Genomic DNA, 56,457 nt, shown 5'->3' with positions numbered 1-56,457 from the left:
GGATTTTTAAACCCCTTATATATGGGGATGATTTTCTCGATTGGTGGAGCGCTACTAATCGAAAAGTTACGAACTGTATATAAGCACTATCAAGAATTAGCAATTCCAATTATCCTTTCGGCAGGGATGGGGGTTGGAGTTATTTTCATTTCACTTGCAAATGGATTTAACACAGACTTATTTAGTTATTTATTTGGTAGTGTCAGTGCTGTAACAAGTACAGATTTAATTATTATTGGGATTGTAGCAATTGTTGTTGTTGCGACAATTATTTTATTATATAAAGAGCTGTTTCTATTATCATTTGATGAGGAATACGCAGTATCAACTGGTTTAAGAGCGAAATGGATTCACTTTATTTTCATTATATTAGTTGCTCTTGTCATTGCAGTATCAATGCGTGTAGTGGGGGTTCTTCTCGTATCATCATTAATGACATTACCAGTTGCAGCAAGTATTCGTATTGCTAAAGGATTTAAACAAACAATTTTCTTTTCCATTTTATTTGGTGAAATTGCAGTAATTGGTGGAATGTTTGCTTCGTATCAACTTGATCTAGCGCCAGGTGGTACAATTGTTATGATAGCAGTTCTTATTTTAATCGGTGCGATTTTATGGAAGAAGAAAAAAACTGCATAAAGTAGGGATAGGTATGAATCTAACAGAAGCTTTACGCCTAATGAAAGAAAAAGGATATAAACATACTGGAAAAAGAGAAGAGATGCTCAGATTATTTGCAGCACATAATCGTTATTTAACTGCGAAAGACGTTTTAGAACATATGAAAGACGATTATCCAGGGCTTAGTTTTGATACGATTTATCGTAACTTAACAGTTTTTGCTGAGATTGGTGTTTTAGAACAAACGGAATTAAATGGCGAAAAACATTTTCGTTTTACTTGTTCTATTATGGAACATCATCATCATTTTATTTGTTTGGATTGTGGGGGGACGAAAGAGATTACTTCCTGCCCAATGGATTTTATGAATAAAGATTTTACTGGTTATGAAGTAACGGGTCATAAGTTTGAAATATATGGTCGTTGTCCAAAATGTGCAAAGTAAAAGCTCGTCGGTTATGTAACTGACGAGCTTTTTTACGTAGAAAAGAAGGTTGCTCACAAATATTGTGGCAACCTTCTTTTTATTGTTCTTGTGTCTCTTTTTCTTTTTCTCGTTCAGCAGCCATTTCAGCAGCAATTACGTCGATTTCTTTTTTCAGTTCTTCTACCATTGTTTCTTCTGGTACTTTACGAACGACTTGCCCTTTACGGAATAATAATCCCTCTCCACGTGCACCGGCAATACCGATATCAGCTTCACGAGCTTCACCAGGGCCATTTACAGCGCAACCAAGTACTGCAACTTTAATTGGTACTTGAAGTGTAGAGATGTATTCTTCCACTTCGTTAGCAATGCTAATCAAATCGATTTCAATACGACCACAAGTTGGACAAGAGATAAGTGTTGCTGCATTAGACGCAAGACCGAATGATTTTAATAATTCGCGAGCAACTTTTACTTCTTCAACTGGATCAGCACTTAATGAAATACGTAGTGTATTTCCGATGCCTTTATTTAAGATTGCTCCAAGACCAGCAGCACTTTTTACAGTTCCGGCAAACAATGTTCCAGATTCTGTAATACCTAAATGTAATGGATAATCAAAAGCACGAGCAGCTTTCTCGTATGCTTCGATTGCTAAGTTAACATCAGAGGCTTTCATAGATACGATAATATCGTGGAAATCTAAGTCCTCTAAAATTTTAATATGATGTAGCGCGCTCTCAACCATACCATCTGCAGTTGGGTACCCGTACTTTTCTAAAATGTGTCGCTCTAATGAACCAGCGTTTACACCGATACGGATTGGAATACCGCGCTCTTTTGCTGCATTTACAACAGCTTCTACTTTATGGCGACGACCAATATTACCTGGATTGATACGTACTTTATCGATGCCACCTTCAATTGCTTTTAAAGCAAGGCGATAATCAAAATGAATATCAGCAACAAGTGGAATGTTGATTTGTTTTTTTATATCAGCAATAGCATCTGCTGCGCGTTCATCTGGAACGGCAACGCGGACGACTTGACAGCCGGCTTCTTCTAAACGCTTGATTTCAGCAACTGTTGCTTCAACATCATGTGTTTTTGTTGTTGTCATACTTTGTATAATTAATTCATTATTACCGCCGATTGTTAAATTACCGACTTTAACTGGACGTGTTTTTGTACGATGAGTCATTTCATTCACGAATAGATCGCTCTCCTTATAAAAGAAGTTTCTTATTTAGTCCCTCATATCAATGATAGTATACGTGATATAGGGCTATAGAAACCGAAGTACTCGGTTTCACTTTTACTATTGTATCAGCGCCTTTATGTAATTGACAAGGATTAAGTGATAGCTTATTGATATAACGGGAATTTATAAGACTTTCCAATTTGTATTTTTGTAGCAGATGTACTTTTGTTTAATTGTTTAAAGTCGTCAATGACTTTTTCTATGGAAGGAATTTTTTTCTTGTTAATTTGTTCTGTAATAGAAAGAACTGTCTCACCAGTTTTTACTTCAATTGTTTTATAAGATACATCCGTTTCTTTTTCTGTTTTGTTCGCTTTATTTTGTTGACTGTCTGTGTTTTCTTTTTTAATTGTTTGAGCAGCAGTTGTTTTTTTATATGAACTTAACATCGGTAAAGTACCGATTTTTATATCGTAATAAAATATATAACCGAGAACAAGCACGAATAGGAATATACCTAATCTCTTCATATTCTTCACTCCTTTGCTAGGAATATATGCTTGTCCAAAAAAAAAATGCCTATTTAGGCATTTTTTATTTTTCTTTCGGTTTGGGTACCTCTTTAATCGTTAAGTATAGAACGATTAAAACAACAGCGATATAAATGAACGTTGCTCCAGGTACGACGATTTTGAATAAATCCATAATCATGAAGAAAATGGTTGGGATCGTGTAGCTGTATGCAGTTAGTGTCCAAACTTGTTTATAGGATAGTTTACGTTGACCGCTCATAGCAGAACCGATGAACGCAAGTAAAGTCACGCCTACAAAAGTGATGAATAATTGGAATAGGTACACTAAGAATCCAATAACAAATAATAAAATTGGATAAATATTATCGAATAAAGAAATAAATTCTTGTAGATCTTTTTTCTCAAGAGATGCACCTAACAAATCGTTATAAGAATACGTTTGTGTTTGACCATTTCCCATAGAGACTACTTTATCTTTTAAAACAAATAAACCTGTTTTATTTTGATATTTTTCTAGGTCTGTTGAATTTGGATCAAATACGAAAAGTGTATTTCCTTCTTCTTTTTCAATAGGTTGATCAATATCGGCTTTTAGTTCGCCATTTTCGATTTTAAAATCAGGTAAATCTTTATCGATGACTTGATTTACCATGCCAACACCATCCTGGATAAAACTACCGTACAAAAAAGTTCTTGGAATAGTAGTAATTAAGCAAAGTAGCATAATATACAAAATGGTTTTACCGATTTTTTGAAAACGGAATAGCGCCATATCTTTAGGCGAGTATATGCTTTTTACGAATTGGGTAAATATGGACATAGATTCACTTCCTTTATGTATGTATAAAATCATTGTAACGTAGGAATCTAGAGAATCTCAAGATATATTATATTTACATATAGTGGAGATAACTAAATTTCTTTTATTAACTTTCTTCTTTTAAATAAGAAAAATACAATTGACACTTTTCTTTTCTATATGGTAAATTTATCTTACATTTCTTAAAGAGCATATCCGATAGGAATTCCTCTATTTGATATGTTGTTACATACATAATTGTGGACCCTTAGCTCAGCTGGTTAGAGCAGACGGCTCATAACCGTCCGGTCGTAGGTTCGAGTCCTACAGGGTCCATATCCATTTCGCATGTTTATTATGTTAGCAGGAAGCTTCCTTGTAGAAGGAAGCTTTTTTTACGGAATATATGAGCATTTTAATTGAAAAGAAGTGGGAATTTTGCTACTTTAATGATAGCAAGACAATGTGATTTATTTGTTTGCACCCTATGGCAATTAGGGTAGAATGAAGTTGTATGTCACTTAAGTGGCAATACATAAACTGGGAGGAATATAACAATGGCAAAACACGAATTACCAAATTTACCTTATGCGTATGATGCTTTAGAGCCTCACTTTGACAAAGAAACAATGAACATCCATCATACAAAACATCACAACACGTACATTACAAACTTAAACGCTGCTTTAGAAGGTCATGCAGAATTAGCTGACAAAAGCGTAGAAGAATTAGTTGCAAACTTAAACGAAGTACCAGAAGCAATCCGTACAGCAGTACGTAACAATGGTGGCGGACATGCTAACCATACATTCTTCTGGACAATCCTATCTCCAAACGGCGGAGGACAACCTGTAGGTGAACTTGCAACTGCAATTGAAGCGAAATTCGGTAGCTTCGATGCATTCAAAGAAGAATTCGCAAAAGCTGGCGCAACTCGCTTCGGTTCTGGTTGGGCTTGGTTAGTAGTAAACAATGGTGAGTTAGAAGTAACAAGCACTCCAAACCAAGATTCTCCTTTAACTGAAGGTAAAACTCCAGTTATCGGTTTAGATGTTTGGGAGCATGCTTACTACTTAAACTACCAAAACCGTCGTCCAGACTACATCGGCGCATTCTGGAACGTTGTAGATTGGAACGCTGCTGAAAAACGTTACCAAGAAGCAAAATAATCGTAATAAATATAGAAAAAGCTAGGGGAGAGCTCCTAGCTTTTTTCTATGCTTTCCTTTTACATAATTGGGCTTGTCTTTGGAAGACTAGAACATGAAGTAAAGGAGAGTTGTGTATGAAATGGAAACATATAATTGGTGACGTTGAAGTGAATCGGGATTTAGTGTTATTGCTCCTTATAGGAGGTTTATACACGCTCGCAATTTCTTTATCGAATACGTTTGTAAATATTTATTTATGGAAACAAACACAAAATTATGTGAATCTTGGCTTGTATAATTTAGCCAGCGTGGTATTACAGCCTCTCACATTTCTTGTAGGGGGAAAATTAGCGAAACGTATCGATCGCTCGATTTTATTACGAATAGGAGTAGGGACGCTCGCAATTTTTTTTATTGTTGTCTTAGTAGCAGGGAAAAGTGCTTCTCAGTATATTTTATTAATGGGGGCTCTTTTAGGAGTAGGATACGGTTTTTACTGGTTGGCTTTTAACTTATTGACATTTGAAATTACAGAACCAGAAACAAGAGATTTCTTTAATGGGTTTCTTGGACTTCTTACATCCTTCTCTGGAATGATTGGACCAATAGCAGCAGGATACACAATTTCACGTATGGAGAAATGGAGTGGCTATACTGTTATATTCTTTCTTTCATTAGTTCTATTTGCAATTGCTGTCGTCTTAAGCTTCTTTTTATCTAAAAGAGAATGTGAAGGGCGTTATGAAATCGTGCAAGTATTGAAAGAACGACGGATTGATAAAAATTGGGGAAAGATTACACGAGCTCATTTTTTCCAAGGATTGAGAGAAGGAACGTTTATTTTTGTCATTTCAGTATATGTTTATTTAGCAACTAATAGTGAGTTTGCATTAGGGAAATACAGTTTAGTGAACTCTGCTGTATCCTTTGTATGTTATTACTTAGTTGCTCGTATGTTAAAGAAGGAGTGGCGAAAAAAAGCAATTTTACTTGGAGGCATTATTTTATATGCTGTCGTCTTTTTAGTTATTTTCAATGTTACATACACGAAATTACTTATTTATGCGGCATGTATTGCAATTGCATATCCTATTTTACTTGTTCCGTACGGATCAATGACATATGACGTAATTGGTAGAGCGAAAAATGCGAGAGAATGGCGTGTGGAATATGTCGTTGTTCGGGAGCTATGGTTAAACGCCGGAAGAATCTGTTCCATTTTAAGTTTTTTATGTGCTGTACTATTCTTTCCACCTGAAAAAAGTTTACCTTACTTATTATGTATTTTAGGTGCTGGACATTTTCTTATTTATTTTGCAGTTAAAAATGTCAAATATGATGAGGGAAATGCGAGTAAAGCAAGTGTTGTAACGCAAGGGAACGCGCAAAATCAAACTGAACCAGAAGGTTAACTTCTCGTTTGTTTTATGCTAGAATAGAAAAAGATGTAAGACAGCAGTGAGGACACCTGTATGAAGGTGTCCCTTTCACATTACATAGCTGTTGGTAGAGGGGGTTTGTATGAGCAAGAAGCAGAAGCAAAATAAGAAAAAGACCCACGTTCCTTTTCGGTTAAACGTGCTGTTTTTCTGCGTGTTTTTAATGTTCTCCGCGGTTATTGTAAGGCTCGGATATGTACAAATTGTTCGCGGTGAAGAATATAAGAATGAAGTGGAGAAGAAAGAAAACTCAACGATAAGTAATCCTGTACCGCGTGGGAAAATATTTGACCGTTATGGGCGACCTGTAGTAGATAATGCAGCCGTTCGTACCATTACATTTACAAAAATGAAAGGATCAACTGCAGAAGATCGCTTAGAAACAGCGAAAAAGCTAGCAGATTTGATTGAAGTACCGACAGATAAATTAACAGATCGCGATAAAAAAGATTATTGGCTTGCTATGCATAAAGAGGAAGCTAAAGAAAAAATTACGAATAAAGATCGTCAAGAGTTTAAAGATAAAAAAATTGATGATAAAGAATTAGACGAGCGTCAGCGAAGTCGTGTAACAGAAGAAGAGATTAATCAATTATCCGCAAAAGATCTAGAAATACTAGCGATTAAAAGTAAGATGGACGGCGGATATGCAATGACACCTCAAGTTATTAAAAAGGATGCTACAGAAAAGGAATATTCGATTATTAGTGAAAACCTAGCAGCATTACCAGGTGTAGATACGAATGTTGATTGGGAGCGAAAATATACGTACGATGATTTATTCCGAAGTGTACTAGGTGGGGTGTCGACATCTGATGAAGGCTTACCGAGAGAAAGACTAGATTACTATCTTGTTCGTGATTATAATCGAAATGACCGAGTAGGAAAAAGTTATCTTGAACAACAGTATGAAGATAGTCTGCACGGTACGAAAGCAGAAGTTAGAAATGTTACAGATAAAAACGGTAATATTTTAGAAACGATTAATGTATCAAAAGGACAAAGTGGTAATGATCTGAATTTAACAATTGATATGGAATTACAAAAGCGTGTGGAAGATATTCTTGCGAAGAATTTAATGAGATTTAAAGGAAGCGAACCTCTTTTAGATCGCGCATTCGTTGTAATGATGAACCCAAAAAATGGTGAAGTTTTATCTATGGCGGGGAAACAATTAGTTAACGAAGATGGTCAAACGAAAGTAAATGACTTTGCATTAGGTACCATGACAAGTTCTTATCCGATGGGATCAACTGTAAAAGGTGCAACAGTACTTACTGGATATCAAACTGGTGCGATTCAACCAGGATCGGTGCAATTGGATGAACCAATTAAATTAAAAGGTACACCTACGAAGTCATCTTGGAAAACGATGGGATACATTAATGACCTTACAGCTTTAAAAATGTCTTCTAACGTTTATATGTTTAAAACAGCGATGAATATCGCCGGTGTTAAATATGTGAGAGGTGGTACGTTAGATATACCTCAAAAAGCATTTGATACGATGCGTTATTATTTTGGACAGTTTGGACTTGGTGTAAAAACAGGAATTGATTTACCGAATGAATCTGCTGGTCAGATGGGTAGAAGTAGTCAACCAGGTTTCTTACTAGATTTATCAATTGGACAGTATGATACGTATACACCGCTTCAATTAGCGCAATATATTTCGACGATTGCCAATGGCGGATATCGCATGCAACCACAAGTTGTAAAAGAAATTCGTCAACCGGCAGTGAAACCAGATGAAGTTGGGAAAGTTGTTCAATCTATGGAACCGAAAGTATTAAATCGTATTGATATGCCGGAATCGCAAATTAAACATGTTCAAGAAGGATTTAGACAAGTGTATAATGATTCAGGTGGTACAGCTACAAAATACTTTACAGGTGCAAAATATAAAGCGGCAGGGAAGACGGGTACGGCGCAAACTGTGTATGGTGGAGATAAAGAGATTGGTAGAAATGCAAAAGGTGAACGTGTGGAAACATATAACTTAACATTAGTAGGTTATGCGCCACTTGAAGATCCAGAAGTAGCATTCTCTGTTGTCGTTCCATGGGTACATGATGATAAGACTGGTATTAATGGATATATTGGTCGTGAAATTATGGACGCTTACTTTGATTTGAAAAACAAGGAAGTAAATGGTGAAGCTCCAAAAGATGATAAAGACAATAAAAATAAAGAGCAAGATGATGAATAAAAAAGTTGTAAAAAAGCACACTATCTGAAAAGATAGTGTGCTTTTTTTTATGGTTTATGCATATCGTGTAATAAATGTGGACAAGTATACAACATTGAAAAAACGCGGCCGTATAAATGATACTTGTATATGATGGGATAGGGGATAACTGTTTTATAGGGAAATCATCAGAGGAAATGAATAGCTACTACTGAATTAAAATTGTACCGTATGTTGATTTTTGTGGAACTTTACAAAACTTTTACAAACAATTAAAACCGAATTAATAGTTTAGCAGTATTCTTATATCTGTAATCCTGTTATTTCCGGTTACTTCTAGGAGGAAGAACACGTGAAATGGATGCGTACACCGATTAAAGTTTTCGTATTATCAATATGGTTCCTCTGTTTTGAAATGTCTACTGCATTTGCTTTAAATGATACGGGAGAAGTGAGAGTTGATGGATCCTCAACGGTTTTTCCTATTATAGAAGCAGTAGCGGAGGAATATACAAAGGTGCATCCAGACGTGAAAATTTCCATCAGTATTTCTGGAACTGGGGGAGGATTTAATCGTTTCAGTAAAGGAGAAGTAGATATAAATAATGCTTCGAGAGTAATGAAACAAGTCGAGAAAAATGAAATGAAGAAAAACTCTATTCAGTTCACACCTTTTGAGGTTGCTAACGACGGTCTTACGATTGTTGTGAATCGCCATAATACATGGGTAGACGATATGTCAGTAGACGAGTTACGACTACTTTGGAGTGAAGATGGAAGAGAGAAGCGATGGTCACAAATTCATTCAACATGGCCACGTGAACAAGTGAAGTTTTATGCACCAGGCGTAGACTCTGGTACGTATGATTATTTTCAAAATGTCATCTTACAAAATCATCGCATTGTAAAAAAAGTCTCTTTGTCTGAAGATGATCAAGTTATTATGCAAGGGGTAATGAATGATAAACATGCCATTGCTTTTGTAGGATATGCTTATTATATGGCTAATCGAGATAAGGTGAAAGCAATAAAAGTAAATGGTGTATTTCCGACGAAAGAGACCATTCAATCAGGTAAGTATAAGCCGTTATCTAGGCCGCTACTTACTTATGTGAATAATGCATCTATCCGAAATAAAATGAATGTAGCAAACTATGTTGAGTTTATGATTCAGCATGTCGGTAACCTCGCTGAAGAGGTCGGATATGTAAAATTAAGAAAAGAAAAATACAATGAACAGCTGCGTATGTTAACAGAAATAAAAGGGTAATGTCAGGGTGGAAAGGGGTTTTCATCTTTGGCTCATAATGACAAAAGTCAAATTACATTTTCTGTACAACATTTGATTGAAAGAAATACAAAACAAAGAAAAAAAACGCAGCGAATCAATCGAATAGTGCCTTTATTACTAAAAATAATTGCTAGTGTTTCTATTGTGACGACACTTGGAATTGTTTTTACGCTCTCTAATGAAACAATCATGTTTTTTCAAAAAATATCATTATACTCCTTTTTAACGGAGAAAGAATGGTTACCATTTTTTGAAGATCCTAAATTCGGTATATTACCACTTATATGTGGAACGTTCCTTGTAACAGCAATTGCTATGTTTGTAGCAATTCCTATCGGTTTAGCGTGTGCCGTATTTTTAAGCGAATATGCTTCAAATAGTGCACGGAAAATATTAAAGCCGATGTTAGAGCTATTAGCAGGTATCCCGACAATTGTATATGGTTTTTTTGCATTAACAGTTGTTACACCGCTTTTACAAAGGATTATACCAGATTTACAGTTTTTTAATGCGATTAGTCCAGGAATCGTTATCGGATTTATGATGATGCCTACAATTGCATCTCTATCTGAAGACGCGATGAGAGCTGTGGCGAAAGGGACGAAAGAAGCTTCATTAGCACTCGGAGCGACGCGGTTTGAAATGGTAAAACAAGTGGTGTTTCCGTCCGCTTTTACAGGGATTATGGCAGCAATTATATTAGCAGCTTCTCGTGCAATTGGTGAAACGATGATCGTTGTAATTGCAGCAGGATCCACACCAAATGTATCGCTTGATCCGACACATTCTATTCAAACGTTAACAGCCTATATTGTGCAAGTAAGTTTAGGTGATGCTCCGCATGGAACGATTACGTATTACAGCATGTATGCTGTAGGCGCAACGTTATTTTTGTTTACCTTTATTATGAACATCATTTCGCAGTCAATTATGCGCCGTTTTAGGAGGATGACATAATATGCGAATGTTGAATCATAAAAAAATACAAAAAAATATGGCATCACGCTTTTTAAAAGATCGAATTTACAAATTGTTATTTTATATAGCAATTTTATTTTCAATCGTAATTTTGTTTTTGTTACTGTTTCAAATTGTTGAAAAAGGTATAAGTTATCTTTCAATAGATTTCTTTACAAATTTCGCTTCACGTAATCCGAAAGAAGCTGGTATTGCTGCAGCTTTGTCAGGGACAATATTATTTATGAGTATTGTTATACCTGTTTCTTTTATATTTGGAGTTGGAACAGCACTTTATTTAGAGCAATATGCGAAGGAATCTCTATTTAAAAAAATAATAGAGATTAATAATCAAACGTTGGCAGGAGTACCGTCCGTTGTATTTGGATTGCTTGGTTTAACTATTTTTGTATATGCTCTTCATTTAGGAGAGAGTATAGTTGCAGCAGCATTGACGATGAGTCTACTCGTTTTACCAACAGTTGTTGTGGCGAGTCAAGAAGCAATTCGATCAGTACCAAGTGTTTTATTAGAGGGTTCTTACGGATTAGGTGCTACGAAGTGGCAAACGATGTATCAAATTGTATTGCCATATGCTTTCCCAGGGATTATAACGGGCTGTACGTTAGCGATATCAAGAGCAATTGGAGAGGCTGCACCACTATTAGTTATTGGGGCACTTGCGTTTGCAAATTATGTTCCATTTAGTATGTTTGATAGATTTACAGTTCTACCAATTCAAATTTTTAATTGGATGAGTAGGCCACAAGAAGAATTTCAGTATGTAGCAGCAGCTGGGATGATTGTTTTGTTAGGTTTGTTGCTATTTATCAATATATTTGTTTTATGGTTACGAAATCGAAAATAAGTTGGAAGTGGATGAAAGGGGAATTCAAATGGTAGCAACAGTAGTAAATGTACAGGTGAAAAACGAAGAGAAAATCGAGACTGCGCCAAAGAAGGTAGTATTTGATACGAAAAACTTAAATTTATGGTACGGGGAAGACCATGCTTTAAAAGATATTAATTTAAGTATTCATGAGAATGAAGTTACAGCCATTATCGGTCCAAGTGGCTGTGGTAAATCAACGTACTTAAAAACATTAAATCGCATGGTAGAGTTAGTACCGATCGTTCGAACTACAGGTGTAATTGAGTATAGAGAACGCAATATATTTGATAAATCATATCCAGTTGAAGAATTAAGAACGCATGTAGGAATGGTGTTCCAAAAGCCAAATCCATTTCCAAAATCTATTTATGAGAATGTAACATACGGTCCAAAAATCCATGGTATTCGTGACAAAAAGACATTAGATGAAATTGTTGAAAAAAGTTTACGTGGAGCAGCGATTTGGGATGAGTTAAAAGATCGTTTGCACGATAATGCATACGGTTTATCTGGTGGACAGCAACAGCGTCTATGCATCGCACGCTGCTTAGCTATTGAGCCAGACGTTATTTTAATGGATGAGCCAACATCGGCATTAGACCCAATTTCAACATTAAAAGTAGAAGAATTAATTCAAGAGCTAAAGAAAGATTTTAGTATTGTTATCGTAACGCATAATATGCAACAAGCAGCGCGTATTTCAGACAAAACAGCTTTCTTCTTAAGCGGGGAAGTTGTGGAGTATACAGATACAAACAAATTATTTACGACTCCTTCAGATAAGCGTACAGAAGATTATATTACAGGTCGCTTTGGTTGATATCGTTTCAAAGCTAAGAGCAAATGCCCTCTTAACAGAGGGCATTTCTTATTTTATCTTACTGTTAATAAAGAAGTAATACTTCTCCTTATCTTAAGTTTTATTACAAGCGTAAGAGGCTATGTAGGAGATTTACCCCGCTATTTGCGGGCAGTAAGACCCCCACCTTAAAATTTAGCGAAAGCAAAGAAGTTAGGGAGGGGATCTTGCTGCCTATCAAATCCCGATTGATGAGGGTTGATTAAAGTTTCACTTTTATATAATGGCACATAATATTGAGGGGGAAGAAAAATGGTAAGAGAACAGTTCCAAGGTGATTTAAAAGCGTTACAGCAAAAGGTGATTGAGCTTGGAGAATTAGCAAATGCGGCTTTATTGATTGCTATGGAAGGTCTGCATACAAGAGATGTAGAGAAAGCGTTAGAGGTCATTGATGGTGATTACCGCATGGATAATTTAGAAGAGGAAATAAACGATCTTGCGCTTATGCTCATTACGAAGCAGCAACCTGTAGCAAGTGACTTAAGAAGGATTTTTATTTCAATTAAAACAGCGACAGATTTAGAGCGCATTGCAGATCATGCTGTTAATATTGCAAAGGCTACAATTCGTCTTGGGGAAAAAGAAGTGGCTGTTAGTTTGCACAACCTAGATGAAATGTTTGCGGTTGCAAATGAGATGTTGCATTTAGCGTTAGAAGCATATGAACAAGAAAATTTAACTTTTGCGAAACAAATTGCTGAAATGGATGATTCCGTTGATGAAATATATGGAAAAGCAATTCGTGAGTTTATATCTTCAGTTCCGGAACAACCAGAAGCAATTACGCAAATTACACAATTATCATTTGTCGCGAGATATATTGAGCGTGTAGCAGATCATATTACAAATATTGCTGAAAATGTCTTTTATTTAGTAAAAGGAAAGCATTATTTATTGAATGAGTAGGAATGAAAGTAGGTGATGAGAAATCACCTGCTTTTTTTAGTCAAAACATGACAAAAAAAGCTCGTTGTTTCCTTTAGTTTATGATGATAAGATGTATCATAATGTAATGGAAAAATTAGTATATATGTTTGTCGTTAATAAGTATTATTTACCAATTTATAGTAAGCGCTTTCTTGTTGTTTGAAATGTACGTTTTTATAGGTTAGAAATTTAATTATATAGTCTTCTAAATGAGGATGTGTTTAACTAATCAAGTTTATGCTGCTAGTTCATGTGGGATAGGGAATATACATATGGTATATGGAGTTACTGAACATTATATAAGTGGAGGCTGAAGTATATGAAGGGGGTTATTTTAGCTGGAGGAAAAGGAAGGCGCCTTAGACCATTAACATGTAATACTCCAAAGCCGATGTTACCATTATTAGAAAAACCAGTTTTAGAATATAATATTGAGTTATTACGCCAGCATGGTATTCGTGAAATTGCAATTACTGTTCAATATATGAGTACGACCATTAAGCAATATTTTGGTGACGGTAGTAAATGGGGAGTTAACTTGTATTATTTTGAAGACTCTCCTCCGCTTGGCACAGCAGGGAGTATTAAACAAGCAGAACAATTTTTAGATGAAACATTTGTTGTGATAAGCGGGGATGCATTAACTGACTTTCAATTATCAGAAGGAATTAGGTTTCATGAACAAAAGAAAAGAATGGTAACAATGTTTGTGAAAGAAGTAGAAAATCCACTCTCATTTGGATTGGTTGTAATGAATAAAGACCAGGAGGTTACACGATATATAGAAAAGCCGGGCTGGAATGAGGTAGTATCTAATGTTGTGAATACAGGCATATATATTATGGAGCCAGAAGTCTTTTCTTACATACCGCCTAGGCAATTTTTTGATTTCAGTCATGATGTGTTTCCGTTATTGGCAAACAAAAATGTGTTATTCGCATATTTGTCAGAAGGTTATTGGTTAGATATCGGCACATTTAATCAATATCGACAAGCACAATTTGATTTGTTAACGAAAAAGTTACAAGTACCTATTCCTTATACAGAAGTATTACCGATGGTATGGATGGGAGAAGGGGTGACGATTGGTAAAGGGACGAAAATTCATGGCCCCTCTTTTATTGGAGAAGGAGCAAAGATTGGTACAGGAGCTGTAATTGAGCCATATTCTATTATTGGGAAAAATAGTATCGTTTCAAATTATTCTCATCTTCAAAAAAGTATTGTTTTTGCAAATGCCCACATTGGGAAGTATTGTGAACTATTAGAAACGACAATAGGAGAGCGTACAATAGTTGAAGATGATGTTACACTGTTTCAAAAAAGTGTTGTAGCGGATCACTGTCACATCGGAAGAAGTACGGTAATTAAGCAAAAAGGAAAACTATGGCCTTATAAGGCGATTGATAGTCATTCGATAGTAGGAGCGGCTGGTATTCAAGAGAGTGAAATGAGTGCAGGGTGGTTACAAAAAAGCCGCATTGTAGGAAGAGGGAATGTTGAAATTACTCCCCAGTTTATCGTGAAGATTGCGATGGCGTATGGTTCTCTTTTTAAAAAAGGAGAAAGTATATTAATTGGAAGTCAAGAAAATATAGAAACAACCTCTTATAAAAATTTATTTTTACATGCTATTCATGGTATAGGGATTCATACGATGGAATGTAAAGAAATGAACGAGTCACTTTTTCAATATAGTGTTCATCATTTGCAATGTGCAGGTGGGGTTTTCATTCAAGTGGAGAATGAGAATGAGATTGTTATAAAGTTGTATGGTCAAGCTGGCATGCCGTTAACGTATAAGCAGCAAAAAGAGATAGAACAAGTATATATGTCCGAATTGTTTTATTACGTGCATGAGAAAGAGATGGGGCGAAATAAGCTGGTTCATGTTTCTATGAATGAGTATATAGAAGTTATATTGGGGCATATTGATATCGAGAAAATACAGATGCAGAAGTTTCATCTTCTTATTAATAAGAGAAATGATACGTTGCAACATTTACTTATGCTCTTTCTGCAAAGACTTGGTTGTACAGTTACATGGATTTATGCAAGCGAACAAAAAGATCATGTGAAAGCTTTGATGAAATCAAGTAAAGCGAATATGGCTCTTATGTTTTCTGAGCAAGGAAATCATTTCGAGTTATACGATAAACATAGTAATATTTACCAAGGTACAGATTTGGAAGAGGTCGATATTCCAGATTTCTTACTCGAATCGACAGGAAATATTTACCCAATGTCTTTGAAGTTAGGAGAATGTTATCTTCTATTTTATACGCAGGATGAAAGAAAGTCGTTTCAAGTAAGGTGGAAGCGAGATATTTTATATCGGATTGGAAAATTATTCGAGCTAATAGCATTGCAAGGAAAAACGTTTCTCAGCATAGTAGAGCAATCACCTCCGCTCTATTTACTTTATGATGAAGTGGTATGTTCATGGAATGAAAAAGGGGAAATTATGAGGAAATTATTGGATGATATAGAAAGGAAGGGAGAAGGTATATTTGAAGGAGTACAGTTCAAATATACTGAAAAAGAGTGGTCTTATATCGTTTCTGACACAAAACAACCAAAATTTTTGGTGTATTCACATGCTAGAAACCCAGTAATAGCAAGGGAAAATATGAAAAATCTTATAGAAAAAATTAGACAATATCAAAAGGTGTAGAATTTTTATTTTAAAAGTGGTATTATAGTATAGTCTGATTTAAGTTATTAGTACTGGAGGGAAATAAGAATGCGTGTGAATATTACTCTAGCATGTACAGAATGCGGAGATCGTAACTATATCTCAAAGAAAAATAAACGTAACAACGCTGAGCGTATCGAGCTTAAAAAGTATTGCAAGCGTGACAAGAAGTCTACGTTACACCGTGAAACAAAGTAAGCAGTAGGAATATTTTCCTACTGTTTCTTTTTTTATTCGATTCCTATGTTAAAAGTGATACACTATCAGCATAGAGTAAAGTGTCACTGTAAGGGGGAGAATGTGTGAAAGCAGAGAAAGTACGTTTACGTAAACAAATAATAGAACACATGAATTCTTTATCAGAAGAACAGTATACAACTTTATCAGAACAGATTGCATTTTCGTTGTATGCGCAAAAAGAGTGGGTTGAAGCTAAAACAATTGGAATTACTCTTTCAATGGAAAATGAAGTGAATACATATCCTATTATCGAAAAAGCTTGGGAAGAAGGAAAGAAAGTTGTAGTTCCTAAGTGTAATAAAGGAACTAGAACGATGTCCTTCCGGCAAATTAATAATTTTGATCAATTAGAAACGGTGTATATGAATTTACGTGAACCGATTCCCGGGCTTACGGAAGAAGTGAATATGGATGAAATTGATCTTCAAATTGTCCCAGGCGTAGCTTATACAGAACGAGGAGAGCGAATTGGGTACGGCGGTGGCTATTATGATCGTTATCTCGTGCATTATAAAGGGAAAACGCTGTCATTAGCGTATGATTTTCAAATGGTAAAACACATTCCAGTAGAGCCATTTGATAAAAACATAGAAAAAATTATTACAGAAAAAGGAACACTGCTTATAAATAAGCTTGTATAGACAAATAAAAATTGACGAGACTTTTTCTTCTTGATTATAATAAAATATGTGAACGTTTTCTTATTATAATTTTTTATAGTAAGTGAGCATAGAGGGTGATGAAATGGTATCTATTTATGATATTCAGCAATTGCTAAAGAAATTTGGTACGATTATTTATACGGGAGATCGAATTGCAGATTTACAATTAATGCAAGATGAATTGCGTGAATTAAATCAATCACAGCTAATCGATCCACAAGACTATCAAACAGCTTTATTTTTATTGAAGCAAGAAATTCAAAAAGAGCTAAATAAGAATTAGATAAAGGTAGGTAAGCAACATGGAAGAGAAATGGTTAGTTGGTGTTGACCTTGGTGGTACAACGATTAAATTAGCATTTATTAATGTATACGGTGAAATTTTACATAAGTGGGAAATCCCTACGAATACAGGTGAGCAAGGAAAACATATTACACTTGATGTTGCGAAAGCAATTGATAAAAAGCTAGAAGAATTAGGCGAATTGAAGAGCAAATTAATTGGTATTGGTATGGGAGCTCCTGGTCCTGTACATGTGGCGTCTGGAATGATTTATGAAGCGGTTAATTTAGGATGGAAAAACTATCCGCTAAAAGATTTATTAGAAGTAGAAACAGGATTACCTGTTGTTATTGATAATGATGCGAACTTAGCAGCGCTTGGTGAAATGTGGAAAGGTGCTGGTGAAGGTGCAAAAGATTTAATCTGTATGACACTTGGTACGGGCGTTGGTGGTGGTGTAATCGCCAATGGTGAGATTGTACACGGCGTGAGTGGTGCTGCTGGTGAGATTGGACATATTACAGTCGTTACAGAAAATGCTTTCCCATGTAATTGCGGGAAGTCTGGTTGCTTAGAAACAGTAGCATCTGCGACAGGTATTGTACGTGTTGCTATGCAAAAAATACAAGAGACTAATAAAGAGAGCGTGTTGCGTTCTATGTTAGCTGAAGAAGGACGTATTACATCAAAAGATGTCTTTGAAGCACTTGGACAAGGTGATGAATTAGCAGGTGAAGTAGTAGAAAAAGTAGCTTCTTATTTAGGATTAGCTGTAGCGAACCTTTCTAGTACATTGAACCCAGAGAAAATTGTTATTGGTGGAGGCGTGTCTAAAGCTGGAGATGCGCTATTAGAACCAATTCAACGCTATTTCGAGCAATACGCTTTCTCACGTGCTGTAAAGAGCACGAAGTTAGCTATTGCAACACTTGGTAATGATGCAGGTGTTATCGGAGGAGCTTGGCTTGTAAAAAAGCACAAATACGAAGCGAAGATGATATAAGTTGTGAAATATGAAAAGAGGAAGGGGGAACCCTTCCTCTTTTTGTGTAAAATCTCGATGAAGAATAAAGTGTAAACGAATTAAGCTGCTGGTGGATACCCGTTATATAGAACAGTCATGATCGTAAACCATCCGAAAACGAGTACAGTTGCAATTGCAAAGCCGCTCGCGAAAAAGTTTTTTTCACGAAGTGTTCTAAGCGTAGCAAATACAGCTAACAGAGTGACAAGTGTAAAAATAATAACAAGGCCCATACAATATCCTCCTCTGTCTACCCATTTCTTATTATGAGTTTTTGGAATATTTACTCTTTTATATTGTACATGTTTTAAAAATGATTGTCGAGATAGCATCCTTTCTTTTCCTCAGAGAAAGAAATGTTGTATCATTAAAAGTAAGTTTTTAATAACTGGAGGAGATTTTTATATGAAATGGATACAAATGCCGTTAGGCCCATTACAAACAAATGCTTATATTTTAATGAACGATCAAAAAGAGTGCATTATCTTTGACCCTGGTCATGAAGGTGAAAAGCTCGTTACATATTTACAAGAAGAACAATTAAAACCATTGGCTGTTTTATTAACACATGCTCACTTTGATCATATCGGTGCTGTTGATGCCGTAAGAGACGCTTTTTATATTCCTGTGTACGTACATAAAGAAGAAGCAGATTGGTTAGGAGATGCAACTGTAAACGGCTCTCAAATTTTTATGATGAACCGCAGTATTACAGCAAAACCAGCGGATCATATTATTGATGCAGAAGGTACATTAACAATTGGATCATTTAATTTTGAAGTTTTTGAGACACCAGGACATTCTCCAGGAAGTATTTCTTATTATAGTAAAGAAGCGAATGCTGTATTCTCAGGAGATGTATTGTTCCAAATGAGCATTGGAAGAACAGATTTGCCTGGTGGAAGTTTTGCTGAATTAATTGGAAGTATTGAAGAGAAATTATTTGTATTACCAGATGAAACAGCGGTGTTATGTGGACATGGTCCAGAAACAAGCATTGGCTTTGAAAAAGAAAATAATCCGTTTTTACAATAAGGAGTTATTATGGGAATGGAGCTCATTTTAAGAGAATGGATGGGGAAAGAAAAGGATTATTCAATTTCATATAGTACGTATATGAACCTTGTATTGTATACGGAGGGTCATGGATATTATATGAAAGAACGTGAAAAGATTGGAAGACAAGGGGATTTTTTTACAAGTAGCAATGTATCCTCTGTTTTTGCAAAAACTTTTGCTAAACTTTTTATTCGTCTTGTTGAAAATGGTGAAGTTGCTTCGAATATTTGTGAGGTTGGTGGGGGAACAGGGAAGTTTGCCTATGATGTTTTACAAGAATGGAAGCAATTATCTCCAAACACCTTTATTAATTTAAACTATTCAATGATTGAAGTGAGCCCTTTTCATAGGAAATTACAGCAGGAGCAACTTGGCTCATTTTCTAATGTATCGTACTATACCTCCTATAGTGAAATGGGAGATTCTTTCGAGGGAATTCTTTTTTCGAATGAGTTGTTTGATGCATTTCCTGTTGAAGTAATTGAGAAAAGAAATGGTATATTGTATGAAGTACGTATTACATATACAGAGGAAGGAAACCTTTCAGAAGTATGTAGGCCGTTAAATAAAAGAATTGGTCGCTATTTATTGAAATATAATATTTATATTGCTGAAGGGCAACGTTTTGAAGTACCAATTGTTATGGAGGAGTATATAAAAGAAATTTCGAAATGGTTTCAAAAAGGTATATGTATTACAGTTGATTACGGATACACAAAAGAAGAATGGATGCATCCAGCACACCGCGAAGGAAGTTTGCGAGGATATTATCAGCATAAGCTAATGCGTAACCCACTAGCGCATCCAGGTGAAATGGATCTTACTACTCATGTTCATTGGGACGAGCTAAAGGAGATCTTTAGTATGCAAGGAATGAGTGCAGTATGGCATAAGAAACAATCTGAGTTCTTGTTAGCTGCAGGGATATTAGAACAGCTTACGAGCCATCAAGATACGAATCCTTTTTCTGAAACGCAAAAACAAAATCGAGCAGTTCGTTCTATGATTTTAAATGGAGGAGTAGGGAGTTCGTTTGATGTTGTTATACATACAAAAGATATGCAACATTTACATTTGGATCAGTATGTAACAATATAAAAAACAAGACACAGTATATACTGTGTCTTGTTTTTTAATACGACTTATGTAGTATTATATATTTCCTCTCATGATATATATTTATATTAAAGATATGAGATAAAAAATATAGAATACGTTCTTTTTCTGCGATTATTAGTCCCTAACCTAATAATACACGAACGAGTTGAATGATTGTTTCATTCTCTACTTTGTAATAAATTTCCAATCCTTTTCTTTCACTAGAAACGATTTTAGCGCTTTTTAATTTTGCTAAATGCTGTGAAATTGTAGATTGTGGCATGTTTAAGCCAGTATACATTGTAGAAACGTTGCTTGGACCGCGCTCGATTAATCCTTTTACGATACATAAACGAACAGGATGAGCTAGCACTTTTAATAATTCTGCATTACTTTCATATAGTTCTAATTCTTTTTGAAAGGTTTCTAACATGTTCTTTTCCACCTCCGTGTGAGCTATTATACCATACTATACATACCAAAAATTTAAAGAAAAGAAAATAGTTGTTGCAGAAAAAAAGTCCTAAAGTAAAGAAATTGTAAGAAAAGAGACCCGGATGTAAATAAAATAGGTAAATTAGCATGTTTTTGTAAAATGACATTTTTGGGTGAAAATTTCGATGCGTTTTAAAAATTGAAAGATATAGATATATTTGTAACACAATTTTATCATGATTTTCTTATTCTTTCAAATGAATATACGAAATTTTTAAAATAATATGACAAAGGAATTATAATGATATATATAGAATATAAAACAGGTTAAAAGAAAAGAAGCTGAATGTCATTCGCTTCTTTATGGTGATAATGAAATATTTGATTACGGCTGATAAATCTTAGGATGATCAAGTCATTAGTCATTTATTCTAAAATTCATCTTTTAGCAACGTTAAAAATCTGTGATTCCATATGTTCTCATAAAAATCAATTGTCTCTTTTGCGGACATAAAAGGATTATTCAACGTAGAGGTTGTTTTCTGTCCCATAAAGTTTTCGTATCCTAGCCCGTGGGCAAACTTAATCGTTGCATCCATACAGTACTCTGTTTGGGCGCCACAAAATTCAATGCGATTTACAGATAATTGATCTAAAATTTCTTTTAAGTTTGTTTTATAAAATGAATTTGCATGTGTTTTTCTTACAAAAAAATCTTGTTCTTGAACATCTAGATCGGTATGAATAGCCCAAAGTTCTTTCTCGGGTACTAAATCATCATCACAATGTTGAACAAAAAGGATTGGTTTATTTAATTTTCTATATGAATAAATTCTTTTATTTACTTTTTTTAGTAAGTTCTGTAAATCAAATAAATGCTCCTCGCTATAACATACGCCATTTTGTAAATCGATAACGATTAAAATATCTGCACAAGTATCCATTATTTTCACCCCTTTTTATTTCTTAATATATCAATTAATCCATTATTTAGAAATAGATGATATACTTTTATTTTTTATGGACTATAAGAAAAGAAGAAATTCAAATGAATATAGCTAAACCGCATAAAAAGAAGATATGAAAACCTAATCTCATATCTTCTTTTTCTCTATGCATTTACAGGTTCTTCTACATAAGAAAGGGCATTTTCAAAATCGGATATTAAATCGTTAACATTTTCAAGACCGACTGATAACCGAAGTAATGAATTAGAGATTCCTCTTTTATCACGAGCTTCTTGCGACAGTGCTGCATGTGACATTTTTGCTGGATAAGAAAGAATTGACTCTACAGCTCCTAAACTAACTGCAAAAACAGGCAATTTTACTTTTGATAAAAATTTGCGGAGTGCATCTTCTGACTGCAAAGTAAACGATAAGACCGCTCCAGCTGATGTTGCTTGAGATTGTTGAATATCAAATCCGAGATGAGTTTGTAATCCCGGATAATAGACATTTTTTACTTTAGAGTGCTCTTGTAAATAATGTGCGATTTTATTGGCATTTTTAGCTGAATGTTCGAGGCGTACATGCAATGTTTTTAGACCGCGAAGTACGAGAGAACAATCTTGAGGTCCTAAAATAGCACCGAATGCATTTTGTAAAAATCCAAGCTTTTGAGCGAGTTCTGAATCTTTTACTACTGCTAATCCGGCAGTAACATCACTATGACCAGCAATAAATTTTGTAGCACTATGAAGAACGACATCAGCTCCAAGTTCAAGTGGTTTTTGGAATAGTGGTGTCAAAAATGTATTATCAACAAAAGTAAGAGCCCCAATAGATTTTGCGAGTTTAGAAACCTCGCGAATATCTGTCACTTTTAAAAGTGGGTTAGAAGGTGTTTCTACATAAAAGAGCTTTGTATTTGGTTTAATGTTTTGTTTTATTTCTTCTAAATTGGTCATATCAACAAATGTATGTGAAACACCGTAACGGGAGAGTACCTCAGTTATCACTCGGTAAGTGCCTCCGTACACATCTTCTGAAATGAGTACGTGATCACCTTGTGAAAGAAGGAGGAATGCAGTGGAAATCGCTGCAATGCCTGATGCAAAGGCGAATCCTTTTGTTCCGCCTTCTAATAAAGCAATGATATCTTCAAGAGCTTCACGAGTTGGGTTTCCTGACCTGCTATAGTCATATTTTCCGAACGTATCTACATCAAACTGGTGAAAAGTTGATGTGTTATAAATAGGAACGTTCACAGCGCCTGTTTGCGAGTCGTGTTTATATTGGTTGTGTAGTAAGAGTGTATCTATAGAATAGCTCATATTCTTACACCTTCTTTTACGAGTTTAATTGCTTGCTTTAAGTCTTGAATTAAATCGTTACTATTTTCAATGCCAACTGAGAATCGAAGAAGACGATTGCATACGCCGTTTGCTGTTCTAATTTCTTCAGGAATATCAGCATGTGTTTGCGTTGCTGGATAAGTCATTAAACTTTCTACACCACCAAGACTTTCGGCAAATGTAATTAAGGATAAAGATTGTAAGAATGGATTAATCCAAGCTTCATCTTTAAGGCGGAATGAGATCATGCCACCTCTTCCTGGATAAAATACATCTGTCACCCCGTCTTCATCATTTAAATACGCAACAACTGCTTTCGCATTTTCTTCATGTTGCCTCATGCGAAGCGCTAACGTTTTCATACCGCGAATTAATAACCATGAGTCAAATGGGCTTAAAACTGCACCTGATGCATTATGATAATGAGCGATTTCCTCGCAAAGTTCCTTTCCTTTTGCAACGACAAGCCCGCTTAGTACATCGTTATGTCCCCCTAAATATTTCGTTGCGCTATGAAGTACAATGTCAGCACCTTCTGTTAATGGTTGCTGTATATAAGGTGTGTAGAAAGTGTTGTCTACAATAAGGAGTAGTCCGTTCCTTTTCGCTACAGTTGCGACAGCAGCAATATCAGTAACTTGCATTAATGGATTAGTTGGAGTTTCTATGAAAATAGCCTTCGTTTCAGTTGTGATAGCTTGCTCAATTTGTTTAATAGACTGTGTATTTACGTATCTACATCGAACATTCCACTTTTTTTCATGCTCAGAAAATAATCGATACGTTCCCCCGTATAAATCTTCAGATACAATAAGTTCGTCTCCAGAGCGGAATAGAGAAAGGACGAGGAGAACAGCCGCCATCCCTGAACTACAGGCATAACCTTGTTCGCCATATTCTAAGTCTGCGATCGCCTGTTCTAAAAGACCTCGAGTTGGATTGCCAGTTCGTGAATAGTCAAAGCCAGTAGATTTACCAATTCCTTCGTGACGATAAGCGGTTGAGAAATAAACTGGTGGATTAACCGTTCCGGTTGTAGTTTCACTGCGATTTCCGATTTGTGCTAGTTTTGTTTCGATTGTTGACATATGAAAATTCCTCCTTTTTAAATTGAAACATTAAGTGAATATAAAATAAAAAAAGCCTTCTAAGAAGAAGGCTTTCGGTTTGAATAGAGTCTTCTTCTCATCTGTCAAATCTTTCACAATTTGCTGGAATTAGCACCTTATTAACAAAATGTTAATGGTTGCTGAGGCGTCACAGGGCCAGTCCCTCTACCTCTCTAGATAAGAATGTTCGTATGAAATTTTTATTATGTTTTTAACTTTACAATAAAATATAACTGAATTGCAACTTTATTTTAAATAATTTTTATTTTTCCGCAAGTGTCATTGACTTTTACTTTTGTGCATGCTAAATTTATTAAAAAATTAACAAACATTGTTAAAAGGGGAACGCATTTCCTTTTAGCTACATAAATAAAATAATAAAGACAACTCTTATTGAGAGCGGTGGAGGGAAAGGCCCTGTGAAACCCGGCAACCTTCAAACGAAATGTTTGAAACGGTGCTAATACCTGCAAAACGAATGTTTTGCATAATAAGAGGAGGAACGATTATGTCCCCCTCTTCAAAGTGAAGAGGGGGTTTTTATATTGATAGAAATGAGGGAGAGTCGTGAAATTACTAGATTTATTATCAAAAGGAATTGTAATAGGTGATGGTGCGGTTGGGACGTTATTGCATTCACATGGTTTGCAAAGTAGCTTTGAAGAATTGAATGTATCTGATCCAGACTTAATTATATCGATTCATAAACAATATGTAGCTGCTGGAGCAGATGTAATTCAAACGAATACGTATGGAGCAAATGAGGCGAAATTACGTATGTATGGTTTAGAAAATCAAGTTACAGAAATTAATAGAGCGGCAGTAAAACTAGCGAAAGCATCTGTGACAGATAAAAATGCAATTTTAGGAACAATTGGTGGTATGAAACATATCGGAGCTGTTACAACGACTGATATGGAAAGAGAGTTTATGTTACTTGAACAGGCAGGGGCTTTACTAGAAGAACAGGTTGATGGATTACTATTAGAAACTTTTTACGATGAATTTGAATTACTTCATGCCGTTAAAGTATTGCGTAAGCAAACGAATATTCCAATTGTTGCGCAATTAGCGTTACATGAAGCAGGTACGACTCAAAATGGAAATGATGTCAATGAAATATTAAAGCAACTTATAGATTACGGTGCAAATGTTGTTGGATTGAATTGTCAACTAGGGCCGCTTCATATGACGGAAGCTTTCAAAATGATATCGATTCCTCAAAATGGCTATTTATCAGCATACCCAAATGCAGGCCTCCCGAATTATGTGGATGGACGTTACGTATATGAGGGAAGTCCAGCTTATTTTGAAGCGATGACACCGAGATTTATTGAGCAAGGTATTCGGTTATTGGGTGGTTGTTGTGGTACGACTCCAGAACATATTCAAAGTATGAAGCGCGCTGTTGCGAATATTACCCCTGTAATAGAAAAAGACACGATTCAAAGGCCGAAAGTCGTTCATACGCATGAGAAACGTTCGAAGGCTCACGTCACTCTAGCAGAGAAAGCGAAAAAACAAACAACAGTTGTAGTGGAATTAGATCCACCGAAAACGTTAGATACACAGCGTTTTTTTGAAGGAGCAAGAGCGTTAAAAAGAGCGGGAGCAGATGCTATTACTCTAGCAGATAATTCATTAGCATCGCCTCGTGTTTCTAATATGGCGATGGGTGCGTTATTAACGAAGCATGATATCCCAGTATTGACGCATTTAACGTGTAGAGATCATAACGTCATTGGACTACAATCTCATTTGTTAGGTTTATCGGCGTTAGGGATGGAAGAAGTGTTAGCTTTAACTGGTGATCCAGCGCGCGTTGGTGATTTTCCCGGTGCCACTTCTGTATATGATTTATCCTCTATTGAGCTTATTAAAATGATTAAAGAAATGAACGATGGACGTTCAATTTTAGGGAAATCAATTGGACCGGCGACAAGGTTTTCTGTAGGCGGCGCATTTAATCCTCACGTGAGGCACTTAAAAGCAGCGGTTAAGCGAATGGAACGAAAAATAGATGCTGGAGCGGAGTATTTTTTAACTCAGCCAATTTACGATATCAAGTTAATTGAAGAAGTGTATGAAGCGACAAAGCATTTGGAACAACCTATTTTTATTGGAATTATGCCGTTAGTAAGTAAGCGGAATGCAGATTTTCTTCATTTTGAGGTGCCGGGTATTACTCTTCCTGAAGAAATAAGAGAGAGAATGGATGGACATGAAACGAAAGAGGCAGCAATTGAGGAAGGGATCCGCATTTCACAAGAATTGGTCGACGCAGCGATGAAATATTTTAATGGTATTTATCTTATTACACCATTTTTAAAGTATGAAATTACAGAACATCTTGTTAAATATGTAAGAGAAAAGCAAGAAGTGAAAGAAGGTATTAATTGATGAAGTGTATAGAAGAAAAATTAAAAAATAGCATTTTAATATTAGATGGTGCAATGGGGACAATGATTCAGCAAGAGGATTTAACTGCTGAAGATTTCGGAGGAGAAGAGTACGAGGGCTGTAATGAATATTTAGTGGAAACAAGACCAGACGTTATTTTAAAGATTCATAAAGCTTATATTGAAGCTGGAGCGGATATTATTGAAACAAATACATTTGGGGCAACGAATATTGTACTAAGTGATTATGATCTGTCTCATTTAGATGAAGAACTAAATGAAAAGGCAGCACTTTTGGCGAAGCAAGCTGTTAAAGAAAGCGGGAAGGAAGTATATGTTGCGGGAGCGATGGGACCAACAACGAAAGCAATTAGTGTTACAGGTGGTGTGACTTTTGAAGAATTGATTGAGGCTTATACAAGGCAGGCACGAGGATTATTAAAAGGAGCAGTTGATGTATTACTCGTTGAGACGAGTCAAGATATGCGTAACGTGAAAGCAGCTTATATTGGAATTCAAGCCGCTTTTGAAGAACTGAAAAAAACGGTTCCTATTATGATTTCAGGAACGATTGAGCCAATGGGAACGACTCTGGCTGGGCAAACAATTGAAGCTTTTTATTTATCAGTAGAACATATGAAACCATTATCTGTTGGGTTAAACTGTGCGACTGGTCCGGAGTTTATGAGGGACCATATTCGTTCACTATCTGATTTATCGGAGTGTTACATTTCTTGTTATCCAAATGCAGGTCTTCCTGATGAAGATGGACATTACCATGAATCTCCATCTTCTCTTGCTGAAAAGGTGAAGCGATTTGCTGAAGAAGGATGGGTTAATATTATTGGTGGTTGTTGTGGCACGACACCAGAACATATAAAAGCAATGAAATCCGCGCTAGCATCTCTTAGGCCTCGTGACCATTATGAGAGAGAAGGACATGGAATTAGTGGATTAGAAGCACTGCAATATGATGAGTCTATGAGACCGTTATTTGTAGGTGAAAGAACGAATGTTATTGGGTCACGTAAATTTAAACGCTTAGTAGCAGAAGGGAAATTTGAAGAGGCTGCTGAAGTGGCAAGAGCGCAAGTGAAGAAAAATGCTCATATTATTGACATTTGTATGGCAGATCCTGATCGCGATGAAATAGAAGATATGGAAAACTTCTTAGCAGAAGTTACGAAAGTTTTAAAAGTACCGATTATGATTGATTCAACAGATGAAAATGTGATGGAGCGAGCTCTTACTTATATTCAAGGAAAAGCTGTTATTAATTCAATTAATTTAGAAGATGGAGAAGAACGATTTAAAAAAGTGACACCGCTTCTTCAAAAGTATGGTGCCGCTATAGTTGTAGGAACAATTGATGAAGACGGTATGGCGGTTAGTGCGGAACGAAAGATAGAAATTGCGAAAAGAAGCTATGAATTACTTACAAAGAAGTATGGGATACGCCCGTCAGATATTATTTTTGATGCACTTGTGTTTCCAGTAGGGACAGGTGATGAAGAATATATTGGCTCAGCGGCAGCGACTATAGAAGGAATTCGCCTTATTAAAGAAGCGTTACCAGAGTGTTTAACGATTTTAGGTGTAAGTAACATATCATTTGGTTTACCACCGGCTGGACGTGAAGTATTAAATTCAGTCTTTTTATATCATGCTACGAAAGCAGGATTAGATTACGCGATTGTGAATACGGAAAAATTAGAACGCTATGCGTCGATTCCAGAGGAAGAAAAACGCCTTGCAGATGCATTACTGTTTGAAACGACGAAAGAGACGTTAGAAGAATTTACAAACTTTTACCGAGTTGCTAAAAAGAAAGATGTCGTTGTGCAAGAAACGTTAACGCTTGATGAAAGACTAGCAAATTATATTGTAGAAGGTACGAAACAAGGATTACACGAGGATTTAAGTCTTGCACTTGAAGAAGGAAGAAAACCTCTTGATATTATTAACGGTCCGCTTATGACAGGGATGGACGAGGTAGGACGACTATTTAATAATAATGAACTTATTGTTGCTGAAGTATTGCAAAGTGCCGAAAGTATGAAAGCCGCTGTAAGCTATTTAGAGCCACATATGGAATCTAGTGATAGTGCGAAAAAAGGGAAAGTATTGTTAGCAACTGTAAAAGGTGACGTGCATGATATTGGGAAAAATCTCGTTGAAATTATTTTAGCGAATAACGGATATGAGATTATTAATTTAGGAATTAATGTACGTTCGGATCGAATTGTTCAAGAAGTACAAGAAAAGAAGCCGGACATTATAGGCCTTTCAGGTTTATTAGTAAAATCAGCTCAACAAATGGTAACGACTGCTGAAGATTTAAAAGCGGCAAATATTGATGTGCCCATTGTTGTAGGTGGTGCAGCGTTAACGAGAAAGTTTACAGATAATCGGATTTCACCATCATATAAAGGACTCGTTTGTTATGCGAGTGATGCGATGACGGGGCTCGATATTATTAATAAGCTTCAAAAAGAAGAAGAGCGTGAGAAGATGAAGCAGGATAAAAAAGAACGTCATCTTCATATCGTAAAAAAAGAGGAGAAGAAAGTAGAAATTCCAGCAGTAATTGAGCCATTACCAAAATCAGAGGTTATGGTGCCTGATTCAACAAAACGAATTGTATTACGAGATGTTCCCGCCCTTCATCTCGCACCATTTCTGAATAGACAAATGCTACTTGGGCATCACCTTGGATTAAAAGGAAATGTGAAGAAGCTTTTGAAAGAGGGAGATAAGAGAGCACATGAATTAAATGATTTAATAGATGAATTATTGCAGGAAGGACAATCTTGGTTAAAGCCGAAAGCAGTGTATCAATTTTTCCCAGCGCAAAGCGACGGACAAAACATTGTAATATATGATCCAGAAGATCATACGCGTGTTATAGAGCGTTTCACATTCCCTAGACAAGGAAAGGCTCCCTATCGTACTTTAGGTGATTATTTGCGCCCAATAGGAGATGAGATGGACTATGTTGCTTTCTTATCTGTTACGGTTGGGGAAGGAGTTCGGGATATTGCTGAAGAGTGGAAGGCGAAAGGTGATTACCTACGTAGTCATGCCATTCAATCGTTAGCGCTTGAATTAGCGGAAGGACTTGCTGAAAAAACACATATGCTCATTCGTGACCGCTGGGGCATTCCGGACTCACCTGAACTGACGATGGAAGAACGTTTCCGTACGAAATATAGAGGAATACGAGTGTCATTTGGTTATCCGGCGTGTCCAGAACTTGCAGATCAAGAAAAGCTATTTCGCTTAATTCATCCAGAGGAAATAGGTATTTCATTAACAGAAGGATTCATGATGGAGCCAGAAGCGTCCGTAACGGCTATGGTATTTTCTCACCCTGAGGCAAGATATTTTAGTGTATTATAGTCTAGAAGGGGGAGACGTATGAAGAAAATAGTCTTTACAGGTGGCGGTTCGGCAGGACATGTAACACCTAATTTAGCCATTATCCCATATTTACAGGAAGACAACTGGGATATCTCTTATATTGGTTCTCACCAAGGTATTGAGAAAACGATTATAGAAAAGGAAGGCATTCCCTACTATAGTATTTCGAGTGGAAAGCTACGTCGTTATTTTGATTTAAAAAATATAAAAGATCCTTTTCTTGTAATGAAGGGTGTTATGGATGCGTATGTAAGAATTCGAAAACTAAAACCAGATGTGATTTTTTCAAAAGGCGGTTTCGTATCTGTACCAGTCGTAATTGGCGGATGGCTAAATAGAGTACCAGTTTTATTACATGAATCTGATATGACGCCAGGACTAGCAAATAAAATTGCGCTTCGTTTTGCTTCGAAAATATTTGTTACATTTGAAGAAGCAGCGAAACATTTACCGAAAGAAAAAGTAATATATACGGGGTCTCCTGTACGTGAAGAAGTGCTGAAGGGAAATCGTGAAAAAGGTTTAGCGTTTTTAGGTTTTTCACGTAAAAAGCCAGTTATTACGATTATGGGAGGCAGCTTGGGCGCGAAAAAAATTAATGATACGGCTCGAGAAGCATTACCAGAACTTCTTAAAAAGTATCAAATTGTTCACCTTTGCGGAAAAGGTAACCTTGATGAAAGTTTACAAAATAAAGAAGGATATAGACAATTTGAATATGTACATGGAGAACTGCCAGATATATTAGCGGTAACAGATTTTGTTATTTCACGCGCGGGCTCCAACGCAATTTTTGAATTTTTAACATTACAAAAGCCGATGGTTTTAATTCCATTATCGAAATTTGCAAGCCGTGGAGATCAAATATTAAATGCAGAGTCCTTTGAAAGACAAGGATATGCCTCCGTATTATATGAAGAAGATGTAAATGTAAAATCTCTTATAAAGTATGTCGAAGAATTAAATCAAAATAATGAGAAGTATAAAACAGCACTAAAAAAATATAATGGAAAAGAAGCAATTAAAACAATCATTCAAAATATTTCAGAGGCATGATGAAATAATCATGCCTCTTTTAGTAGGGTGAAAGATTCCAAGAATTGATATTTTTATGTTACAATAAAGTGAAACTTTAATCAGTTGGGTGCATCCCACATCTAACTTCTTTACTGTTACTGAATTTTGAGGAGGGAGTCTTACTGCCCTCAAATAGCGGGATAACAAATGGGTTAATAGGGAAATTCCAATTAATGAGGCGTGAAAATACGAATGGATTAGGAGTGACTGTGTTGGAGCTAAGTCTCTATGAAAATACTGCACTTATTATATGCTTTGTGTTGTACGTTGGTAGTGTTATTGTTTATATTTCAAGGAAATTTTCGCAAGAAAGAGAGCTTGAAAAGTCGGAGATAACAGCTGAACTAGAAATGTTAGCTGATGAAAGTTATAAAAAACAAAAAATAAAAGAAGACCATGAAGCATCCCATCATTTAAACGCAAATAAGTTTTAAAGATGGGGATTTTTTTTGAAGTTGTTCTTTATTGTAGCTATAACAAATAACGCTAAAAAGGAGTTTCCCTATACATAATGAAGGAGTGTATATAAATGAATTTTTATATCGCCTCAGGTTTCCAAAATAAACATCTTGTACGTTCCGTAGCAAATGAACTGAAACATGCAGGATGGCACCATACATATGATTGGACCAAAAACGAAAAAGCAGCAAATGAAGAACAATTAAGAGAAATTGGTCAGGCAGAACAAAATGCTGTAAAAGAAGCGGATGTATTTTTACTTATATTAGATGGCGGAAATGGGAGCCATACAGAGTTTGGAATGGCGATTGCACTAGAGAAAACGATATATGTATATCATGCAGGAAGCCCGCTCCAAACAACGTTCTATCACTTGCCAGAAATAAATATTTTTGAAGGAGATGTAGCTGAGTTTGCATCTTATGTTATGAATCATATGAAATAATAGTAACTACCTAAAAGGTTATAAAAGTGATCTTTTGGGTACAGTGATGATAAGAAACGTATATAAAGGAGTACATAATATGAAATTAGAAAATGGATGGGAAACGAGCTTTTTAGAAGTCGTACAAAATAGTGAATTTAAGAAAGAGGCACTTCTTAGTCAATTGCTTTGTCAGGATAGTGAAGAAGTAGAAGAGCTTGTGGATGATTACGGCTACGAAGAACTTGTTGAACGTGAACATGATGATGAGTTAGCTGAAATCTTAGGAGAAGAACTTTTTAGTGAGATGGAACGCCAAGTATTCTTATCTTCAAACCCAGAAGAAAAATTGATTTCATTCGTCAATGGATTAGGTTTTCATGTGTTAGATTGGATCGTTCTTCTTGAAACAGAATTTGGCATTGATAGTGCAAACTTTACATCAGATGCTGTGAAGGTGTTAGAAAAGCGTTTCAGACAGTTTCCATACATAGAGGACAAGACAATTTTTGATATGACATTTGGAGAATCGATGGATGTATTAGAATCTGTTACAGGATTACAACTAAAGGAAAAGATGAACGTATAATGAAAAAAGAACGTGATTGGATCACGTTCTTTTTTTACATAATAATAATTTTATCATCTAGTTTTGTCTGCCCGGTAAGAAGTGCGTTTAAATATTCCACTTTTCTTATACAAGCTTGTATATGTCTTTCAATCTCTTGTAACTCTGCTTGGTGATGTGTTTCAATTGGATGAATTTGTACGTTGAATTTTTCAAATTGACTACTATATGTTATTTCTGCATAGCCGCTCATAATATCGGTTTCGTTATGAAATAAAAATTGCCTCGTTTTGTCACAGAATGATACATCCTGAAAGCCATATACTTTTAATGCTTCAATTACTTTTTTAATCATTTTTGTATTCATTTTTTAACCCTCTTTACGAAGTTCTACTTATATATTATAACATAAAAAATTACATAGAAAGCGCTTCCAAGTGTATTTTATTATAAACTTTACGTTTCAATCACAAAAATGAAACAAAGAAAAAATAATTGTAAAGAAGGAAGGACTCTTTTATTGTTTCGTCATATATATAGAGAAATAGTGCAATGAAAGGAAATTTTCCGAGGTGGAGATCGTATTTCCAATTTGAGCGCAGTAAAAGAGGTGAGAATTTTGAACTTTGATATTGTAGGACAAAAAGCATATATAAAAGATGGACCGCATCGGAACCGAATTGGAATTGTAAAGAAAAATGAGACAAAATTAGCATCGCAGTTTGCTATTGTAATTGGAGAACAAGTCATTGATGTAGAGCTAAAGGATATCGTGTTAGTTGGAGTAGACGTAGGACAATTTCATAAATGGTGCGAACAAAATGGTTATTTGTGAAAAGGACGGGCTGTGAGATAATGAAATATATTTGAGGAAAGAGGATATGTTATTGTATTCTCTTTTTCTATGTTTAAGGAGGCGAAAATGAAATATAAAGAACAGGAGTTTACGTTGGAGTTAAAAGAGAACATTCAATGTATGGAGAAGGAAATAGAGCGAATATCACTTAAACTGCATAAAGAGTATTCACATTTATACATAGAAAAACACATGGAATTAGATATGGGATTTGCAAGAGAAAAAGAGAATCCCTTTGAGGTGGGTTATTATTCATCAGTTGCTATAGCTATATTAGATGAAGAAAAAGAGCTGATTGGATTTCATAATATTCCAATTTGGAAATGTGAAAGAATCTTTTTAGGAATGCCAATTCAATCAAACATTTTGGGGAGTAAGAAAGTAGGGGAACTCGCTGATGAATCTTGTTATGAGATTGGGGAAGAGTTAAAAGAGCAACTAGAAGAATACTTAGAGTGATAATTCTCAAGATAAAATCTATAAAGAGGGGACGGAATAAAAAAGACGCTAACAATTGTATGTTAGCGTCTTTTTTCATTATGAAGCAATTTCACCAGTTTTTGTATCATCTTGATTGTACGTATCTTGATCTAATTCACCAAGCCATTTACTTGAAATAAGACCTGCTGTCATAGAGCCACTTACGTTAAGAGCTGTACGCCCCATATCGATTAATGGCTCAACCGAGATAACTAGAGCAACAATACCGATTGGTAAGTTCATTGTAGATAGTACGATTAAAGCTGCGAATGTTGCGCCGCCACCAACTCCGGCAACACCGAATGAGCTAATAGCAACAACAGCGATTAAAGTTAAAATAAATTGTGGTTGTAATGGATCAATTCCTACAGTTGGAGCGACCATCATTGCAAGCATTGCTGGATAAATACCTGCGCAACCGTTTTGTCCGATAGATACCCCAAATGAAGCTGCGAAGTTTGCAATTCCTTCGGAAATACCAAGCTTTTCTTTTTGCGCTTCAATATTTAATGGCATCGCACCAGCACTAGAGCGAGATGTGAATGCAAATGTTAATACAGGGAACACCTTTTTTAAATATTGAATTGGATTTAAACCAGATAGCGCAATTAATAATAAGTGGATAACGAACATTACGATAAGTGCTACGTAAGACGCTAACACGAAGTTGCCAAGTTTTAAAATAGCATTTATGTCGCTACCAGCAACTGTTTTTGCCATAAGAGCTAATACGCCGTATGGAGTAAGGCGTAAAATTAATGTTACCATACGCATTACGATTGCATATACAGCATCAAGCATCTTCTTAAATAGCTCTGCTTGTTCTGGATATTTTCGTTTTACACCTATAAAGGCAATGCCGATAAAGGCTGCAAATATTACGACAGAAATTGTTGATGTTGGACGAGCGCCTGTTAAATCAAGAAACGGATTTGTAGGTAATAGCTCTAATAATTTATCTGGAATTGTTGTCTTTTCAATAGAAGTAAATCTTTCTTCAACTAGTTTCAGTCGAGCAGATTCTGCATCACCTTGTTGTAGGCCGGTTGCAGATACATCAAATCCTGCACTTGCAGCGATACCGACAGCTGCAGCGATTCCTGTAGTAAGAATTAAAATACCGATAATAAGGCCACTAATTTTACCAAGGTTTTTCGTTAACTGTAATTTTGTAAATGCTGAAATAATAGATACTAAAATAAGTGGCATAACGATCATTTGAAGTAATTTTACATAACCGTTACCGATTAAGCCAAACCAAGTATTTGATTCAATAATTACTTTAGAAGTTGGCTCATAAATAAATTGTAATATAAGACCGAATAAAATTCCGACTCCTAAAGCGGTAAATACACGTTTATTAAAAGATACATGCTTACGTTGCATATAATATAATACGCCAACTAAGATGAGCATGACTGCAACGTTAATTCCGACAAGCAGTGTATTCATGTTGATTCCCCCTAATTCCAATCTGTTATATAGAATATAAGGTAATAAAACCTATAAGTCAACTAGGAAATTCCGGAATTAAAAAAAAGATGGCAAAATGCCATCTTTTAATGTCCAGCCCCAGGCACAAGTAAGAATGTCGTGTAGTATGTAAATCCTATGAAGAAAACAGTTAAATATGCCCCAAATACGTATATATACATACGCTCTGTTAATTTTAAATAGCTTAAAAGTACGAAGAAACCTGTTTGTCCTAAAAATAGTAGTGCGGCCGGTTGCATATCCCCTACGTAAAACATAACCGAGAAAATTCCAGTCCAAAAGCCGAGAACGCGAAACATGCGCTCCATGCCATCTCCCTCCTTTTCTAAAAAAAGTAAACCTCACCTCATTATAGTTTATTTTTCTTACTATTGTAAATATTCGTTCATATAAAAAGAAGCCAATTATTATTGGCTTCTTTTTATATGAAAAATTAAATTGTTAGTTTATAATTACAAGATTTACATCCATCTAATAGACTATCATTTCGAGTTAATTCCATGTTAGGGAATAGGATTTCAAAAATCCCTTTCATCATATCTCCGTGCATGTTACAAATTTCAGTTGGATGATGAACAGCAACTTCTTTAAATGGACAATTGTGTACATCATAGAAAATTTTTGTTCCATCTGCACTTAATTCAAATGCAGGTGATAAGCCAGCTGTTGAGAAAGCTTCTTTTGCAATTTGAACTTTTTGTTCCACTGTTAAAGCATCTTCACTCACATTTAAACGTTGCATATGTTGTTGCATTAATTCAGCTCCGAATTGTTTTCCTGTTTCGTATAGCGCTTTCTCACCAGCAGCACCAAGACTAAGTAAAGAATTAAATGCGATTCTTGCTAACAATTGATAATCACGGAATGGAAATTGTAATTGGATAACATCTTCAGATAAGACATACAATCTGCTCGGTCGTCCGCCTTTTCCAGTTTTCTTCGTTTCCGATTTTAGCATATGAACATCTTCTAATTTAGATAAATGTAAACGCGCTACGTTTGGATGAATGTCAAACTCATCTGCAATTTCTTGTACCGTTACGTAACTATGTTTTTGCGAAATATATTTATAAATGTAATAACGAGTTGGGTCAGATAATACACCTGTAATTTTTAAAGCTTGTTCCATGAGGATCTCCACCTTTATCACTTTATCCAAGATAATAACATTATAATACAGATAAACATGAGTATAGGTAATTTCAGACAATAATTCGGAAATTGTTCATAATTTCACAAACATATTTTTCCTTTTTCCTCTATTGAAAATACAAAAGTCCAAATTTTTATTGCGCATGTTTTCATGCTATATACATAGTGAGGAGGGAAAAGTGATGAATGGGATTGAAATTTTTGCGAATGCAATTTTAAAAGAAGCGTGTAGGGTACAAGCGTCAGATTTACATATTGTGCCCCGGCAGAAGGATGTAGCGGTGCAACTACGTATAGGAAAAGATTTAATGACGAGACAGTGTATTGAAAAGGAGTTTGGAGAAAAACTTGTCTCACATTTCAAATTTTTAGCATCTATGGACATAGGCGAGAAACGGAAGCCACAGAATGGTTCGTTGTATTTGCAAATTGATGGACAAGAAGTGTATTTACGCCTTTCAACACTTCCAACAGTATATCAAGAAAGTCTCGTTATTCGCCTTCATTTACAAGCATCTGTTCAGCCCTTATCACATCTTTCGTTATTTCCAAGTACGGCAGCAAAACTACTCTCGTTTTTACGCTATTCACAGGGGCTACTTGTGTTTACTGGACCGACTGGATCTGGAAAGACGACGACAATGTATGCATTATTAGAGGTAATTAGAAAAAAGAAAACACGTCGCATCATTACACTTGAAGATCCGGTTGAAAAAAGAAGTGACGATGTATTACAAATTCAAATAAATGAAAAAGCGGGTCTCACATATGAAACAGGATTAAAGGCTATTTTACGTCATGATCCAGATATTATTTTAGTCGGTGAAATCCGTGATGAAGAAACAGCAAAAATAGCTATAAGAGCAAGTTTGACAGGACATTTAGTAATGACAACACTGCATACGAATGATGCGAAAGGAGCAATCATTCGCTTCATGGATTATGGTATAACGAGGCAAGAGATTGAACAGTCTTTATTGGCTGTAGCTGCACAGCGACTTGTCGAATTGAAGTGTCCGTTTTGCAGAGGAAAGTGCTCAACTTTATGTAAATCAATGAGGCAAGTAAGGCAGGCTAGCATATATGAGCTACTATATGGATATGAGTTAAAACAAGCGCTTAAAGAAGCTGGTGGAGAATGTGTTACTTACAAACATGAGACTTTAGAATCGTCAATACGAAAAGGATATGCTTTAGGTTTTTTAGAAGAAGATGTTTATGTTTAAGAAAACATGGAGTTTAAGTGATCAAGTAGTATTGTTGAAACGTTTAGGAGAATTATTAGAAAAAGGCTACTCTCTTTTACAAGCATTAGAATTTTTACAGTTTCAATTACCTGTAGAAAAGAAAGTACAATTGCAGCGCATGATTGAGGGGTTAAAAGATGGGAAAAGTCTACACGATTCTTTTCATCAGTTAAAGTTTCATCAGGACATGTTAAGTTATTTATTTTATGCCGAGCAACATGGTGATATTTCTTTTGCTTTGCAACAAGGAAGTGCACTTCTTTATAAGAAAGATAAGTATAGGAGAGACATGATGAAAATAATGCAGTATCCTATGTTTTTGATGTTTTTTCTACTAATCATGCTCTTTATTTTTAAACTCATTTTATTACCTCAGGTTGAAATGGTTTATAGTTCGTTCGGTTCTAATACACCACTACTTACAGAACAAATTTTAAGTGCAATAAAACTGCTACCTTACATTATTTTAACCGCTATTTTAACTGTTATTATTGGAGGTATTTTATACATGTTGTATTTTAGGAAACTTCCACATATTAGACAGGTAAAAATTATGCTTCGTATTCCCCTCATCAAAACATTTCTTATTTTAAAGCATTCACATTATTTTGCTACTCAGTTGAGTGGTTTATTAAATGGTGGACTATCAGTATGTGAAGCTTTAACAATAATGATGGAGCAAAGATATCATCCGTTCTTTAAATATGAAGCGAGCCGGATTGAAAGACAATTAATTGGAGGAGAACAGTTACAATCTATCATTGCTAAAAGTGGGTATTACGAGAAAGAACTTTCTTATGTTATTACGCATGGACAAGCAAACGGCAATTTAGGGATTGAATTAGGTGACTATAGCGATCTTATTATGGAAAAGATGGAACGGAAAATTAAACATATGTTAGTTATCATTCAGCCTATTTTATTTACATGTATTGGAGGAATCGTTGTCCTTATGTACTTAGCGATGATTATGCCGATGTTTCAAATGATGAATTCTATTTAGGGGGCATTTGTATGCAGAATGAGGAAGGGTTTACTCTGTTAGAGATGCTATTAGTAATGGTTGTCATAACTATATTATTACTATTAATTATTCCGAATGTAGTTACACAGCGCTCATCGGTCCAAGGAAAAGGTTGTGCAGCTTACGTGAAATCTATAGAAGCGCAAATACAAGTATATCAATTACAACATAATAAAATTCCATCGTTAAAAGAACTGACAGATGAAAAGTATATTACAACTGATAAGTGCCCGAATGGCGAATCTATTCATATTTCAGATGATGGCGCAGTATCAATTAGGGCATTGTGAAACAACAGGGGTTTACTTTTTTAGAAATGTTACTCGTTTTATTTGCTATTTCTGTATTAAGTATAGTTACGTATTTTAGTGTTCATTCCTTATACGAGCGACAAAAAGTTGAACAATTTTTGAGACAGTTTTCAAATGATATTTTGTATATGCAGCAATTAGCGATAAACCGTCAAAAGCACTATACATTACGTTGGCATAAAGATAGAAATATGTATGCTATAAAAGAGTCAGGTACAAAGTATTATATCGTCAAGCGAGAGTATGAAGAAGATATACAAATTGATTTGCATACGTTTCCAAATCCGATGACATATAATCCAAGTGGAAATATTAATAGAGGTGGTACGATTATAATTTCGTATCGAAATTATAAATATGAAATTGTATTTCAGCTTGGAAGAGGGAGATTTACGTATCGTGAAATGTCAAAAAGGATCCATAATGGCTGAAATGATTGTATCGTTAAGTGTTTTAATGATGGCTGTATCGTTACTACTACCGCAAACAGTATTAGTTATGCAAGAAAGAAAAAATATACAAATTCGTTATAAGGCAACTGGATTATTAAAAAAAGAAGCAGCTATATATATGTATGGAAATGAAGACAAGCGAATAATAGAAAAGAATATAAATGGAATTGTGTATTACACATATTGGGGAGGCAATGAAGTTTGTACTGTGTGGAGAGATGTGAAAGACAGAATGATGGAACAATGCTTTTATGTAGGAGAAAAAATAAATTAGAATTTGGTTTTTCATTAATAGAAATGATTGTATGTCTGTTTCTATTATCAATATTTTTTTTGCTCTTTCCCCGCCTACATTTCATTGAAATGGAAAATAAACAGTCGAAAGGGTTAAATGATTGGGAGTGGGATGTGTATTTAGGGCAAATGCAATTGGAGTTTCGTGAAGTATCATCTGGAGAACAGCTAGCATTTGAAAATGGAGAAAGTATTTTACGATTCCGATCGCGTAATGGGAGTGAAGTATCGTATGAAAAAGAGAATAGTCGTCTTATAAGAAAGGTAAATAGGCGCGGGAGGGAAGTTGTTTTACAAAATATTGGAACGGTTTCTTACAAACTAACACCTCATGTACTCATTATAAATGTGAAAGATACTAGTGGGAAAATATATGAAGGTGTAGTTATGCGATATAGCGAAATAGGAATAAACGTATGAGAAAGCAAAATGGATTTACAATGCCTGGAACGATTATCTTTCTTATTTTATTAACTTCTTTTTTTATATACGAAACAAATATGTTGTTTACAGATAAAAATTTTTATATAGAAATAGAACAAAAGTTTTTATTGGATGAATTACTTAACCGATCTATTACAGATATAAAAAAAGATTTACAGCAAAAAGAAAAAGAAGGTACATTTTTCTTTCAGTATGAAAAGGGAGAAGCGAGTGGAAATTATGTCTTTGAAAATGATTTAATTCTCGTTACGTTGCAGTGCACACTCAAACAGGAAGCTTTCTATACGGTAGGTTTTCGGTATAGAAAAAAGGATGGGAAAATAGTCGATTGGATAGAAGGATAATGTATAAAATATATGTAAATAAACCAAGGTTTCCTATTGTAAATTAAATTGATTTTTTAGAAGAAATGGATAAATATAATGATTAAAAGTTTAAATTTTCTCAAAAAAGAGAAAGGTAGAAAGAATATGATATATTCATGCTATCCAATCATTATTTTTAGGGAGAATAGGGAAATGACAAACAACAATCAAATAGGTGAAAATAAGGAACAAACTATTTTTGATCATAAAGGAAATACGATTATGACAGAAGATAGAGAAATACACATTATTTCAAAATTTGAAGAACCTCTTATTGTCGTATTAGCAAATGTACTAAGTGATGAAGAATGTGATGAATTGATTGAAATGTCTAAAAATAAAATGGAGCGTTCTAAAATTGGTTCATCACGTGATGTAAATGATATTCGAACAAGTAGCGGTGCATTTTTGGAAGATAATGAATTTACTTCAAAGATTGAAAAACGAATTTCATCTATCATGAATGTTCCTGCGTCGCATGGTGAAGGATTGCACATTTTAAATTATGAAGTGGATCAACAATATAAAGCACACTATGATTATTTTGCGGAACATAGTAGATCAGCTGCTAACAATCGTATTAGTACGCTTGTAATGTACTTAAATGATGTAGAAGAAGGCGGCGAAACGTACTTCCCAAAATTAAATCTTTCTGTACACCCTAGAAAGGGAATGGCAGTATACTTTGAGTATTTTTATCAAGATCAATCATTAAACGAGCTTACGTTACACGGAGGGGCACCTGTAACGAAAGGCGAGAAATGGATTGCAACGCAGTGGGTGAGAAGAGGTACTTATAAGTAAAAGCGAATGTTACGTTTTGTTCTTCATAGTATAAGAACAAAACGTTTTTTTATTAAACAAAGTAGCATCTTTCGTTATAATAACAATTAATAAATGACGATTGAGAGGACAGAAAATGAAATCTATATACATAACCGGCTATATGGGAGCAGGGAAAACAACAATTGGAAAAGCATTAAGTCAAGAACTTCAAATGGATGTTGTAGATACTGATCAAAAAATCGAAGAGAAGCAAGAGAAGGCAATTCGTGATATTTTTGCCGAAGAAGGCGAAACGGCTTTTCGGGAATATGAAAGCGAAATGTTACGTTCGCTACCAGTCCATAATGTCATTATTACAACTGGTGGGGGAATTATTGAACGAGCAGAAAATCGCAAGTGGATGAAAGAGAACGGAACTGTCGTGTATTTATATTGTGATCCGCATGTAATTGCAGAAAGGCTTCGTGAAGATACGACACGTCCACTATTTCAAAAGAAAGATATAGATGCATTTGTAACGAAATTTGAATTACGCCGAGCTTATTATGAAGAGGCTCATATTCATATCGATACGACAAATAAGTCTGTAAAGCAAATTATGAATGAATTAAAGGAAAAGATTAATGTATAAAAAAGTGGACATACTAATCAAGTAGAGGTGATGATAATATGTCTACTAATGATTATGTTCGCTTTGTGACGCAGCAGTTTGTGTCGTATATGGATGCTCCAAAAGAAGATCGAAAACAAAAGAAAGAACAACGCCGTGCTGAAAAAGAGCCATTTATGAATAAGTGGTTTGGTGTTATGCCGCTGAGTGCTGCTTTGTTTTATCGAAATGTAAAAAGTAAAAGAAAAAAATCAAGTTAAATTTTAGTCATATGTCTAGCAAAATAAAGATGCCCTAGTGTCGTAATACACTAGGGCATCTTTGTTTACCGCACGGATTCTTGTTCTTCCGTAACGGCATGTATTTTATTGTTCACCCATACAAATCCTATTCCGATACAAATAGAAATGCCCCATCCGACAGCGGTCATAATCGCTCTCATTTCACCGTAGCCATCTACACCAAAAACAGAGATGAAATAAATTTTTAAAAAGCTTTTTAATATAAATTGTAGCCCGAAAAATAACGTTAAATATTGCAGTGCTGGATATATACGACTATCACGATAAAGCTCACGACTTTTATCACGGTCATGACCTTGAAGTGCGGCAATATCTGCTGCGAAATATAACATAAGTGGTTTTTTTATAAAAATTGTACATATAACAATAATGCCGAGTACGATGTGATAATACGCATCGTTCCATAACATTCGTTCAGCTGATCCAGATAATAGATCTACCGTTGTATTAGAAATGAGTGTAATTAAAATAAAGAACCCTGTTACGTTAAACTGTTTTTCTTTTTTAAAGGTATACAGTGTATAAATAATCCCCGGAACAGAGGAAAGTAACATCGCGTAATAAGGATCGATATAAGGTTTTGCAAATTTCCAAATGAGGAATGGGATTACGAGATAAAAGACAAGATCTAATATAGCTTTTTTATTTTGATTCATACAAAGCCTCCTTAAGTCATACATATATTTTATAATATAATTTCTGAAAATTGTATAAGGTTTAATGGGAAAAGAAAAAATATATCAATTTTCGAGGGGGGTAGTAGATTGAAAAAAATTGCCCCTAGCGTAGTAAGTTTTTTTAGTATATAATAAAGGAAACGCTTTCATTTTTAATTTGTTCACAAAATGGACGGAAAATCACATATTTACTATCGATATGTTGCTTTATAATGAAACTAATTAAATATACATGCATACAATATTGTGAAATAAATAACATAAATAATCTATATAAATGTAAACGTTATCAAAAGAGAGAGGTGGAGACAATGAGTAAATTTTTCTTCAATCATAATCCAGCAACAGTAGAGGATGGAAGGCTTGTTAAATATGCTGAAATTATTTATGGAGAAGGTGGCCGTTCTGTATTAGAAAATTTAATGGTGAAGGCATCTATCAGATTGCGTGATCGTTATCCGAATAAATCTGACGAGCAGATCTCGAACCTAGTAAATAAAGGCATCCATGATATGTTTCAAAAATATGTGAGCGAGTAAGAGTGGCCAATGGCTGCTCTTATTTTTTTGTATAAGGATTGTAACTCTAGCTGAAAATAAACATGTATTCTGAAAAACGTAAAAAAGGAGTGGGAAAGATGAGCAATGGAATTGGACGTTCGAAAGAAAATCTTCCAACTGATGCAAATCATGTGAGCGCGAAGGATCGTGCGTATCAAAAACGCATGGCAAAGCAAAAACAACAAGAGCGTAATGAGGATAGAGAGTAACTCGAAATAAAGCTCCTTCTAAAGCAGAAGGAGCTTTATTTTGATAGAAAATGATTCGCGGTAACATAAAAGAGTCCACCGTTAATAATTTGCACTGTAATACGTGGTTCATACTGTTCTTGCAGAGCTTGTTTTTCAATTTCATAGCTCTCAGGAAGTTCGTCACTTTCTTCATAAAAACGGTTTAAAAGGTCTAAATCATGATTCCAACGCACTCTTGCTTCTTTTGCCCACGTATGGTCATCTTCTGCAATTATATTTTTTAAAGCGTCTTCTATACGTTGTAAACCACTTTGAGGTTTAATGATGGGCGAGAGCGTAAAACAAAAATCAGGTATTTTTGGTGTAAGTTTAATGTTTGTTAATGTTTCATGAAAGTTTGCCATCATTGTTCCAGAAATGAGATGAATGCCAATCGAGTGAAGGATGTCTTTTTTTCGATCACATTGATAGGAAACTTTTATATTAATACCGAGCCAAGGGTGGAGCGGTGTATGTGTTGCCCCATTATGTCTTACATCCTCATATAAACGTATGTAAGAGCCTAATTCTTTTGTCGTTTGGAAAATTTGATGTAGACGTGGTGAACCGTAGTGAATAAGCTCACCATCATTTTCTTCATTTTCTGGATTTGTAATAAGAGTAAGGCGCATCGGATTCGGTACGCCTCCTGTTTTCTCAAGATAGTGCCAATAAAAAGGGCGATTCATTAATAATTTATCCATCTCAATTGTTAACTGTACATCTAATAAATGAGGAGAACGTTCTAAAATTTCACAGTTATTCGCCTCAAAGAAATTGTATAAGTAATTATGAATTTCATGTTGCTGCATAGCCTTGCACCTCAGCTTCATTTCGTTTCGCAAAGTCGATAATAGATGTTAAGTTTTCCATCTTAATTCTAATTTCACCTTCGCTTTTTGATTGCGCGAAAATTTCTTGAATGTGCGCGTCGATGTTTTTCATATTAATTCTCGTTAAAATTTCATCGAGTTCACCGATAACACGCTCGAATAAGTTGATTTTTTCATATAACAGTTTCAGAATATGTTCTTCAACAGTATGCTTTGTAGCTAAGTTATAAATATGAACATCATTCTTTTGACCGAGACGGTGAATACGTCCGATTCTTTGCTCAAGACGCATTGGATTCCATGGCAAATCATAATTGATCATATGGCTACAAAACTGTAAGTTAATGCCTTCTCCGCCAGCTTCCGTTGCAATTAACACTTGGGCACGATTTTGGAAAAGTTCCTTCATCCAATCTTTCTTCCCGCGTTTAAATCCGCCGCGGAATGGGACAGAAGAAATACCGTGTTGTTGTAAAAACCATTGTAAGTACATCTGTGATGCTCGGTATTCCGTGAAAATGACGACTTTATCGTCAATTTCTTTTATAAGCTCTAGAGCTTTAGTTGCTTTCGAGTTGAAAGGAATATGATTAATTTTGTCCATTAGCACATCGATATGTGGATCTTTTATATAATGTTCATTTTCTTTCTGTCTTTTTTCTACATGCTTTTTCAATGAATAGTAAACAGCCTCACGACTACTACACGCTTCCCGTTTTAACGTTAACGATGAGAAAGCAGATGTGAAGGCGTCTTGTCCTCGCCAATTTTCGATATCATTATATAGAGCTTGTTCTTGATCATTAAACTCAACAAAAATTGTACGTACATGTCTCTTCGGCCAATCGATACCGGTATTATGTCGTCTATTTCGCACCATTACTTTATTAATGAGAGCTTTTAAATCTTCATCTGATTCGGCTGAACGATTTTTGGAAGCGTAATATTCTTCAAAGTTGGATTGATTGCCTAAATGTCCTGGTTTTAATAAAGAAACAAGGTTAAAAATTTCATCAATCTTATTTTGAACAGGAGTAGCGGTTAGTAATAAACAAAACTTCTTTTTTAATCGTTGTGCAAATTCATAGTTTTTTGTTTTATTATTTTTCAGTTTATGTGCTTCATCGATAATAATAAGGTCATATTCTAAGTTCAACACGATATCGCGATGTGGTGAACGTTTCGCAGTATCAATTGATGATACGATTACGTCAGCTTGTTCCCACGAGTAGCTTTTCTTTTGTGCTACAGCGGGAATGAAAAACTTTGTATTCAGCTCGTATGCCCATTGTGATACGAGAGAAGCTGGGACAAGTATAAGTACCTTTTTCACAAGCCCGCGGACCATGTATTCTTTCAAAATAAGTCCAGCTTCGATTGTTTTTCCAAGACCTACTTCATCTGCTAGAATCGCTTTACCATTCATTTGTTCAATTACATTTTGAGCGACTTCTAATTGATGCGGAAGCGGTGTGAAATGGGATAAATGTTTCGGTGCTTGTAGTCCATCAAAAGTAGGAACAAGTAACGATTTTTCTGTTTCATAAGCTAAGTGATATAAATCCCAGTTTGTCCAAGGACCATCTTCATCAATTCTATTTAAAAAATTGTTTTGCCACGTCCGATCTACGGAAATATCGACATTCATTACGACTCTCCCACCTTTTATAAACTAAAGTAATTATTTTTTAATGTATGATGATTTGCCTTAAAAGAAGGCATAATTATCGTTATTAAAGGCTATATGATAGACGATAATAAAGTATTAAATCTCAAAAGCTGTATTTATTGTGTTTTAACATAAAAAATTCTAAATTATTTTTTATGCTAGAATATTGATGAAATATAGCGAATGATGTTAGGATAATGGTGTGAAATGTGTGGAATCTTTCGTATTTTATCCAAGAAAGTGATTTTTTATTTACGCTTTCATAAAAAAATATAATGAGATTCCGTATATCCTATCTTTTCAGAATGAAAATGTTTAGAAAAGGGAAGCAACTTTTATTGATTTGTCAAAGCATAAGGGGGAGAGAGCATGATTACATTACAACGTACACCGTTATTTGATGTATACGCGAAGTATGGTGGGAAAACAATCGACTTCGGTGGTTGGGAATTACCAGTTCAATTTTCAAGCATTAAAGAAGAACACGAAGCTGTACGTACAGCTGCAGGTTTGTTCGATGTGTCTCATATGGGAGAAGTTGAAGTAAAAGGTGTAGATAGTTTAGCATTTTTACAACGTGTTGTTACAAATGACGTATCTACCTTAAAGGTAGGGGGCGCACAATATACAGCTATGTGCTACGAAAATGGTGGTACAGTAGATGATTTATTAATCTACAAACGTGGTGAAGAAGACTATTTATTAGTAATCAATGCATCAAATATCGAGAAAGATTACGAATGGTTAGCAAGTCATGTAATTGGCGATGCGACAGTAGTCAATGTTTCTAGTGAAGTTGCACAGCTTGCAATTCAAGGACCAAAAGCAGAAGGCATTTTACAAAAAGTTGTGTCAGAAGATTTGAAAGAAATTAAGTTCTTTAAATTTAAAAACGATATTCTTGTAGATGGAATTCCAGCACTTGTATCTCGTACAGGTTACACAGGTGAAGATGGATTCGAAATTTACTGTAAGAGTGAAGATGCTGCAAAACTTTGGGAGAAACTTCTTGAAGTTGGAGCAGAAGAGGGCTTAAAAGCATGTGGTTTAGGTGCTCGTGATACACTTCGATTCGAAGCAACATTACCACTTTATGGACAAGAATTATCAAAAGATATTACACCGATTGAGGCTGGAATTGGCTTTGCGGTAAAAACAAATAAAGAAGCAGACTTCTTTGGAAAAGCAACGTTAAAAGAGCAAAAAGAAAACGGTGCGCCTCGTAAATTAGTCGGCATCGAAGTAATCGAACGTGGAATTCCTCGTACGCATTACCCTGTATTTATTGGTGAAGAAAAAATTGGGGAAGTAACAAGTGGTACACAATCTCCAACGTTAAAGAAAAGCATTGGTTTAGCACTAATTGATGTAAAATACGCAGCAGTTGATACAGAAGTAGAAATTGAAATTCGTAATAAACGCGTCAAAGCAGTAGTTGTTCCAACACCATTTTACAAACGTTCAAAGTAACGGGGAGAGGGGTAGATTTCATGTTGCATCGTTATCTTCCAATGACAGAAGAAGACAAAAAAGAAATGTTACAAACGATCGGCGTTCAAACGATCGATGAATTATTCTCTGATATTCCAGAGAGTGTTCGTTTTAAAGGGGATTTAAAAATTAAAGAAGCAAAATCAGAGCCAGAGCTTTTAAAAGAGCTATCTCAAATGGCTAGTAAAAATGCTAACTTAAAAGAATACGCTTCTTTCTTAGGAGCAGGCGTATACGATCATTATGCTCCAGTAATTGTAGATCATGTTATTTCTCGCTCAGAATTTTATACAGCTTATACACCATACCAACCGGAAATTTCACAAGGGGAATTACAAGCAATCTTTGAATTCCAAACAATGATTTGTGAATTAACAGGAATGGATGTAGCAAACTCTTCTATGTATGACGGGGGTACAGCTTTAGCTGAAGCGGCAATGTTAGCAGCTGGCCATACTCGCAAAAAGAAAATTCTTGTATCTAGCGCGGTTCATCCAGAATCAAGAGCAGTACTTGAAACGTATGCAAAAGGTCAAAATCTTGAAGTTGTTGAAATTAATCATAAAGATGGTGTAACAGATTTAGATGTATTACAAAGTGAAGTAGATGATACAGTTGCTTGTGTAATCGTTCAATATCCAAACTTCTTCGGACAAGTTGAAAAATTAGCTGATATTGAAAAAATCGTTCATCAACAAAAATCATTATTTATCGTTTCTTCAAATCCATTATCATTAGGCGCATTAACACCACCAGGGAAATTTGGTGCTGATATTGTAATCGGTGATGCACAACCATTCGGTATTCCAACGCAGTTTGGTGGACCGCACTGTGGTTACTTTGCAACAACGAAAGCATTTATGCGTAAAATTCCAGGACGTCTTGTTGGACAAACTGTAGATTCAGATGGTAAACGTGGATTTGTATTAACGTTACAAGCACGTGAACAGCATATTCGTCGTGATAAAGCGACATCTAACATTTGTTCAAACCAAGCGTTAAATGCATTAGCAGCTTCTGTTGCAATGACGGCACTTGGCAAACAGGGTGTGAAAGAAATGGCACGTCAAAACATTTCTAAAGCACAGTATGCAAAACGTCAATTTGAAGCGAAAGGCTTCACAGTAACATTTGCTGGACCATTCTTCAATGAGTTTGTTGTAGATTGCAAACGTCCAGTGAAAGAAGTAAACGATGCATTATTACAAAAGAATATTATCGGTGGTTACGATCTAGGCCGTGATTATAAAGAGCATGAAAACCATATGCTTGTAGCAGTAACTGAGCTTCGTACAAAAGAGGAAATTGACACACTTGTAAACGAAATGGGGGCTATCCAATGAAGAACCAAGACCAAGCACTTATCTTTGAAGTGAGTAAAGAAGGACGCATAGGATATAGCTTACCCAAATTAGATGTAGAAGAAGTGAAACTAGAAGATGTGTTTGAGAGCGATTATATTCGAGTAGAAGATGCAGAGCTACCAGAAGTATCTGAACTTGATATTATGCGCCACTATACAGCACTTTCAAACCGTAACCACGGTGTTGATTCTGGATTCTATCCACTTGGATCTTGTACGATGAAATATAATCCGAAAATTAATGAGAGTGTAGCTCGTTTCGCAGGATTTGCAAATATTCATCCACTGCAAGATGAAAAGACAGTACAAGGTGCAATGGAATTAATGTACGACTTACAAGAGCATTTAATTGAAATTACAGGTATGGATACTGTTACTTTACAACCAGCAGCTGGTGCACACGGAGAATGGACAGGTTTAATGTTAATTCGTGCATACCATGAAGCGAATGGTGACTTTAACCGTACGAAAGTAATTGTACCTGACTCTGCTCACGGAACGAACCCAGCATCTGCAACTGTAGCTGGTTTTGAAACAATTACAGTAAAATCAAATGAAAATGGCCTTGTTGACTTAGAAGACTTAAAACGTGTTGTAAACGAAGAAACAGCAGCACTTATGTTAACAAATCCTAATACATTAGGTCTATTCGAAGAAAATATTTTAGAAATGGCAGAAATCGTCCATAATGCAGGCGGTAAATTATACTATGATGGTGCAAACTTAAATGCGGTATTAAGCCAAGCACGCCCAGGAGATATGGGATTTGACGTTGTGCATTTAAACCTTCATAAAACATTTACAGGTCCTCACGGCGGTGGTGGCCCAGGTTCTGGTCCAGTAGGTGTGAAAGCTGATTTAATTCCGTACTTACCAAAACCGATTTTAGAGAAAACGGAAAGTGGTTATCACTTCAACTACGACCGCCCAGAAGCAATTGGTCGTGTGAAACCATTCTATGGTAACTTCGGAATTAACGTTCGTGCATACACGTATATTCGCTCTATGGGTCCAGATGGTTTGCGTGCAGTAACGGAGTATGCTGTATTAAATGCGAACTATATGATGAGAAGATTAGCGCCATTCTATGATCTTCCATTCGATAGACATTGTAAGCATGAATTTGTATTATCAGGTCGTCGTCAAAAGAAACTTGGTGTACGTACATTAGATATTGCAAAACGTCTGCTTGATTTTGGTTACCATCCACCAACAATTTACTTCCCATTAAATGTGGAAGAATGTATTATGATTGAGCCGACAGAAACAGAATCAAAAGAAACATTAGATGGTTTCATTGATAAGATGATTCAAATCGCTAAAGAAGTAGAAGAAAATCCAGAAGTTGTACAAGAAGCACCGCATACGACAGTCATTAAACGTTTAGACGAAACGATGGCTGCACGTAAACCAGTTTTACGTTATGCAAAGCCAGCTCCTGTACAAGTTTGATTAGAATAACAAAAGAAGAACTCGCTGAGGCGGGTTCTTTTTTTGTATGGATAATTTGTCCCGCATTAACGGACAGTAAACTTCCAACTCAAAACTTAGCTGGTGCAAAGAAGCCAGGTGGGAGATAAACTGTCCGTAAATGCCCGATTGGTTCAACTAATAATCAGTGGGGATGAACAAAAATCCCCACTGATTAAAGTTTCACTTTATGCAGAAATAGTGAAGAAAATGTTAAAAAATTTATTTTTTGTTTCCTAATGGTGTAAAGGTGTAGTTTTATAGGTAGTTTTGTTGAAAAAGTCGGTTTGATAAAAGTATTTATTTTTGTTAGAATTTTATTGAAATTAAGAAGATGTGATGAGGCAAAGATTACTCATTTTTATGTATATGTGAAAAAACGAACAAGACGGGGGTGAAAGTGTGGGATATCGATGTTATAGAATGGTATACCATTTAGAAAATGGAGAAACAATTAAAGATGTAAAAGAATTTTGCTATCGAGACCAAGGGAAAGTGTTAGAAAGAGTAGCAAATCGTGTAATGGATAATAGAGAAGTGACGGCGATTGATAAACAAGGAACAATCATTTCAATAGCATGTGAGGACATTGTAAAGGTGGAACTTGATTACATAACAGAAAGTTAACCTTGAGTCATATCGAATTATTCGATAAAATAAACTGTTGAATGGTGAAGTGAGAAGAGAGGAGTTTATCATGGGTAGTACAAGACACTTTTATATGTTTATCTTAGCGTTTGTTCTTGTTGTGGCATTAACGATTTACTTAATTGTTGACAGCAGCTGGTACAACACGGTTCATCCGGCATTCCTTCTGTTTATGTATATAGGAATTGCAGTAGTAAGTTTCGGAATGAGAGACGAGATGTTAGATCGCTTTGAAAAGTGATACATATACGAAAGACCAACAGGAAAATGTTGGTCTTTTTTTCTTGCCAAAAATAGGATGGTGTGTATATACTGTATATATAAGGTATACACAGTATATACACACACTGGAGGAAAACATGAATATTATTATTTCGAATTCTTCCCAAGACCCTATTTATGTGCAAATAAGAAAACAATTAAGCCAGCTTATTTTAAATGGTGTTTTAAAGGGTGGAGATCAATTACCGTCTATTCGTAGCTTAGCGAAGGAATTACAAATTAGTGTCATTACAACGAAGCGTGCATACGAGGAGCTTGAAAAAGAAGGATATATAGAAACTGTTGCTGGGAAGGGGACTTATGTTTCACGTAAAAATAATGAACTATTAAAAGAACAAAGGCTTCGCCTATTGGAAAGTAAAGCTGAAGAAATCGTAAAAGAAAGTAAAGTGCTGCAGCTTTCACTTGAAGAATTGCAGCAGATGATTGCGTGTTTATATAAGGGGGAATAAGAGATGTTAGAGCTAAAAAATGTTTGTAAAAGTTATCAAGATTTTGCAGTGAAAAATATAAGTTTTGCATTACCACGAGGATATATTATGGGGTTTGTCGGACCAAATGGTGCTGGGAAAAGTACAACGATCAAAATGATTATGAATTTAATTAGAAAAGATAGCGGCGATATAAAAATTTTTGGCAAAGACAATAAGAAAGCCGAAAAGGACATAAAACAAAATATTGGTTTTGTATATGATGAAAATCATTATTACGAAGATTTAACGTGTGAACAAATGAAGCGTATTATTGCACCGTTATATAAAAAGTGGGACGAAGAGCAGTATCAATCGTATATGCATAGATTGCAAGTTCCAAAGTATAAAAAAATTAAAGAGCTATCTAAAGGGATGAAAATGAAGTTTGCGATTGCCATCGCACTTTCGCACCACGCAGAGTTTATTATTATGGACGAACCGACAGCAGGGTTAGATCCAGTTGTTCGAAGTGAATTACTTGATATGTTGCAAGAAATTGTAATGGAAGATGAAGTATCCGTATTATTCTCAACGCACATTACAACAGATTTAGAGCGCATTGCAGATTATATTACGTTTATCAACGATGGAGAAATTATATTTACTGGTGAAAAAGAAGACTTAATGGAGAACTACGTAATCGTAAAAGGAAGTAATGATTTATTAGACCGAGAAGGAAAAGAACTATTTGTTGGATTACGAAAAAATAAATTTGGTTTTGAAGGTTTAGCAAAGGATAAACAAACAATTATCGATTGGTTTGGAAATGAGGTTGTACTAGAAAAGCCTACATTAGATGACATTATCGTTTACACTGCGAAAGGGAGAGGTGCCTATGCGTCAGCTCGTATATAAAGATTTGTTCTTTTTTCGGGTAATTTGGTTAGTGAATCTTGTTATGCCCCTTTTGTTCTTTATGTTAGATGCAAGTGGTGAATTGTTATTTCCAATGAGTTGTCTATTTATAACCTTTTCATCGGTTATGACGTTAACCGTTATGGATGAAAGAAATAAAAGTGACATTGTTATAAATAGTTTACCGGTAAGTCGAAAGGATATCATAATTGCTAGATATATTTCCTGTGCAATATTCATTGTTGGTGCCATTCTCTCTACGATGTTAGTTGTTTTTCTTATAAGGGGTATTGTGGTTATTAGTGATATCGGTGTATATCATCCTAATCTATACATTGAAATTCCATGGTATGAAGTCATAAATGGAGCTGTTTATGCCACATTTTTTGTTGTCACGTTTTTCCCTAGTTATTATGGTACAAAATCGAAGGTAGTAAGAAGTATAGGATCAGCAGCATCAATAGGAGTGGGTGTAATTCTTTGGATATTTATTAGTGATGGGCTGTATGAAACAACATCTTCATTCAGTGAGTGGATTATGAATCCAGTACATATTGGTGTATTTATAGTTGGAGGAATGATATTAGCTAGTGTCTATATCGTTTCTATGTTTCTTACAATTAAAATTTATGAAACGCGTGATTTATAGAGAGGAGAATTTATATGCAACAATTGATTTTGAAGGAGTTTTTCTTACAGCAGAAGATGTTTCCTTTCTATTTTTTAATACCCATTTTATCTATTTTTAAGGATTCCGTCGAACCAATGGGGATTGCAATAGGAGTATTTATAACATGTAGTACGATTATATATATTTCTTTTTATTATGACGAGAAAAGTAAAGCAGAAAAAGTGTTAGTGAGTTTGCCTATAACGAGAACAGAGATAGTTATAGCTAAATATATTGCAAGTTCATTATTTATTATGGCTGGTTTGAGTGTAACTTTTATAGTCGTAATATTAGGAAATATTTTATTGAACAGAGATATAGTTATGCCTGGGTATGCAATATTTTCAGCAATAGTAGCAACTTTGATTTATTGTGCAGTAACGATACCGACTAATTACATTGGGGGATATAAAGTTATTACTGTCTTAAATTTGAGTATGCTTTTTCCTTTAATGGGTATGATTGGTCTTATGTGCAATATTTTTGGTGATAAAACAATTATGCTAAAAGTACTCCACTCTCAAGAGGCTACACTAGCAATGGGTGTTCTTGGTATTGGAGTGTTAGTAAGTATAGTCATATCAATGTTTCTCTCAATGAAAATGTTTCAGGAGGCAGAGTTATAGAAGGGGCATTTTCATATTAGGAGGGGTAATACATGATCAAGCAACTAATTTTAAAAGATTTCATCATTCAATGGAAATTTTTAATTTGGTACATACTGTATCCTGTTTTCTTTTATATGGCCTTAACAGATACGGAAAATCTGTTCATAATTATGTCAGTAATTATTACAATTGGGGCAACAGTAAAAACATTTGAAGCAGATAGTAAAAATGAGAGTGAAGTTATAGTAAATAGTTTACCAATATTGAGAAAACAAATTGTGTATGCGAAATATATAGTAGCAATTATTATTCTTTTTATAAGTGTAACGGTCGGTTGTTTCACGATGGGAATGAAGAGTGGGGTTAACTTATTTGAATTTATTGAAACGACAATGGTTGCTAGTATTAGCTTTATTTTATTGTATTTAAGTTTTGTTTTACCAATATCCTTTTGGCTAGGGTATAAGAAAACCATTTTCATTATGATAGTAATATTCATGGCACCGATAGTTGTTTTAGAAGCTTTGTTTCAAATTAACTTAGAACAAATTCAACTATACAACAGCTTGTTATTCATTAGTTCCATGTGCATGTTCATAGCATCTACCTTTGTTTCAGTAAAAATATATGAAAAAAGAGAATTTTAAAAGGTGCCTTAAAAAAGGCACCTTCTTCAATAACGACAATACGAGAGCAGTAGTTTATAAAAAGAAACGCTATTTGGTACATCTTTTGGAGTATGTAATATAAAGCTGAAAACGATAACGAGAATAAGAAAGAGGAAAAATAAAAATAGAATTTGCTTATGTATAGAATTTTGCATATTATCCACTCCTTTTTTAGGTAGTATGTCCAAAAGAAAGGAGTGTATGAAAAATGTTAGGAGGGGAGAATGATGAACAAAAGAAAATGGTTATATAGAATAGGAATATTTTTATTTTCAATCGGTCTCATATTAGCAAATGTTTACTCGGATATACCACCGTTATTTCCAAGTTTACATAAAAGGGTTGGTATAAGTATTGCCATAGTTGGTCTGTTTTGTCTTATCACATCTAACTTCTACAGAAAGTCTGAATGAATATAAAAAAGGACAGTTACTCTTTTTCAGAAGTACTGTCTTTTTTTAATAACTTATTCCATAGTTTGGCGATACTCCATATAATGACGATTGCAATGGAGGCGATAATGGACCAAACAATTGATATAATTTCAAGTGTCATGTTAGGAAGGAATGTGAGAATGGATAATACTTTATGAAACAATGATTCTATTATATGAAAACTTATTTGTAATAGAATGACGATACCAAGTGTGATCCATGCTAATATTTTCTTTCCTTTTTCTTTCCACATGACATTCACCTCACGTTAGCTTAATAGTTTTAAGCCAACAGCGCCGCATAGAATACAGCTTAAGAAAGCAAGACGACGCCAATCCGCTGATTCTCGGAAAATGAGAATGCCTAGAAGTGCACTTCCAGCAGTTCCGATTCCAGTCCAAATTGCGTAAGCAGTTCCCATCGGTAATGTGTTCATCGCAAGAGATAAGAAGAAGAAGCTTACGCCGAAGTTAGCGATTAAAATAACTTTTGGTGCCCAGCCTTTCTTTTCAGTGGCTACTTTCATAAAGAGTACACCAATAATTTCACAAATACCAGCTAGAATTAAAAATACCCAAGCCATTTTATGCGGCCTCCTTCGCTTCTTTTTCTTCTGTTACTCGTTTTAAACCAATTACTCCGAAGAAGATTAAACCGATTAATAAAACTTTTACGATAGAGAAAGGTTCTCCGAAGATGAAAATCTCTGTAAGAACGATTCCACCAGCTCCGATTCCTGTAAAGACTGCGTATACAGTGCCGACAGGTAAATCTTTATAAGCTCTAAATAATAAGACGAAACTAATTGTAATTAATAGAGCAACACCAGCCCATTCAAGTGGTGCCTCTGCTTTTTTTAGTCCAATCACCCAAAATATTTCAATAATACCAGCGATGATTACATAAATCCATGCCATATGTCATTTCTCCTTCCTACCAGTCGTTAGGTAAAGGGCTTAAAAACGACGCATTGCAAAGGAGCAATCCGTCAGTTTGAAAGTCCGCGCCAAAATACTTTCCAAGAAGCGTCTAAACGTGTCTCAAAACGATTTAAACCTGCGTATAATAGTTCAACCATAAGACCGTCGAGTAAGCATAGAAAAGCCTCTAAGGCGTCTTTTACTTCAATGTTATGCAGCTCATCTTGTTCGCTTGCTCTTTTAAATACAGGGA

At 35.2% G+C, this 56,457-nt stretch carries 68 protein-coding genes, 1 tRNA gene and 2 riboswitches (2 of these 71 cut by a window edge); of the genes, 49 read left to right on the top strand and 20 right to left on the bottom strand.

Annotated features, from left to right (window positions below; translation table 11 throughout):
• Positions 1-639: the 3' portion of a metal ABC transporter permease gene (locus DN401_RS09980; protein WP_000613815.1), read on the top strand. Its footprint begins 195 nt before the window's first position; only the last 639 of its 834 coding nucleotides appear in the window; its start codon lies off the left edge, out of view; it ends in the stop codon at positions 637-639.
• Between the two features lie 13 nt (positions 640-652).
• On the top strand, positions 653-1,066 hold the full coding sequence (locus DN401_RS09975; RefSeq protein WP_001054516.1) for a Fur family transcriptional regulator: 414 nt from the start codon (positions 653-655) through the stop codon (positions 1,064-1,066).
• Positions 1,067-1,145: 79 nt separating this feature from the next.
• On the opposite strand, the gene ispG is transcribed toward DN401_RS09975, so the two are convergent.
• From ispG to yqgB, 3 genes are all read right to left on the bottom strand, one after another.
• Complete coding sequence (ispG, locus tag DN401_RS09970; protein WP_153577907.1) at positions 1,146-2,249, bottom strand: flavodoxin-dependent (E)-4-hydroxy-3-methylbut-2-enyl-diphosphate synthase; 1,104 nt, start codon at positions 2,247-2,249, stop codon at positions 1,146-1,148.
• 164 nt (positions 2,250-2,413) lie between these two features.
• Entirely contained in the window at positions 2,414-2,779 is a 366-nt protein-coding gene (yqfZ, locus tag DN401_RS09965) for a protein YqfZ (RefSeq protein ID WP_000825414.1), read from the bottom strand.
• Between the two features lie 64 nt (positions 2,780-2,843).
• Positions 2,844-3,602, bottom strand: a complete 759-nt coding sequence (gene yqgB / locus DN401_RS09960) for a protein YqgB (protein ID WP_000021898.1) — start codon at positions 3,600-3,602, stop codon at positions 2,844-2,846.
• Positions 3,603-3,843: 241 nt separating this feature from the next.
• On the opposite strand from yqgB, the gene DN401_RS09955 reads away from it, so the two are divergent.
• The 14 genes from DN401_RS09955 to glcK all read left to right on the top strand — a co-directional run bounded on the left by DN401_RS09955 (position 3,844) and on the right by glcK (position 18,171).
• Positions 3,844-3,917: transfer RNA gene (locus DN401_RS09955), tRNA-Ile, on the top strand.
• A gap of 221 nt (positions 3,918-4,138) precedes the next feature.
• Positions 4,139-4,750, top strand: a complete 612-nt coding sequence (sodA, locus tag DN401_RS09950) for a superoxide dismutase [Mn] (RefSeq protein ID WP_001052031.1) — start codon at positions 4,139-4,141, stop codon at positions 4,748-4,750.
• Between the two features lie 116 nt (positions 4,751-4,866).
• On the top strand, positions 4,867-6,144 hold the full coding sequence (locus DN401_RS09945) for an MFS transporter (RefSeq protein ID WP_000871384.1): 1,278 nt from the start codon (positions 4,867-4,869) through the stop codon (positions 6,142-6,144).
• A 109-nt stretch (positions 6,145-6,253) separates the two neighbouring features.
• Positions 6,254-8,380, top strand: coding sequence for a peptidoglycan D,D-transpeptidase FtsI family protein (locus DN401_RS09940; RefSeq protein ID WP_000038992.1), 2,127 nt, complete (start codon positions 6,254-6,256; stop codon positions 8,378-8,380).
• Between the two features lie 331 nt (positions 8,381-8,711).
• On the top strand, positions 8,712-9,629 hold the full coding sequence (locus DN401_RS09935; protein ID WP_000871829.1) for a PstS family phosphate ABC transporter substrate-binding protein: 918 nt from the start codon (positions 8,712-8,714) through the stop codon (positions 9,627-9,629).
• Between the two features lie 27 nt (positions 9,630-9,656).
• Entirely contained in the window at positions 9,657-10,607 is a 951-nt protein-coding gene (pstC, locus tag DN401_RS09930; protein ID WP_000940918.1) for a phosphate ABC transporter permease subunit PstC, read from the top strand.
• A 1-nt stretch (position 10,608) separates the two neighbouring features.
• Positions 10,609-11,475 (top strand): phosphate ABC transporter permease PstA, encoded by an 867-nt coding sequence (pstA, locus tag DN401_RS09925; RefSeq protein WP_001242557.1) that lies wholly within the window; start codon positions 10,609-10,611, stop codon positions 11,473-11,475.
• 28 nt (positions 11,476-11,503) lie between these two features.
• A complete protein-coding gene (gene pstB / locus DN401_RS09920) occupies positions 11,504-12,319 on the top strand; it encodes a phosphate ABC transporter ATP-binding protein (protein WP_000226686.1) in 816 nt (271 codons plus the stop codon).
• A 291-nt stretch (positions 12,320-12,610) separates the two neighbouring features.
• A complete protein-coding gene (gene phoU / locus DN401_RS09915; protein WP_000251240.1) occupies positions 12,611-13,267 on the top strand; it encodes a phosphate signaling complex protein PhoU in 657 nt (218 codons plus the stop codon).
• A gap of 340 nt (positions 13,268-13,607) precedes the next feature.
• Positions 13,608-15,962, top strand: coding sequence for a sugar phosphate nucleotidyltransferase (locus tag DN401_RS09905; RefSeq protein WP_000679342.1), 2,355 nt, complete (start codon positions 13,608-13,610; stop codon positions 15,960-15,962).
• Positions 15,963-16,031: 69 nt separating this feature from the next.
• Complete coding sequence (gene rpmG / locus DN401_RS09900) at positions 16,032-16,181, top strand: 50S ribosomal protein L33 (protein ID WP_001265616.1); 150 nt, start codon at positions 16,032-16,034, stop codon at positions 16,179-16,181.
• 104 nt (positions 16,182-16,285) lie between these two features.
• Positions 16,286-16,864 (top strand): 5-formyltetrahydrofolate cyclo-ligase, encoded by a 579-nt coding sequence (locus DN401_RS09895; RefSeq protein ID WP_000642750.1) that lies wholly within the window; start codon positions 16,286-16,288, stop codon positions 16,862-16,864.
• A gap of 103 nt (positions 16,865-16,967) precedes the next feature.
• Positions 16,968-17,168: a YqgQ family protein gene (locus DN401_RS09890; protein ID WP_000253699.1), complete on the top strand. Its 201-nt coding sequence runs from the start codon at positions 16,968-16,970 to the stop codon at positions 17,166-17,168.
• Between the two features lie 19 nt (positions 17,169-17,187).
• Positions 17,188-18,171, top strand: a complete 984-nt coding sequence (gene glcK, locus DN401_RS09885; RefSeq protein ID WP_000391704.1) for a glucokinase — start codon at positions 17,188-17,190, stop codon at positions 18,169-18,171.
• Between the two features lie 80 nt (positions 18,172-18,251).
• On the opposite strand, the gene DN401_RS09880 is transcribed toward glcK, so the two are convergent.
• Positions 18,252-18,425 carry a DUF2759 domain-containing protein gene (locus tag DN401_RS09880; RefSeq protein WP_000524852.1) on the bottom strand — a complete coding sequence of 58 codons (174 nt, stop codon included), beginning with the start codon at positions 18,423-18,425 and terminating at the stop codon, positions 18,252-18,254.
• A gap of 172 nt (positions 18,426-18,597) precedes the next feature.
• Between DN401_RS09880 and DN401_RS09875 the strand changes: the two genes are divergently transcribed.
• Together DN401_RS09875 and DN401_RS09870 are read left to right on the top strand one after the other, a co-directional pair.
• A complete protein-coding gene (locus DN401_RS09875; RefSeq protein WP_000871231.1) occupies positions 18,598-19,227 on the top strand; it encodes an MBL fold metallo-hydrolase in 630 nt (209 codons plus the stop codon).
• 9 nt (positions 19,228-19,236) lie between these two features.
• The gene (locus DN401_RS09870) at positions 19,237-20,349 is read left to right on the top strand and encodes a class I SAM-dependent methyltransferase (protein WP_000525154.1); all 1,113 of its coding nucleotides are present in this window, start codon (positions 19,237-19,239) and stop codon (positions 20,347-20,349) included.
• A gap of 142 nt (positions 20,350-20,491) precedes the next feature.
• Here the strand turns inward: DN401_RS09870 and DN401_RS09865 are convergent, their stop codons facing one another.
• The 4 genes from DN401_RS09865 to metI form a co-directional block, all read right to left on the bottom strand.
• The gene (locus DN401_RS09865; RefSeq protein WP_000894377.1) at positions 20,492-20,782 is read right to left on the bottom strand and encodes an ArsR/SmtB family transcription factor; all 291 of its coding nucleotides are present in this window, start codon (positions 20,780-20,782) and stop codon (positions 20,492-20,494) included.
• A gap of 433 nt (positions 20,783-21,215) precedes the next feature.
• Positions 21,216-21,728, bottom strand: a complete 513-nt coding sequence (locus tag DN401_RS09860) for a cysteine hydrolase family protein (protein WP_000379156.1) — start codon at positions 21,726-21,728, stop codon at positions 21,216-21,218.
• 167 nt (positions 21,729-21,895) lie between these two features.
• Positions 21,896-23,059, bottom strand: coding sequence for a cystathionine beta-lyase (metC, locus tag DN401_RS09855; protein WP_000122299.1), 1,164 nt, complete (start codon positions 23,057-23,059; stop codon positions 21,896-21,898).
• Positions 23,056-24,168, bottom strand: coding sequence for a cystathionine gamma-synthase/O-acetylhomoserine thiolyase (gene metI / locus DN401_RS09850; protein ID WP_000103897.1), 1,113 nt, complete (start codon positions 24,166-24,168; stop codon positions 23,056-23,058). Before metI ends, metC begins: the two co-directional genes overlap by 4 nt.
• A gap of 94 nt (positions 24,169-24,262) precedes the next feature.
• Positions 24,263-24,373, bottom strand: a riboswitch (SAM riboswitch).
• A gap of 203 nt (positions 24,374-24,576) precedes the next feature.
• Positions 24,577-24,686: riboswitch (SAM riboswitch) on the top strand.
• 70 nt (positions 24,687-24,756) lie between these two features.
• Here metI and DN401_RS09845 point away from each other — a divergent pair.
• From DN401_RS09845 to DN401_RS09820, 6 genes are all read left to right on the top strand, one after another.
• On the top strand, positions 24,757-26,589 hold the full coding sequence (locus DN401_RS09845) for a bifunctional homocysteine S-methyltransferase/methylenetetrahydrofolate reductase (RefSeq protein ID WP_000770352.1): 1,833 nt from the start codon (positions 24,757-24,759) through the stop codon (positions 26,587-26,589).
• Positions 26,589-29,987: a methionine synthase gene (gene metH / locus DN401_RS09840; RefSeq protein ID WP_149287666.1), complete on the top strand. Its 3,399-nt coding sequence runs from the start codon at positions 26,589-26,591 to the stop codon at positions 29,985-29,987. The genes DN401_RS09845 and metH overlap by 1 nt, the downstream gene beginning before the upstream one ends.
• A gap of 18 nt (positions 29,988-30,005) precedes the next feature.
• Positions 30,006-31,064: an undecaprenyldiphospho-muramoylpentapeptide beta-N-acetylglucosaminyltransferase gene (gene murG / locus DN401_RS09835; RefSeq protein ID WP_000724776.1), complete on the top strand. Its 1,059-nt coding sequence runs from the start codon at positions 30,006-30,008 to the stop codon at positions 31,062-31,064.
• Positions 31,065-31,258: 194 nt separating this feature from the next.
• A complete protein-coding gene (locus DN401_RS09830) occupies positions 31,259-31,519 on the top strand; it encodes a DUF3966 domain-containing protein (RefSeq protein ID WP_001250699.1) in 261 nt (86 codons plus the stop codon).
• A 95-nt stretch (positions 31,520-31,614) separates the two neighbouring features.
• Positions 31,615-31,989 carry a nucleoside 2-deoxyribosyltransferase gene (locus DN401_RS09825; RefSeq protein ID WP_001012342.1) on the top strand — a complete coding sequence of 125 codons (375 nt, stop codon included), beginning with the start codon at positions 31,615-31,617 and terminating at the stop codon, positions 31,987-31,989.
• A 79-nt stretch (positions 31,990-32,068) separates the two neighbouring features.
• Positions 32,069-32,557 carry a hypothetical protein gene (locus DN401_RS09820; protein ID WP_000764267.1) on the top strand — a complete coding sequence of 163 codons (489 nt, stop codon included), beginning with the start codon at positions 32,069-32,071 and terminating at the stop codon, positions 32,555-32,557.
• Positions 32,558-32,591: 34 nt separating this feature from the next.
• Here DN401_RS09820 and DN401_RS09815 read toward each other — a convergent pair whose 3' ends face one another.
• On the bottom strand, positions 32,592-32,903 hold the full coding sequence (locus DN401_RS09815; protein ID WP_001093239.1) for a hypothetical protein: 312 nt from the start codon (positions 32,901-32,903) through the stop codon (positions 32,592-32,594).
• Between the two features lie 252 nt (positions 32,904-33,155).
• Between DN401_RS09815 and DN401_RS09810 the strand changes: the two genes are divergently transcribed.
• Positions 33,156-33,371 carry a DUF3912 family protein gene (locus DN401_RS09810; RefSeq protein ID WP_001008327.1) on the top strand — a complete coding sequence of 72 codons (216 nt, stop codon included), beginning with the start codon at positions 33,156-33,158 and terminating at the stop codon, positions 33,369-33,371.
• Between the two features lie 87 nt (positions 33,372-33,458).
• Positions 33,459-33,851: a hypothetical protein gene (locus tag DN401_RS09805; protein WP_000875395.1), complete on the top strand. Its 393-nt coding sequence runs from the start codon at positions 33,459-33,461 to the stop codon at positions 33,849-33,851.
• A 78-nt stretch (positions 33,852-33,929) separates the two neighbouring features.
• On the opposite strand, the gene DN401_RS09800 is transcribed toward DN401_RS09805, so the two are convergent.
• The 3 genes from DN401_RS09800 to DN401_RS09790 all read right to left on the bottom strand — a co-directional run bounded on the left by DN401_RS09800 (position 33,930) and on the right by DN401_RS09790 (position 36,495).
• The gene (locus DN401_RS09800; protein ID WP_001094345.1) at positions 33,930-35,324 is read right to left on the bottom strand and encodes an L-cystine transporter; all 1,395 of its coding nucleotides are present in this window, start codon (positions 35,322-35,324) and stop codon (positions 33,930-33,932) included.
• Between the two features lie 107 nt (positions 35,325-35,431).
• The gene (locus DN401_RS09795) at positions 35,432-35,674 is read right to left on the bottom strand and encodes a DUF2626 domain-containing protein (protein ID WP_000440716.1); all 243 of its coding nucleotides are present in this window, start codon (positions 35,672-35,674) and stop codon (positions 35,432-35,434) included.
• A gap of 125 nt (positions 35,675-35,799) precedes the next feature.
• Positions 35,800-36,495, bottom strand: a complete 696-nt coding sequence (locus tag DN401_RS09790) for a helix-turn-helix transcriptional regulator (protein WP_000434125.1) — start codon at positions 36,493-36,495, stop codon at positions 35,800-35,802.
• A 205-nt stretch (positions 36,496-36,700) separates the two neighbouring features.
• Here DN401_RS09790 and comGA point away from each other — a divergent pair, with 205 nt between their 5' ends.
• The 10 genes from comGA (at position 36,701) to DN401_RS09740 (ending at position 42,311) form a co-directional block, all read left to right on the top strand.
• Positions 36,701-37,744, top strand: coding sequence for a competence type IV pilus ATPase ComGA (gene comGA, locus DN401_RS09785; protein ID WP_001013170.1), 1,044 nt, complete (start codon positions 36,701-36,703; stop codon positions 37,742-37,744).
• A complete protein-coding gene (gene comGB, locus DN401_RS09780) occupies positions 37,737-38,768 on the top strand; it encodes a competence type IV pilus assembly protein ComGB (protein ID WP_000475187.1) in 1,032 nt (343 codons plus the stop codon). The genes comGA and comGB overlap by 8 nt, the downstream gene beginning before the upstream one ends.
• A gap of 11 nt (positions 38,769-38,779) precedes the next feature.
• Positions 38,780-39,079 carry a competence type IV pilus major pilin ComGC gene (gene comGC / locus DN401_RS09775; RefSeq protein ID WP_001178687.1) on the top strand — a complete coding sequence of 100 codons (300 nt, stop codon included), beginning with the start codon at positions 38,780-38,782 and terminating at the stop codon, positions 39,077-39,079.
• Complete coding sequence (gene comGD, locus DN401_RS09770) at positions 39,076-39,531, top strand: competence type IV pilus minor pilin ComGD (protein ID WP_000813141.1); 456 nt, start codon at positions 39,076-39,078, stop codon at positions 39,529-39,531. The genes comGC and comGD overlap by 4 nt, the downstream gene beginning before the upstream one ends.
• Entirely contained in the window at positions 39,524-39,826 is a 303-nt protein-coding gene (locus tag DN401_RS09765; protein ID WP_000829469.1) for a hypothetical protein, read from the top strand. Before comGD ends, DN401_RS09765 begins: the two co-directional genes overlap by 8 nt.
• Positions 39,796-40,266, top strand: a complete 471-nt coding sequence (gene comGF, locus DN401_RS09760) for a competence type IV pilus minor pilin ComGF (protein ID WP_000923101.1) — start codon at positions 39,796-39,798, stop codon at positions 40,264-40,266. The genes DN401_RS09765 and comGF overlap by 31 nt, the downstream gene beginning before the upstream one ends.
• Entirely contained in the window at positions 40,263-40,634 is a 372-nt protein-coding gene (comGG, locus tag DN401_RS09755; RefSeq protein ID WP_001231317.1) for a competence type IV pilus minor pilin ComGG, read from the top strand. The genes comGF and comGG overlap by 4 nt, the downstream gene beginning before the upstream one ends.
• 174 nt (positions 40,635-40,808) lie before the next feature.
• Positions 40,809-41,459, top strand: coding sequence for a 2OG-Fe(II) oxygenase (locus tag DN401_RS09750; protein ID WP_000183856.1), 651 nt, complete (start codon positions 40,809-40,811; stop codon positions 41,457-41,459).
• Between the two features lie 115 nt (positions 41,460-41,574).
• Entirely contained in the window at positions 41,575-42,072 is a 498-nt protein-coding gene (locus DN401_RS09745) for a shikimate kinase (RefSeq protein WP_000836660.1), read from the top strand.
• Positions 42,073-42,110: 38 nt separating this feature from the next.
• Positions 42,111-42,311 (top strand): YqzE family protein, encoded by a 201-nt coding sequence (locus DN401_RS09740; RefSeq protein ID WP_000106083.1) that lies wholly within the window; start codon positions 42,111-42,113, stop codon positions 42,309-42,311.
• 65 nt (positions 42,312-42,376) lie between these two features.
• Here the strand turns inward: DN401_RS09740 and DN401_RS09735 are convergent, their stop codons facing one another.
• Both DN401_RS09735 and DN401_RS09730 read right to left on the bottom strand, forming a co-directional pair.
• Positions 42,377-43,009 (bottom strand): VC0807 family protein, encoded by a 633-nt coding sequence (locus DN401_RS09735; protein ID WP_001075112.1) that lies wholly within the window; start codon positions 43,007-43,009, stop codon positions 42,377-42,379.
• Between the two features lie 142 nt (positions 43,010-43,151).
• Positions 43,152-43,268, bottom strand: coding sequence for a hypothetical protein (locus DN401_RS09730; protein WP_001987222.1), 117 nt, complete (start codon positions 43,266-43,268; stop codon positions 43,152-43,154).
• Positions 43,269-43,341: 73 nt separating this feature from the next.
• On the opposite strand from DN401_RS09730, the gene DN401_RS09725 reads away from it, so the two are divergent.
• Positions 43,342-43,569 carry a hypothetical protein gene (locus DN401_RS09725; protein WP_000032702.1) on the top strand — a complete coding sequence of 76 codons (228 nt, stop codon included), beginning with the start codon at positions 43,342-43,344 and terminating at the stop codon, positions 43,567-43,569.
• A gap of 98 nt (positions 43,570-43,667) precedes the next feature.
• Positions 43,668-43,799, top strand: coding sequence for a hypothetical protein (locus DN401_RS30125; RefSeq protein WP_000064668.1), 132 nt, complete (start codon positions 43,668-43,670; stop codon positions 43,797-43,799).
• A 35-nt stretch (positions 43,800-43,834) separates the two neighbouring features.
• Here the strand turns inward: DN401_RS30125 and DN401_RS09720 are convergent, their stop codons facing one another.
• Complete coding sequence (locus tag DN401_RS09720) at positions 43,835-44,632, bottom strand: YqhG family protein (protein ID WP_001183964.1); 798 nt, start codon at positions 44,630-44,632, stop codon at positions 43,835-43,837.
• Positions 44,619-46,301 carry a DEAD/DEAH box helicase gene (locus tag DN401_RS09715; RefSeq protein WP_001100032.1) on the bottom strand — a complete coding sequence of 561 codons (1,683 nt, stop codon included), beginning with the start codon at positions 46,299-46,301 and terminating at the stop codon, positions 44,619-44,621. The genes DN401_RS09720 and DN401_RS09715 overlap by 14 nt, the downstream gene beginning before the upstream one ends.
• Before the next feature lie 390 nt (positions 46,302-46,691).
• On the opposite strand from DN401_RS09715, the gene gcvT reads away from it, so the two are divergent.
• From gcvT to DN401_RS09655, 11 genes are all read left to right on the top strand, one after another.
• Positions 46,692-47,792 carry a glycine cleavage system aminomethyltransferase GcvT gene (gene gcvT / locus DN401_RS09710; protein WP_000631769.1) on the top strand — a complete coding sequence of 367 codons (1,101 nt, stop codon included), beginning with the start codon at positions 46,692-46,694 and terminating at the stop codon, positions 47,790-47,792.
• Between the two features lie 20 nt (positions 47,793-47,812).
• Positions 47,813-49,156: an aminomethyl-transferring glycine dehydrogenase subunit 1 gene (gene gcvPA / locus DN401_RS09705; RefSeq protein WP_000903240.1), complete on the top strand. Its 1,344-nt coding sequence runs from the start codon at positions 47,813-47,815 to the stop codon at positions 49,154-49,156.
• Positions 49,153-50,628 carry an aminomethyl-transferring glycine dehydrogenase subunit 2 gene (gene gcvPB / locus DN401_RS09700; RefSeq protein WP_000795703.1) on the top strand — a complete coding sequence of 492 codons (1,476 nt, stop codon included), beginning with the start codon at positions 49,153-49,155 and terminating at the stop codon, positions 50,626-50,628. Before gcvPA ends, gcvPB begins: the two co-directional genes overlap by 4 nt.
• A 441-nt stretch (positions 50,629-51,069) precedes the next feature.
• Positions 51,070-51,273 carry a DUF3929 family protein gene (locus tag DN401_RS09690; RefSeq protein WP_000262496.1) on the top strand — a complete coding sequence of 68 codons (204 nt, stop codon included), beginning with the start codon at positions 51,070-51,072 and terminating at the stop codon, positions 51,271-51,273.
• A 70-nt stretch (positions 51,274-51,343) separates the two neighbouring features.
• Positions 51,344-51,535: a hypothetical protein gene (locus DN401_RS09685; protein ID WP_000535933.1), complete on the top strand. Its 192-nt coding sequence runs from the start codon at positions 51,344-51,346 to the stop codon at positions 51,533-51,535.
• A gap of 118 nt (positions 51,536-51,653) precedes the next feature.
• Positions 51,654-52,028 carry a GntR family transcriptional regulator gene (locus tag DN401_RS09680; protein WP_001021364.1) on the top strand — a complete coding sequence of 125 codons (375 nt, stop codon included), beginning with the start codon at positions 51,654-51,656 and terminating at the stop codon, positions 52,026-52,028.
• Positions 52,029-52,031: 3 nt separating this feature from the next.
• Positions 52,032-52,904, top strand: coding sequence for an ABC transporter ATP-binding protein (locus DN401_RS09675; RefSeq protein ID WP_000891311.1), 873 nt, complete (start codon positions 52,032-52,034; stop codon positions 52,902-52,904).
• Positions 52,885-53,553 carry an ABC-2 transporter permease gene (locus DN401_RS09670; protein WP_001249555.1) on the top strand — a complete coding sequence of 223 codons (669 nt, stop codon included), beginning with the start codon at positions 52,885-52,887 and terminating at the stop codon, positions 53,551-53,553. The genes DN401_RS09675 and DN401_RS09670 overlap by 20 nt, the downstream gene beginning before the upstream one ends.
• Positions 53,554-53,567: 14 nt before the next feature.
• Positions 53,568-54,200, top strand: a complete 633-nt coding sequence (locus tag DN401_RS09665; RefSeq protein WP_001186577.1) for an ABC-2 transporter permease — start codon at positions 53,568-53,570, stop codon at positions 54,198-54,200.
• A gap of 35 nt (positions 54,201-54,235) precedes the next feature.
• The gene (locus tag DN401_RS09660) at positions 54,236-54,829 is read left to right on the top strand and encodes an ABC-2 transporter permease (protein WP_082185511.1); all 594 of its coding nucleotides are present in this window, start codon (positions 54,236-54,238) and stop codon (positions 54,827-54,829) included.
• A gap of 245 nt (positions 54,830-55,074) precedes the next feature.
• Entirely contained in the window at positions 55,075-55,263 is a 189-nt protein-coding gene (locus DN401_RS09655; protein WP_002164431.1) for a hypothetical protein, read from the top strand.
• Positions 55,264-55,279: 16 nt separating this feature from the next.
• On the opposite strand, the gene DN401_RS09650 is transcribed toward DN401_RS09655, so the two are convergent.
• From DN401_RS09650 to DN401_RS09635, 4 genes are all read right to left on the bottom strand, one after another.
• Positions 55,280-55,537, bottom strand: coding sequence for a DUF3975 family protein (locus DN401_RS09650; protein ID WP_000265370.1), 258 nt, complete (start codon positions 55,535-55,537; stop codon positions 55,280-55,282).
• A gap of 15 nt (positions 55,538-55,552) precedes the next feature.
• Positions 55,553-55,867 (bottom strand): DMT family transporter, encoded by a 315-nt coding sequence (locus DN401_RS09645; RefSeq protein WP_000312623.1) that lies wholly within the window; start codon positions 55,865-55,867, stop codon positions 55,553-55,555.
• A gap of 1 nt (position 55,868) precedes the next feature.
• Positions 55,869-56,201, bottom strand: a complete 333-nt coding sequence (locus DN401_RS09640) for a DMT family transporter (RefSeq protein WP_000312339.1) — start codon at positions 56,199-56,201, stop codon at positions 55,869-55,871.
• A gap of 71 nt (positions 56,202-56,272) precedes the next feature.
• Positions 56,273-56,457: the 3' end of a TetR/AcrR family transcriptional regulator gene (locus DN401_RS09635; RefSeq protein ID WP_002204711.1), read on the bottom strand. Its footprint extends 397 nt past the window's final position; 185 of the gene's 582 nt are visible here — the last part of the coding sequence; its start codon lies beyond the right edge, outside the window — the gene reads right to left on this strand; its stop codon occupies positions 56,273-56,275.

It is taken from the genome of Bacillus sp. BF2-3 (genome assembly GCF_008368795.1).
Lineage (GTDB): Bacteria > Bacillota > Bacilli > Bacillales > Bacillaceae_G > Bacillus_A > Bacillus_A cereus.
Note: the sequence above shows the minus strand (reverse complement) of the source record. Positions and strands in the feature narration are given on the sequence as shown.

Excerpts from the sequence above, each read along its gene's own strand:
- DN401_RS09975 (WP_001054516.1), top strand. The coding sequence starts at position 653 with ATGAATCTAACAGAAGCTTTACGCCTAATGAAAGAAAAAGGATATAAA.
- ispG (WP_153577907.1), bottom strand. The coding sequence starts at position 2,249 with ATGACTCATCGTACAAAAACACGTCCAGTTAAAGTCGGTAATTTAACA.
- yqfZ (WP_000825414.1), bottom strand. The coding sequence starts at position 2,779 with ATGAAGAGATTAGGTATATTCCTATTCGTGCTTGTTCTCGGTTATATA.
- yqgB (WP_000021898.1), bottom strand. The coding sequence starts at position 3,602 with ATGTCCATATTTACCCAATTCGTAAAAAGCATATACTCGCCTAAAGAT.
- sodA (WP_001052031.1), top strand. The coding sequence starts at position 4,139 with ATGGCAAAACACGAATTACCAAATTTACCTTATGCGTATGATGCTTTA.
- DN401_RS09945 (WP_000871384.1), top strand. The coding sequence starts at position 4,867 with ATGAAATGGAAACATATAATTGGTGACGTTGAAGTGAATCGGGATTTA.
- DN401_RS09940 (WP_000038992.1), top strand. The coding sequence starts at position 6,254 with ATGAGCAAGAAGCAGAAGCAAAATAAGAAAAAGACCCACGTTCCTTTT.
- pstA (WP_001242557.1), top strand. The coding sequence starts at position 10,609 with ATGCGAATGTTGAATCATAAAAAAATACAAAAAAATATGGCATCACGC.
- pstB (WP_000226686.1), top strand. The coding sequence starts at position 11,504 with ATGGTAGCAACAGTAGTAAATGTACAGGTGAAAAACGAAGAGAAAATC.
- phoU (WP_000251240.1), top strand. The coding sequence starts at position 12,611 with ATGGTAAGAGAACAGTTCCAAGGTGATTTAAAAGCGTTACAGCAAAAG.
- DN401_RS09905 (WP_000679342.1), top strand. The coding sequence starts at position 13,608 with ATGAAGGGGGTTATTTTAGCTGGAGGAAAAGGAAGGCGCCTTAGACCA.
- rpmG (WP_001265616.1), top strand. The coding sequence starts at position 16,032 with ATGCGTGTGAATATTACTCTAGCATGTACAGAATGCGGAGATCGTAAC.
- DN401_RS09890 (WP_000253699.1), top strand. The coding sequence starts at position 16,968 with ATGGTATCTATTTATGATATTCAGCAATTGCTAAAGAAATTTGGTACG.
- glcK (WP_000391704.1), top strand. The coding sequence starts at position 17,188 with ATGGAAGAGAAATGGTTAGTTGGTGTTGACCTTGGTGGTACAACGATT.
- DN401_RS09880 (WP_000524852.1), bottom strand. The coding sequence starts at position 18,425 with ATGGGCCTTGTTATTATTTTTACACTTGTCACTCTGTTAGCTGTATTT.
- DN401_RS09875 (WP_000871231.1), top strand. The coding sequence starts at position 18,598 with ATGAAATGGATACAAATGCCGTTAGGCCCATTACAAACAAATGCTTAT.
- DN401_RS09870 (WP_000525154.1), top strand. The coding sequence starts at position 19,237 with ATGGGAATGGAGCTCATTTTAAGAGAATGGATGGGGAAAGAAAAGGAT.
- DN401_RS09865 (WP_000894377.1), bottom strand. The coding sequence starts at position 20,782 with ATGTTAGAAACCTTTCAAAAAGAATTAGAACTATATGAAAGTAATGCA.
- DN401_RS09860 (WP_000379156.1), bottom strand. The coding sequence starts at position 21,728 with ATGGATACTTGTGCAGATATTTTAATCGTTATCGATTTACAAAATGGC.
- metC (WP_000122299.1), bottom strand. The coding sequence starts at position 23,059 with ATGAGCTATTCTATAGATACACTCTTACTACACAACCAATATAAACAC.
- metI (WP_000103897.1), bottom strand. The coding sequence starts at position 24,168 with ATGTCAACAATCGAAACAAAACTAGCACAAATCGGAAATCGCAGTGAA.
- metH (WP_149287666.1), top strand. The coding sequence starts at position 26,589 with ATGAAGTGTATAGAAGAAAAATTAAAAAATAGCATTTTAATATTAGAT.
- murG (WP_000724776.1), top strand. The coding sequence starts at position 30,006 with ATGAAGAAAATAGTCTTTACAGGTGGCGGTTCGGCAGGACATGTAACA.
- DN401_RS09830 (WP_001250699.1), top strand. The coding sequence starts at position 31,259 with ATGAGGCGTGAAAATACGAATGGATTAGGAGTGACTGTGTTGGAGCTA.
- DN401_RS09825 (WP_001012342.1), top strand. The coding sequence starts at position 31,615 with ATGAATTTTTATATCGCCTCAGGTTTCCAAAATAAACATCTTGTACGT.
- DN401_RS09820 (WP_000764267.1), top strand. The coding sequence starts at position 32,069 with ATGAAATTAGAAAATGGATGGGAAACGAGCTTTTTAGAAGTCGTACAA.
- DN401_RS09815 (WP_001093239.1), bottom strand. The coding sequence starts at position 32,903 with ATGAATACAAAAATGATTAAAAAAGTAATTGAAGCATTAAAAGTATAT.
- DN401_RS09805 (WP_000875395.1), top strand. The coding sequence starts at position 33,459 with ATGAAATATAAAGAACAGGAGTTTACGTTGGAGTTAAAAGAGAACATT.
- DN401_RS09800 (WP_001094345.1), bottom strand. The coding sequence starts at position 35,324 with ATGAATACACTGCTTGTCGGAATTAACGTTGCAGTCATGCTCATCTTA.
- DN401_RS09795 (WP_000440716.1), bottom strand. The coding sequence starts at position 35,674 with ATGGAGCGCATGTTTCGCGTTCTCGGCTTTTGGACTGGAATTTTCTCG.
- DN401_RS09790 (WP_000434125.1), bottom strand. The coding sequence starts at position 36,495 with ATGGAACAAGCTTTAAAAATTACAGGTGTATTATCTGACCCAACTCGT.
- comGA (WP_001013170.1), top strand. The coding sequence starts at position 36,701 with ATGAATGGGATTGAAATTTTTGCGAATGCAATTTTAAAAGAAGCGTGT.
- comGB (WP_000475187.1), top strand. The coding sequence starts at position 37,737 with ATGTTTAAGAAAACATGGAGTTTAAGTGATCAAGTAGTATTGTTGAAA.
- comGC (WP_001178687.1), top strand. The coding sequence starts at position 38,780 with ATGCAGAATGAGGAAGGGTTTACTCTGTTAGAGATGCTATTAGTAATG.
- DN401_RS09765 (WP_000829469.1), top strand. The coding sequence starts at position 39,524 with ATGGCTGAAATGATTGTATCGTTAAGTGTTTTAATGATGGCTGTATCG.
- comGF (WP_000923101.1), top strand. The coding sequence starts at position 39,796 with ATGCTTTTATGTAGGAGAAAAAATAAATTAGAATTTGGTTTTTCATTA.
- comGG (WP_001231317.1), top strand. The coding sequence starts at position 40,263 with ATGAGAAAGCAAAATGGATTTACAATGCCTGGAACGATTATCTTTCTT.
- DN401_RS09750 (WP_000183856.1), top strand. The coding sequence starts at position 40,809 with ATGACAAACAACAATCAAATAGGTGAAAATAAGGAACAAACTATTTTT.
- DN401_RS09745 (WP_000836660.1), top strand. The coding sequence starts at position 41,575 with ATGAAATCTATATACATAACCGGCTATATGGGAGCAGGGAAAACAACA.
- DN401_RS09740 (WP_000106083.1), top strand. The coding sequence starts at position 42,111 with ATGTCTACTAATGATTATGTTCGCTTTGTGACGCAGCAGTTTGTGTCG.
- DN401_RS09735 (WP_001075112.1), bottom strand. The coding sequence starts at position 43,009 with ATGAATCAAAATAAAAAAGCTATATTAGATCTTGTCTTTTATCTCGTA.
- DN401_RS09730 (WP_001987222.1), bottom strand. The coding sequence starts at position 43,268 with ATGCATGTATATTTAATTAGTTTCATTATAAAGCAACATATCGATAGT.
- DN401_RS09725 (WP_000032702.1), top strand. The coding sequence starts at position 43,342 with ATGAGTAAATTTTTCTTCAATCATAATCCAGCAACAGTAGAGGATGGA.
- DN401_RS30125 (WP_000064668.1), top strand. The coding sequence starts at position 43,668 with ATGAGCAATGGAATTGGACGTTCGAAAGAAAATCTTCCAACTGATGCA.
- DN401_RS09720 (WP_001183964.1), bottom strand. The coding sequence starts at position 44,632 with ATGCAGCAACATGAAATTCATAATTACTTATACAATTTCTTTGAGGCG.
- DN401_RS09715 (WP_001100032.1), bottom strand. The coding sequence starts at position 46,301 with ATGAATGTCGATATTTCCGTAGATCGGACGTGGCAAAACAATTTTTTA.
- gcvT (WP_000631769.1), top strand. The coding sequence starts at position 46,692 with ATGATTACATTACAACGTACACCGTTATTTGATGTATACGCGAAGTAT.
- gcvPA (WP_000903240.1), top strand. The coding sequence starts at position 47,813 with ATGTTGCATCGTTATCTTCCAATGACAGAAGAAGACAAAAAAGAAATG.
- gcvPB (WP_000795703.1), top strand. The coding sequence starts at position 49,153 with ATGAAGAACCAAGACCAAGCACTTATCTTTGAAGTGAGTAAAGAAGGA.
- DN401_RS09690 (WP_000262496.1), top strand. The coding sequence starts at position 51,070 with ATGGTATACCATTTAGAAAATGGAGAAACAATTAAAGATGTAAAAGAA.
- DN401_RS09685 (WP_000535933.1), top strand. The coding sequence starts at position 51,344 with ATGGGTAGTACAAGACACTTTTATATGTTTATCTTAGCGTTTGTTCTT.
- DN401_RS09680 (WP_001021364.1), top strand. The coding sequence starts at position 51,654 with ATGAATATTATTATTTCGAATTCTTCCCAAGACCCTATTTATGTGCAA.
- DN401_RS09675 (WP_000891311.1), top strand. The coding sequence starts at position 52,032 with ATGTTAGAGCTAAAAAATGTTTGTAAAAGTTATCAAGATTTTGCAGTG.
- DN401_RS09670 (WP_001249555.1), top strand. The coding sequence starts at position 52,885 with ATGCGTCAGCTCGTATATAAAGATTTGTTCTTTTTTCGGGTAATTTGG.
- DN401_RS09665 (WP_001186577.1), top strand. The coding sequence starts at position 53,568 with ATGCAACAATTGATTTTGAAGGAGTTTTTCTTACAGCAGAAGATGTTT.
- DN401_RS09655 (WP_002164431.1), top strand. The coding sequence starts at position 55,075 with ATGATGAACAAAAGAAAATGGTTATATAGAATAGGAATATTTTTATTT.
- DN401_RS09650 (WP_000265370.1), bottom strand. The coding sequence starts at position 55,537 with ATGTGGAAAGAAAAAGGAAAGAAAATATTAGCATGGATCACACTTGGT.
- DN401_RS09645 (WP_000312623.1), bottom strand. The coding sequence starts at position 55,867 with ATGGCTTGGGTATTTTTAATTCTAGCTGGTATTTGTGAAATTATTGGT.
- DN401_RS09640 (WP_000312339.1), bottom strand. The coding sequence starts at position 56,201 with ATGGCATGGATTTATGTAATCATCGCTGGTATTATTGAAATATTTTGG.